We start from the raw sequence: 56,782 nt of genomic DNA, 5'->3' as shown, positions 1-56,782 counted from the left end.
CAGGGCCGGAATGTCTTCGGCGTACTCGCCGGTCTTGGTCCAGTCCACGCGCTGGGTGTGCCAGCCGTACGCTTCGTAGCGCTTGAGCACATCCTCGGTGAAGGCGATGTCGGTGTCGTCTTCGATGGAGATCTTGTTGTCGTCGTAGATCACCACCAGGTTGCCCAGTTCCTGGTGGCCGGCCAGCGAGGAGGCCTCCGAAGTGACGCCTTCCTGCAGGTCGCCGTCGGAGGCGATGACCCACACGGTGTGGTCGAAGGGGCTCTCGCCGGCGGCGGCATCGGCGTCGTACATGCCGCGGGTGCGGCGCTGCGCGTAGGCGAAGCCGACGGCGGAAGCGAGGCCCTGGCCCAGCGGGCCAGTGGTGATTTCAACGCCCGGAGTGTGCTTGTACTCGGGGTGGCCGGGGGTGAGTGAGCCCCAGGTCCGCAGCGCCTGCAGATCCTCCAGCTCCAGGCCGTAGCCGGAAAGGAACAGCTGGATGTAGAGCGTCAGCGAGGTGTGGCCGGGGGAGAGGACAAAACGGTCGCGGCCCACCCACTGCGGATCGGACGGGTCGTGCCGCATGAACTGCTGGAAGATCAAGTAGGCGGCCGGCGCCAGGCTCATGGCGGTGCCCGGGTGGCCGTTGCCGACCTTCTCCACCGCGTCGGCGGCGAGAACACGCACTGTGTCCACCGCCCGCTGGTCCAGCGATGTCCACGACAATTCCTGATCTTGCATATGTGGCACCGGTGGGGCCCTTTCTGATCGAGATAGCAGCACCGACGGCCCGGAAAGGCGCCCGCAACTGCGGACCCGGCGGACCATTCGCCGTTGAACCTGCTTGAGCATTGTTGCGCCACATCCCCGCGGACTGGCGCTCGATCCCCACTCTATCCGTTGCGCCTGCAATGCGCAGGAAGCTTTACGGTGCGAGCAGTCACAGGTGCGCGTAGTCACACCGGCAGTCATGGTTTAGCGCTGGCTGACGGCGGCCGCCGTGCGCGTCGGTTTCCTACCCGGGGCGACGTGCGCGTCGGTTTCACCGGGGCCGACGCGGCGACCGCTCGCGTCGGTTTCGCTCGGACCGACCCGGCTGTCCCGCGCGTCGGTTTCTACGACAGATAGAAGGAGTATGATGTAGGAGCACCTTGACCCGCCCTAAGCGGCCGGGCGTTTTCGTGTGTCAGACGGACTCCAGCAGAACTGAGTGGTTTTTCCTTGAATATGCAGACCGTGCCGGACCAGGCGTTGGCAGTTCCGGCCAAGCCCGGCTTTTCGCGCAAGGCCAAAGCGTACATCGCGCTCACAAAGCCCCGTGTCATGGAACTCTTGCTGGTCACCACCCTGCCCACCATGATCTTTGCCCACGGCGGCTTTCCGGATCTCTGGCTGATGGCTGCCACGATGATCGGTGGCGCGCTGGCCGCCGGGTCGGCCGGCTCCTTCAACTGCTACATCGACCGGGACATGGACAAGCTCATGCACCGGACGGAGAACCGGCCGCTGGTGACCGGCGAACTTACTCCCCGCGAGGCTCTGGTGTTCTCCTGGGTCCTGGGCGTGGTGGCCGTCGCGCTGCTCTGGTTCGGCGCGAATCCGCTGGCCGGCATGCTGGGCGTTGGGGCGATCTTCTTCTACGTGGTCATCTACACGCTGATCCTCAAGCGCCGCACCTCGCAGAACATTGTTTGGGGCGGCGCCGCGGGATGCTTCCCGGTGCTCATTGCCTGGGCCGCTGTCACCAACACGGTGGCCTGGCCCGCTGTGATCCTGTTCATGGTCATCTTCCTGTGGACGCCGCCGCACTACTGGCCGCTGTCCATGAAGTACAGCGACGATTACAACGCCGCCAACGTCCCGATGCTGGGCGCCATCGCCAGCGCGCGCCAGGTATCCGTCCAGGTGGTCCTGTACGCGTGGGCCACGTTGGCGTGCTCGCTGCTGCTTGCTCCCGTCGGCGGCGCCGGCTGGGTTTACACGGTTGTGGCGCTGGTGAGCGGCGGCTACTTTGTGTATGAATCGCACCGGCTGTACGCGCTGGCCAAGCGTGGAACCGAGACTCCTGCGGCCACGAACAAGAGCGCCATGCGGGTCTTCCACGGCTCCATCAGCTACCTGACCGTGCTGTTCCTGGCTCTGGCGGTAGACCCCTTCATCGGCGGCCCCGTCTTCGGCTAACCGCCGTCCGGATCGGGGACGGCTTGGGCGTGCGCAAGTGCTAGGCCCCACATAAGTCGCGCCAGCGGCGTCCATTAGCGGTGCCCTGTCCATCCCATGGCGGCCCACGCGCTGGCCTAAGATAACGGAATGAATCCATTCCGCGGTCTCATTGCCTACCCGGTGACTCCTTTCCATCACGACGGCAGCGTCAACTTTCCAGAGTTGCACCGTCACGTTTCCGCAGTGGCCGGGTCACCGGTGGATGCAATAACGGTGCTCGGCAGCTCCGGCAACTTTGCCTATCTGGACCGTGCGGAACGGCGAGAAGTCATCACAGCGGCCGTGGAAGCTGCCAAGGCAGTGCGACCGGATGTGCCGGTGTGTGCCGGCGTGAGCGCGGTGGGCACCCGGGAACTTCTGCAAAACATCGACGACGCCGCGGCGGCGGGTGTCGATGGGCTGCTGGTTTCCACCGTCTCGTACTACCCGTTGACGGACGAAGAGGTTGCAGCCCAATGCGTTGCGGCTGCCCGGCAGTCGCCGCTCCCGATGTGTCTGTACAGTAATCCGCGCACCACACAGTTCAGCTTCAGCTTGGAGTTGGTGGCGGAGCTGGCGGCTGAACCGACCATCGTCGCTGTGAAGGAATCAGCTGCTGATGCGGAAGTATTCCGTAAACGTTATGAACATCTTCGCCGCCTGTTGCCCGCAGGGTCGAAGGACTTTAGCCACGGGATGAGCGGCGATCCCTTGATCGCTGACGCAGGATTCGCGGCCGATGCTTGGCACGGCGGTCCGATTGCCGTACTTCCTGCCCACTACCGCGTGCTGCGCGATGCTCTGGAAGTCGGTGACGTGGAAGCAACAGACGCTGCGCGCGCGGCGCTTGCCCCGTTGATGGGCTACTTCGGGACGCTAAGGCCGCTCAGTAACCTATACGGCTTGGCCAGGGCGGCGGGCATCGACGCAGGCGACCCCCGCCTTCCGCTGCAGCCACTGCCGGGAAGCAGTCTGCGCGAACTGGCCCGGCTGCTCGAAGGCATCGAAGCCTTCCTGCCGGCCGAACGGGCGACGGCGGGGGAGTAGCGCCGCCGGTCGGAGCTTCGGACGAGCGCGCCACGAGCCTGGGGAAAGTCAGATAGCGCCCCAAGGCCGGGCGCAGTGGCGGACAGCGCCAGGCGCGGCTGGGGAAAGCCAGATAGCGCCTCAAGGCCGGGCGCGCGGATGCGGGCACCCCTCCTAGCGGATAGGGCGGTACCGACACTGCGCGTGTCAGGTGTCTCTACACCGTGACCCTGCTCTTCCCTACTTGTTAGTAATTCGGCCGCAGGTCTGGCGCCTGCTTCTGCCACCAATGTTTGCTTCCATGTGTGTGGCGCACCCTGGCGCACTCGTTTTTCACCATCGGGGTGAAGGTCCGTGCAGGCCTGGTGCACCGTCTCAACGATCGGTATTGCGCAGCAGGATCGTCACTGGCGGCACTCACTGAGCGGGTGGTTTTGGTTTGGGCTATCCCACCCTTTTTGGTTTCAGCGCTTGGGGGTGGATCCGAAACTGTCGTACCCGGGTGGTTGAGTTGGGTTATGGACGGTACGGAGCATCGGGGTCCGGTTTCCGGGGAGGGCCGGCGGTTGCCTACGCAGCAGGAGCGTGAGGCGGCGATCGCGCGGATTCTGGCCGGGATGAAGCCGGCCCGGAAGGAACCGGTGCCGGCACCGCCGCGGTGGGTGGAGCCGGAGTTTGAGCCCGGCCCCGACCCGTACGCGGGCCTGGACGTCCCGCCGGCCCCGGACGAGGAGCTGGATCATGGAAACCGGGCGTACCGGGAGGATTTCGAGCCTCGGGACCTGGATGACTTACAGGACCGGCCGCCGGGGGTGGGGCCAGTGCCCGCGGAGTTCGCGGAGCTGGCCAACCTGCCCGAGGGGTGCTGGCTGCCGGAGGGGTTGTTTGAGTCGAAAGCGCACGCGGACTATTACGCCGAGCGCCTCGAGACGCTGGTAGCCTCGGCGGACCCGGCGGTGCTGCTGGCCATGCTGACCGGTTCCGGCACCGGCGGGCTGGGCTATCAGGAGACGGTGGAACACCTGGCCGCGGTGCATCGGGTGCGGTGCTGGCTGGATGCCCGCGAGGTGGGGCTGGAGGCACGGCTAGGCCAGACCGCGCTGGCGCAGCTGCCGCCGCCGGGCCCGGGCTGTAAGACGTTGCGGCAGCGGCAGTCGCTGGCCGCGACGTCGGCGGCCGAGGAACTGGGCTGCCTGCTGGGGCTGGAAGAGCAGCAGGCGAGGGCCCGGCTGGACCAGGCCACCGACCTGCACCGGTTGTTCCCGGCCACGCTGGCGGCGATGGAGGCCGGGGACCTGGACCGGGAACAGGCAGCGGTCATCGTGGCCCAGGGCCGGTCCCTGCCGGAGGACGCGATTGCCGGGTTCGAACAGGCGTTGCTGGGCCGGGTGAAGGGCAGGTCGCTGCGGTCGTTGCGGGGCATGGCCAGGCGGCTGCGCGAGCGCAGGCACCCGGAAACCATCAGGAAGCGTCGCCGGCGCGCGGAGGAACGGCGGAACGTGGGCGTGGACCCGGCGCCGGACGGGATGGCGTGGCTGAACGCGTACCTGCCGGCCGAGCAGGCCGCCGCGATCGATGACCGGCTCACCCGCGCCGCCGGGCACCTGCGTGGCCAGGAGGGCGAGACCCGGTCGACGGGGCAGTTGCGGGCCGATGTGTTCGCGGACCTGCTCATCCACGCGGGCATGGACACCGGCCCGGCGGCCGGGATCCACGCCGAACCGGCAGTCACCGTCCCAGTGCTGTCGCTGCTGGGGCTGGGCGAGGAACCGGCCACGCTGGACGGCTACGGTCCGATCCCGGCGGACGCGGCCCGGCAGCTGTGCGCGGACGCGAAGTCGTTCTACCGGATCCTGACGCATCCGGAGACCGGGGCCCGGCTCTCCTACGGCCGGACCCGGTACCGGCCGCCGGCGGATCTGGCCCGGGCGGTGCGCAAACGCGACGAGGTGTGTCCGTTTGCCGGCTGCCGCAAAAACGGCAAGGCCTGCCAGATCGACCATACCCAGGCGTTCCGCGCCGACGGCGGGACCGGTGCAACCGATGCCGAGAACCTCGGTCCGCCGTGCGAGACCCACCACCGGCTGAAGACCAACGCCGGCTGGAAAATGACACAGCCCACGCCCGGGGTGTTCAACGTGACCACCCCGGCCGGCCGGACCTACACCGACCGGCCCGGCGAAGACAACGACCCGCCCGGCCAACCGGCCTACCCGCCCTCCGTTACCGCCGCGCTTCCGAAAGACCACAGGCAACGAATCGAACCGCTGGTCGTTCAGCCCTCGACGGGATCCGGGCCAGCCGGCAGTTCCAGCGATGACGGGTGGATGCCGCCCTGGCATCCCGTAAATAAGAAGCGTGCAACGGGCGAACAGCAGAACGAACCACCGGCAACCGATCGGCTGCACGACGGGCCGTCACCGAACCAACAGCAGGACCCGCCACCCTTCTGAAATCAAACGACCTGAGAGGTCAGACCGGTTGCCAGATCTACTGTTGTGACGGTAAGCATGCCAGCACGCCGCCTGTGCGTCCGACATTGAAGTTCGCGACCCGTTGGGAGGAGTTGCCGTGGTCCTGCGGGCTCGTCCAGGGGGTGTTTCCGCCGAGCGAACTCAGCGCAGTAACCAGTTCTTCCTGGTCACCTTGTTCAAGAATGAGAGTTCCATCTGCAGCCGCCCCGTACAGGGTCGCGCCCGCCAAGCAGTCTGCCTGCAGCTCATAGGCCTGAGACCGGAGGTTGGGGGCGAGCCGGTTCGCGATTGCATGGCTCCATTCGTGAGCGATGACCAAGTAAGGCCAAGCGTCTCCGAATTGGAATCCGCGCTCCATGAGCGAAGCGTCCCAGGCGACGTAATCCTCTGGAATGCAATAGAAGGCGTTGTCCGGCAGGAGTGGCTTGCCCGCGCAAGTGGGTGCGTTGCTTGGGTTTCTGCCATCGTATAGTCCAACGACCGTCGGCGGCGTGTATGTCCCGGTGAACAGTTCACTCCAATGAGTGCGCCAGAACTGGTCCGTGATCGCTTGGGCTGTCTGAATATCGGCCAACTCTTCTGAGGTGATGGCGTACGTGGAGATTCCGGCCGGGCCTGCATCAGCAGCATCATCTCCCGCTACTTCCGCAGGCAGCGTATGCACGTGGTGCGAATAATGGCCGAGTGCCTGCACACCGGGCCCCTCGATAGGGGTACCGCCCCCGTCCACTCCGAATCCTATTTCTGTGGAGTCCGACCTGCCTTGGTTGCCTGTCGAAGAGCCGGAAACGCCGGAACTTCCGCATCCGGATAATGCCAGGGTCATTGCCAGCACAAGACCAGCAATCACGCCCCATCTGTTTTTGGTTTCACCAGTCATGACCTCACTCGACTTTCCAACAGTATGATCCTCATCGAGATGGAGTTCCGACCGGGATATCACCTTTAGGTAAAGGGGTACAAGGGGCAGAGGAGAAACAACCGGTTCAGAGATTTAGATGAAACACTTCACCGGTCCGGAGAGCTCAGCCGGGACTGGCGCAGAGGCCCTTAGCCGAGGCCCTAGGGATGTCAGGTCGTGTCCCGCCGCGGGGTTTCAAAGCCGTTCCGGGAGGTACCTGCGCGGGGGCTCAGCCGGCTTCAGGACAGCGAACAATTGCAGTGCCATGGTCGCCCTTGCGAACCCGGGAGTTCGCCGCCGGCGATTTAAGCGATTACGGGGCTTCCTGGGCCGGCTCAGCCTGCCAGCCAGTACTGTGCTGATCCATAGTTACCGATCCATCGCTACTGATCCATCGTGATCAGGGCGATGATAGAGGGTCACGCTTGTCGACCCGACCGGTATTCCGCATCTGGCTGACTCGGTCGCCTACTAACGCCGACTTAGTCGTCTACTGGCCGAATCGTTCGCCGACTAAGGGCGACTCGGTCACCTACTAAGGGTTAGAGCGGGAATTTGCCCGTCGAACGGTCCCACACGTTCGTCGCAGCCACAGTCAGCAGCGCTGAGCCGAGCATGTGCAGCAGGACCAAGCCGATGGGCAGGCCGGTGAAGTGCTGCAGGTAGCCAATGCCGCCCTGGAGCAGGATCACCGCGGCCAGCCACCACAGGCCGGTGCGCAGTGGCTGCGCGGTTGCGTGGCGGTACGCGAGCACCAACGCCAAAACGGTGGCAGCGACCAGCAGGTAGACCGGCACCACGTGGATCCGTGTGACGAGGTCTGCGTTGAAGTCATGGCGGGGGGCGCTGGCGTCGCCAGCGTGGGGGCCGGTGCCGGTAACGATGGTGCCGAGCACGATGGAGGCGGCGGAGGCAGCGGCGATGGTCCAGCCCAGCGTGCGCTGGATGCTGGGGACGGGAGCGACGGCCACGGCGGTGCCACCACGCAAATACATTCCCGTTCGGTTGACCAGCAGGGTGGCCACCGCCACGAGGGAGGCAGAGGCCAGGAAGTGCAGGCTGACCACCCACGGATTCAAGCCGGTCCAAACGGTAATTCCGCCAATCAGGGCTTGCACCGGGATCACGCAGAGCAGTCCCACGGCCAAGCCGAACAGCGTGCGGTGCTGCCGGCGCATGCGCCACAGCGAGACCAGCATGGCGACCGCGATGACGGCCAGGATGAAGGTCAGTGTGCGGTTGCCGAATTCAATCAGACCGTGAATACCCATTTCCGGCGTCGGTGTCATGGAGCCGGGCACGCAGTTTGGCCACTGGGAACAGCCAAGGCCTGACTTGGTCAACCGCACGGCGCCGCCGGTGATGATGATGCCGATCTGCGATACCAGCGACGCAATGGCCAAGCCATGGACGGTTCGGTTGACGGAGGTCGGCAGCCGGTCCAGGAGATCGCGGGACTTGGGGGTGGCGGTGGTCATTCACTTAGCTCCATTTGAACCAGCGGATGGCGGCAAGGCTGGCCACTACGGTCCAGACCAGCAGCACGATTGATGCGGTGAGATTGAACTGCGCGTCGATCAGGGCGCTGCGCAGTGCGTCGCCCAGGGCGGTCGATGGCAAGAGGTGGGCGGCGGGCTCGAAAACATCGGGCCAACTGGCCACCGGGAAGAGGATACCGCCAGCGGCTGCCAGCAGCACCCAAAGCAGGTTGGTAATGGCCAGTGTGGCCTCCGGCCGGACCGTGCCGGCAATCAGCAGGCCCAGCGAGGTGAAGGCCGCGGCGCCCAACACCAGTTGCGCGGCCGCCGGCAGCAAGCCGCCTAGTGCAGGCTGCCAGCCGAGGAACAACAGGGCTGTCCCGCCCACCACCACAACCTGGATGACCATGATGGCCAACACTGCGATGATCTTTCCGAGAATCAAACCGCTCTGCCCCAGCGGGGTGGTGGACAGGAATCGCAGCACGCCGTAACGGCGATCAAAGCCGGTGGCGATCCCCTGCCCGGTCAGCGCAGTGGACACTGTGCACAACGCCAGGACTCCCGGGGCGGCCATGGCGATGCGATCGTCAGTGTACGTGTCGAGCAGCGGTGTCACGGTAAGGCCGATCAGCGCCAGCAGCGGCAGGATGATGGCAATCAGCAACTGTTCGCCATTGCGCAGCATGCCCATCGTCTCGTAGCGGCCCTGAAGGGCGATCCGGCGGATCAAAGCGGCGGGTGCGCTCATCGCAGATCCTTCCCGGAGATATCGAGGAAGACATCCTCAAGCGAGCGGGGCGCCATATGGATGGACGCCGGCATAACATTGTGGGCCGCCCATTCCGCGGCCAACACGGCCAGCAGCGCGGGGGACAACTGCCCGGACACTGTATACCGGCCAGGAACCGATTCGACGGCGGCGAACGGCTCGGGCAGGGCGAAGACCAGCCCCGGGGGCGCGTCAAAGGTGAGCAAACGCTCGACGCCGGTGCTCTCGTCTGTGGCAGCGGTCAGCTCCGCGACGGTGCCATGCACGACGGTCCGGCCCGCGTCGATGATGAAGACGTAATCTGCCAATCGCTGGGCATCGTCCATCAGGTGCGTGGTGAGGATGATGCCAAGGCCCTCGGCACGCAGCTCCTGAATCAGATCGAAGACAACGGCACGGGACTGCGGATCCAGCCCGGCGCTGGGCTCGTCCAGGAAGAGGACTTCCGGATCACCAACCAAGGCGGCCGCCAGGGCCACCCGCTGCTTTTCTCCACCGGAAAGCCGGCGGATGGGGGTGTTGGCGAAGCCCTGAATGCCAAGCCGTTCCGCCAGTTCGTTCACGCTGCGCGGGTTCTGGTACATCCCTGCTACGTGCTGCAGCAGCGCCAGTGGTCGGATGGCTTGCGGGAGCCCGCCTTCTTGGAGCATGACGCCCACCCGGCTGCGGAGGGCTGCTCCCGCCTGGTAGGGGTTTTGGCCGAGGAGTCGGACGGTCCCGCCGTTAGGGGGCATCAGGCCTTGCGCGCAGGCTAGGGTAGTGGTCTTGCCGGCGCCATTAGGTCCGAGAAGTGCGGTAACCTGCCCGGGGTAGGCGCGAAGATGGACCCCGTCGATGACGCGGACCATCTTGTTATCCAGGGCCTCGACTGGCCCCAGATCTTTCACGAGTCCCTGGATGTCGAGGCAGGGTTCGGAGTTAGGCACCCGAACATTCTACGGGACGTAGAGCGGTCAGGCTAAGGAGAGCCGGCCGGGCCAAGGACGGACTTCCGGGCAAGGGACGTCCAGCCCAGTCGGGGACGGCTGAACGGGCCAGAGGTGCCTAGCCGCGACTAGGGTCGGCCGGGCCCACCACGACCCAAGAGGGTTGCCAGGGCCAGGGGTCCGGCCGCCGACCAGCGTTGACCGGGCCAGGGGTCCGGCCGCCGACCATCGTTGACCGAGCCTTGAGGTCCGGCCGACCAGATCCAGTCGGGTCAGCGAGGGTCGGTCGGGCTAAGGACTGCCTTACTGGTGAGGGGGAACAGAATACGTCATGATTGTGTTGTGTATTCCATGACCAGTAGTGCTTCTTTGCGTCCCCAGGCGCCCGAGTCCGAAGAGCGGACGCGGGACCGGGTCCTGAACGCCGTTTTGGAACACGGACCCGTCAGTGCGGCGGACCTCGGCAGGATCCTCGGCTTCACGCCGGCGGCCGTCCGGCGCCACCTTGATGCCCTGTCCCGCAAGGGCTTGATTGAGGTCAAGCTCACCGCCAATTCCGCAACCGGCGCCGGCCGTCCGGCCCGAAAGTACGTGCTCAGCAGGCAGGGTCAGACCCGGCTGGGTGACGATTACTTGGACATCGCCCGCACGGCGTTGACTGCCCTGAGTGAGGCGGCCGGCAGCGAAGCGGTTGCTGAGTTTGCCCGAAACCGGTACCGGGACATGGAGGAGCGCTACCGCCCGATCGTCGAGGCCGCCGGGCCGGATATCGAAGAGCGGGCCAAGGCCTTGGCTGAGGCGCTGAGCGCCGACGGCTTCGTTGGATCCACCACTGTGGTTGGATCCAAGGCGCCGCACAGCACCATGCTGGCAGTCCAGCTTTGCCAAGGGCACTGCCCGGTGCAACAGTTGGCAGCGGACTTCCCGGATTTCTGCGACAGCGAAACTGAAGTTTTTTCCCGGCTGCTCGGAGTGGATGTCAGGCGACTGTCCACGCTGGCCGGCGGGGGACATGTTTGTACGACCCACATCCCGGTGGGCCGAACAAGGTCTGCGGTTCGACCCGTCGAACCGGCGACAGGAACCAGACGAGTATCCATCAATCTGCAAGAGAGGCCGTGATGACGGACCAAGTGGATCAGAGTATGAGGAACGCGGTCGGGACGACCGATGTAGCCGACACCACCATTTCCGAAATCCTGGAAAAAAACCCCGAGCTTCATGGCATCGGTAACTACGAGTACGGCTGGTCCGATGCGGACACCGCCGGCGCCAATGCACGCCGCGGCCTGAATGAAGAAGTCGTCCGCGATATTTCAGCCAAGAAGGGCGAGCCCCAGTGGATGCTGGATCTGCGCCTGAAGGGCCTGAAGTACTTCGACCGCAAGCCGATGCCCACCTGGGGTGCCGACCTGTCCGGTATCGACTTCGACAACATCAAGTACTTTGTACGCTCCACGGAGAAGCAGGCCGGCAGCTGGGAAGAGCTTCCCGAAGACATCCGCAATACCTATGAGAAGCTCGGCATCCCCGAGGCGGAGCGCAACCGGCTGGTGGCCGGCGTCGCCGCCCAGTATGAGTCCGAGGTTGTCTACCACCAGATCCGCGAGGACCTGGAGGCCCAGGGCGTGATCTTCCTGGACACCGACACCGGCTTGAAGGAACACCCGGAGATCTTCCAGGAATACTTCGGTTCGGTCATCCCGGTGGGCGACAACAAGTTCGCGTCGCTGAACACCGCGGTGTGGTCCGGCGGCTCCTTCGTCTACGTGCCCAAGGGCGTCCACGTCGAGATTCCGCTGCAGGCCTACTTCCGGATCAACACGGAGAACATGGGCCAGTTCGAGCGGACCCTGATCATCGCCGACGAAGACTCCTACGTGCATTACATCGAAGGCTGCACGGCACCGATCTACACCTCGGACTCGCTGCACTCCGCCGTCGTCGAAATCATTGTGAAGAAGGGCGCCCGCGTCCGCTACACGACGATCCAGAACTGGTCGAACAACGTGTACAACCTGGTGACCAAGCGCGCCATTGCGCACGAAGGCGCCACCATGGAGTGGATCGACGGCAACATCGGTTCCAAGGTGACCATGAAGTACCCGGCTGTCTACCTGACCGGCGAACATGCCAAGGGCGAGACGCTGTCCATCGCATTCGCGGGCGAGGGCCAGCACCAGGACACCGGCTCCAAGATGGTACACATTGCCCCGAACACTTCGAGTGCCATCGTGGCCAAGTCGGTGGCCCGCGGTGGCGGCCGCTCGGCCTACCGAGGATTGGTCCAGGTCCGCGAGGGCGCGAAGAACACCAAGAACTCCGTGGTCTGCGATGCGCTGCTGGTGGACACGATCTCGCGTTCCGACACCTACCCGTACATCGACGTCCGTGAAGACGACGTCACCATGGGCCACGAGGCAACCGTATCCCGCGTCAGCGAAGAGCAGCTGTTCTACCTGATGTCCCGTGGTCTGCCCGAGGACGAGGCCATGGCCATGATCGTGCGCGGCTTCATCGAGCCGATTGCCCGGGAACTGCCGATGGAATACGCACTTGAGCTGAACCGCTTGATCGAACTGCAGATGGAAGGGTCCGTAGGTTAATGACTGAGATCACTGAGAAGGCACGTATCGGTGCTCCGGCCATCGACGGATTCACCGAAGAGGGCGAAAACCTCTCCCCGCTCAACGCTGCGGCAGGTCCGCTGGCCGGCGCCAGCGCCAAGAGCCACAGCCACGGCGGCGGCGTCGGTGTCCCGGACAGCTCGCGTGCCGGCCGTCTGACCTCGTACAAGGCGGACGACTTCGGCCAGCTGACCGGGCGCGAGGAAGACTGGCGGTTCACCCCGCTCAAGCGGCTGCGCGGACTGCAAAGCGACGCACTGGTCGGCACCGCACCGACCGTCACCGTCAGCGGCCCCGAGGGCGCAGAGCTGCCCGCCGGCGTTGTCGTTGAAACCGTTGGTCGGGATGATGCACGCATCGGCGTCGCCGGCATTCCGGAGGACCGTGTTTCGGCGGCTGCGTGGGAGGCCTTCAAGGAAGCCACCGTGGTGACCATTCCGGCCGAGGCACAGTTGGAGACCGGCGTCGCCGTCGTGATTGAGGGCACCAGCACCGAACTGTCCGCCCAGCACGTGGTCATTGTGGCCGAAAAGTTCTCCAAGGCCGTCGTGGTGCTGGACCACAAGGGCAGCGCAACCGTCTCCCAGAACGTGGAGATCGACGTGCAGGACGGCGCTGACCTCACCGTTGTCTCGGTGCAGGAATGGGCCGATGACGCCGTTCACGCCTCTTCGCAGCAGACCCGTGTGGGCCGCGACGCGAAGTTCAAGCACGTGACCGTCACCCTCGGCGGCGATCTGGTCCGCGTGACCCCGTCCACCCGCTTCACCGGCACCGGCGGCGACGCCGAAATGTTCGGCCTCTACTTCGCCGACGCCGGGCAGCACCTTGAGCACCGGCTGTTCGTGGACCACGCAGTCGCCAACTGCAAGTCCCGCGTGCTGTACAAGGGAGCCCTGCAGGGCAAGAACGCGCACACCGTCTGGGTGGGCGACGTGCTGATCCGCAAGGAAGCCGAGGGCACCGACAGCTACGAGGCCAACCGCAACCTGGTGCTGACCGATGGCGCGCGCGCCGATTCGGTGCCGAACCTCGAAATCGAAACCGGACTGATCGAAGGTGCCGGACACGCCAGCACCACCGGCCGCTTCGACGACGAGCACCTGTTCTACCTGATGGCTCGCGGCATCCCCGAGGACGTCGCCCGCCGACTGGTGGTGCGCGGCTTCCTCCACGAGATCATCCAGCAGATCCGGGTTCCCGCCCTGGAAGAGCGTCTCAACGCATCGCTGGAACGCGAACTCGAGGCGGGCAACCTCTAATGAGCGAAACTCCGCGCGGCGAACTGGTGTGCAATGCCTCGGACGTACAGGTCAAACAGGCGGTGCGCATCCTGGTCGATGACTATCCGGTAGCCATCGTCCGGGACTCCGAGGGCGAACTGCATGCCATCGGGGACACCTGTTCGCACGCGGACGTCTCACTCTCCGAAGGCGACGTCGAAGGCTGCACGATCGAGTGCTGGGGCCATGGTTCCCAGTTCGATCTGCGCACCGGCGAGCCGCTGAGCCTGCCGGCGTTCGAACCCGTCCCGGTGTTCGCGCTGACGCTCGACGGCGACAGCGTCTATGTGGACGTCACAAACGTCCTCAACGGGGCGCCTGCTCCGGACCTCAACTAAAAACTTCAACACGCGAACTTACGCCCGCCCTCACCGGGCGCAAAGGAGAAAGCAGACAGATGTCTACTCTTGAAATCAAGGACCTGCACGTCAGCATTGACACCGAGCAGGGCAGCAAGGAGATCCTCAAGGGCGTCTCCCTGACGATCAACACCGGCGAAATCCACGCCATCATGGGCCCGAACGGTTCCGGCAAGTCCACCCTGGCTTCCACCATCGCCGGCCACCCGCGCTACACCGTTGACTCCGGCAGCATCACGCTGGACGGCGAAGACGTGCTGGCCATGAGCGTGGACGAGCGCGCCCGCGCCGGCCTGTTCCTGGCCATGCAGTACCCGGTCGAGGTGCCCGGCGTGACCATGACCAACTTCCTGCGCACCGCCAAGACCGCGCTCGACGGCGAGGCACCGAGCCTGCGCCACTGGACCAAGGACGTCAAGGAAGCGATGAGCCAGCTGCGCATCGACGCCGACTTCGCCCAGCGCAACGTCAACGAAGGCTTCTCCGGCGGCGAAAAGAAGCGCGTGGAGATCCTGCAGCTTGAACTGTTCAAGCCCAAGTTCGCCATCATGGACGAGACCGACTCGGGTCTGGACGTGGATGCGCTCAAGGTGGTCTCCGAAGGCCACAACCGGGTGCACGCCGACGGCGCCATGGGCACCCTGCTGATCACCCACTACACGCGCATCCTGCGTTACATCAAGCCCAACTTCGTGCACGTCTTCGTTGACGGCAAGATCGCCGAAGAGGGAGGCCCCGAACTGGCCGACCGGCTGGAAGAAGAGGGCTACGACCGCTACCTGACCGCAGCAAAGGCCTAATTATGACTGAAGTCAATGCCCCGCAGACGTCCCTGGAGGACGTCGAGGAAGCGCTCAAGGACGTCATCGACCCTGAGTTGGGCGTCAACATCGTTGACCTCGGCCTGCTCTACGGGCTGAAGTACGCCGACGACGGTGCCTTGCTGATTGACATGACGCTGACCACCGCTGCCTGTCCGCTCACCGACGTCCTCGAGGAGCAGACCGGCAAGGCGCTGGACGGCGTCGTCGACGAGTGGCGCCTCAACTGGGTCTGGATGCCGCCGTGGGGTCCGGAACGGATCACCGACGACGGCCGCGACCAGATGCGGGCGCTCGGCTTCAATATCTGATCTTGCGCAGGACTAACGACGGCGGACCAGTCACCTTCGGGTGGCCGGTCCGCCGTCGTCTGTCCCTGCGTGTGGTGCTCCGCCTGGCACCCGGCAGCAGCGGCTCTGTCTGGTCCCCGGCGGCGGCGTTAGGATCGGCTCTGTCTGGTCCCCGGCGGCGGCGTTAGGATCGGCGTATGGGTGTATCGACCGTCGGGAAGGCACAGGGGCGCGGACGCTATGACGAGGTCCATGTCGCTGCGGCCTTCCACGGCCTGACGGCACTGCTGGCCGTGGTGGGCATCGCCCTCGGAATTACCGCCGTGCCTGCGTCGCCCGGATATGCTGCCGCGCCTGCGCATTCGTGGTGGAACTACGCCAGCGCCGCGGGTGTCCAAGCCGCCCTGGTGGTATTCGTGGTGAGCCTGACCTTGCTGATGGACTCCGCCATGGCCGGGGGACGCTTGTGGCGGGCGGCACGGACAGCCACGTTGGCAGCCATGCTGCTGGTCTTCCTGGCCCAGTTCACCCCTTTCCGCGGATTGCCCGACACGGCTGAGATGACGGTGGCCGGGGTGATGGCGGATCGGCTGCTGCTCTACGCGCTGCCGGTGGTCGTGGTGACCGGTTGGCTGATCTTCGGTCCCCGTCCCCGAATCAGCACCGGAGCAGTGGCCCTCGCGCTGATCTTCCCGGGTTTCTGGCTGCTCTGGACGGGCCTCAGGGGTGCGATCACCGGCTGGCTGCCCTATGCCGCTGGCCCGGCTCCGGCACCGGGGCAGCTGCTGATGATGGGCATCGGCCTGATCCTGCTGTGGCTGGGAGCCACCATGGTTTTCCTGCTGCTGGACTCAACGATGGGGCGGGAGCCCGACGGGTATCTGCCGGGCTTCGGGCCGCCCGACTCCGCCGCCGGCAAGAATGCGGACGGCCCGCCGTTCGCCGAGGGCGTCCGCGAGCCCGATCCGGTCGATCCGCGGGACCTGTAGCCCAAGCCGGACCATGCACTGGAGGGCCCTACAGCGATGTCCTTGGGCCGCCCAGATCCTGAGGGCTGCCGTCGCGCGTGATCGACTGAGGCGGCTGCCGGGCGGGGTTCCGGCAGGCCGCTTTTGGGCGTGGTCTGACTCAGGCGGGCCTATCGAGGTTCGCCGCGGAGAAGGTGTCACAGCGGCCCGCATCGCCGGTCTGGTAGCCCTGCAGGAACCAGCGCTGGCGCTGCTCACTGGAGCCGTGCGTCCAGGTATGGGGATTGACTTGGCCGGTGGCAGACTGCTGGATGCGGTCGTCGCCCACCGCGGCGGCGGCGGAAAGAGCGTCCCGCAGGTCCTGCTCCGTCAGCGGCTGCATAAAGGGCTCGCCGGTCCGCTCGTCGATCTGTTCGGTCGCGTTCGCTGCCCAGACGCCGGCGTAGCAATCGGCTTGGAGTTCCACCCGGACCGCGCCGGATTCCGGACCCTGCGCATCCTGCTGGGAGTAGTCGATGGCCCCGGTCAGATTCTGGATGTGGTGTCCGAACTCGTGTGCCACCACATACTCCTCCGCCAACGGTCCTCCGCTGGCGCCAAACCGGCTGGTCAGCTCGGCGAAGAACGCGGTGTCGAAATAGGCGGTCTGGTCGCGCGGGCAGTAAAACGGGCCCACGGCGCTGCTGGCACTGCCGCAGCCGGTGCTCACCCCGCCGTCGAAAAGGACGGTCCGCGGGGCCGGATACTGCATGTTGTAGCGGGGCAGGTAGCCGGCCCAGAAATCGTTCAGGCTGTTGACCGTTCCGACGATCCGGCAGTCGGTGCGTTCGTTGGCGTCGGCACCGGTGAGGCATTCCTGCTGCAGGGCCGGTCCGCCTGCCTGCTGCTGTTCCTGCCCGCTGCCGCCCAGCCCGAGTCCTTCCAGTACGTCTGCCGGCACACCCAGCAAGCTGGCAATAAGCACCAGGAGACCGCCGCCGCCAATGGCGATCTTGCCGCCCAGACCGCCTCGGCGGTCCTGCACTTGTGACGTGTCCAACCGGGAGCCGCGGGAGAAACTCATGAGCCAACAATAACGGTGCTGCCCGCGGTCGGTCCGGTGGGGGAGGTGTGCCGATGCCGGTAGACTGGAAAGGTTGATTTCCGCCCCGTCCCGTCCTGGACGGCGCCCGGGCATCTCGTCCCGCACTCTCTTGAAAGGCCGCCACTGTGATTACAGTCAATGATCTTGAGCTGCGTGCAGGAGCCCGTCTGCTCATGGAGGCGGTGTCCTTCCGGGTGGACAAGGGCGACAAAGTAGGGCTGGTGGGCCGGAACGGCGCCGGCAAGACCACGCTGACCCGGGTGCTGGCCGGCGAGGGCCTGCCCGCCGCCGGTACCGTGGTGCGCAACGGAGAGATCGGCTACCTGCCGCAGGATCCCCGGACCCCGGATATGGAACAGCTCGCCCGCGACCGCATCCTCTCGGTCCGAGGTCTGGACGTGGTGACCCGCAAACTCCGTCAAGCACAGGCGGACATGGCCAGCAGCGACGCCGAAGTGCAAGGCAAGGCGATGCGCCGCTATGACCGGCTCGAGGCCGAATTCATCTCCGGCGGCGGCTACGCGGCGGAAGCCGAAGCAGCCGCCATTTCCTCCAACCTGGCGCTGCCGGAGCGGATCCTGAACCAGCCCCTGAGCACCTTGTCAGGTGGCCAGCGCCGCCGCGTGGAGCTGGCCCGGATCCTCTACTCCGGTGCCGAAACCATGCTCCTGGACGAGCCGACCAACCACCTTGACGCAGACTCGATCAGCTGGCTGCGCGAGTTCCTGAAGAACCATCAGGGCGGGCTGATCGTGATCAGCCACGACACCGGCCTGCTGGAGGCGACCGTCAACAAGGTCTTCCACCTGGACGCCAACCGCGCCACCATCGACATCTACAACATGAACTGGAAGCGCTACCTGCTGCAGCGTGAGACGGACGAGCGCGCCCGCAAGCGCGAGCGGGCCAACGCGGAAAAGAAGGCCCAGGTCCTGATGGACCAGGCGAACAAGATGCGCGCCAAGGCCACCAAGGCAGTGGCGGCGCAGAACATGGCCAAGCGCGCCGAGCGGCTGCTCAGCGGCCTGGACGAGGTCCGGGCACAAGACAAGGTGGCGGCGCTGCGCTTCCCGGACCCGGCACCGTGCGGCAAGACTCCGCTCACCGCGGAAGGCCTGAGTAAGTCCTATGGATCGCTGGAGATCTTCACCGACGTCGATCTGGCCATCGACCGGGGCTCCCGGGTGGTGATTCTGGGTCTGAATGGCGCGGGCAAAACCACGCTGCTGCGCATGCTGGCCGGCGTGGACACCCCCGACACTGGCGATGTGCTGCCGGGCCACGGCCTGAAGATCGGCTACTACGCCCAGGAGCACGACACCTTGGACGTGGGACGGACCGTGCTGGAGAACATGCGCACCGCTGCCCCGGATTTGCAGGATGCCGAGGTGCGCAACATCCTCGGTTCGTTCCTCTTCTCGGGCGACGACGTCAACAAGCCGGCCGGAGTGCTCTCCGGCGGCGAAAAGACCCGGCTGGCGCTAGCCACGATTGTGGCCTCGTCGGCGAACGTGTTGCTGTTGGATGAGCCCACCAACAACCTGGACCCGGCCAGCCGCGCGGAGATCCTGGGCGCACTGCGCAACTACAGCGGCGCCGTCGTGATGGTCAGCCACGACGAAGGCGCGGTCGAGGCCCTGAATCCGGAGCGTGTTGTGCTGCTGCCGGACGGCGTCGAGGACCTCTGGAACGAGGACTACCTGGACCTGGTCACCCTGGCCTGAGCACGGGCTTTCCGCCGTCGCAATCGGAAATGCAAAGGCGCGCATCGCCGACCGAGGAACGATGGCAAGGGAGCAGCGAGGGACCCTGCCTGAGTTTGCGAAGGCTGGGAAGCTGCGACCGCTAAGCGCCGTGGAATTCCGATTAAAGACGGCGCTGGAGTTCAGTCGTCGCGGCTGAGCAGGGAGCCGTCGGTGCGGAAGCCTTGGGCATCCAGCAGGGCGTCTTCCTCTTCCTCCGACGTGGGCCGGTTGCGGCGACGCTTCGGGGCGGCAGCGGCACGCGGGGCCGGATTGGCCTGGTGGTAGCCGCTCAAGGCCTCTTCTTCCTCGGTCAACCGGCCGTGGTGCGCGTGCTGCCGTGCGGCGTAGCCGTAACCGACGAACAGGAGAACGCCGAAGGCATACCACTGCATGGAGTAGGAAAGGTGTGGGCCTTCATCAATGGCGGGTTTCGGGATCTGCACCGGTTGATCGGCGGCAGCGGGGGACTCCGCTGCCATCAAGCCGTAGCTGCCGGTGTAGATCGGGTAGCCCAGTTCGGCCGCATAGGCATCCAGGTGGATGGATGCGAGCTGTCCTTCGGGGGCACCGCGGCTGACCGCCCCTTCGCCCGGCTTAACGCGCGCGACGACGGTGACCTCGCCCGTGGGAGCGGCCGGAATCGTGTCCGGGTAGCCGGCCTGGTTGTTGCCGATAGGCAGCCAGCCACGGTCAATGATGACTGCCGGCCCGTCCTTGAGCCGGAGCGGGACCAGTACTTCGTACCCGGGCCGGCCGTTCAGCGGCCGGTTCCGCACAATCCGCTGATTCGCGGCGTCGTACTCGCCATTGAGGACCACTGGAGTCCACTCCACCGAATCATCGGCAGTGCTGAAAATCTTCGGGACATCGCTGAACGGCACCGGGTCGGCGTCGTAATGGGTCTCGACGGCGGCGATGGTGGCGCGCGCCTGGTCGCGGCGGTCCATCTGCCAGTTGCCCAACATCACGCAGACCGCGGCGAGCAGGGCAACAATCAGCAACCAGCCCAGCCACTTGCCGCTGAGCAGGAATCGATAGGACATTCAGGCACCGCTTTCCGGTATAGCGGGTTCTTCCAAGGGAAGCGTTTCCTTCCACAGACTTCGCTGGACCAGGTAGTCCTGCAGCCACTCGCGATGCCCGTCGCAGGCGAGCCAGACCTTGCGGCGCTCAGGGGTATGGATTTTCGGATTGTTCCACAGCAGCTGCCATTGGGCGTTCTCGCGGCAGCCCTTCCGCGAACAAATGAGTGTCTCGGCGGTTGCTGCACCGCCGAGCTGGCCTAAGAGGTTCATGCGGCGGTCTTCCGTCGACGCCGCTTGACCACGGGGCTTAGGCTTCCCATGAAGGCCGCCGATTCGTCATAGTGCTCTTGTTCTGTGGGACCGGGTGGCGGTTGGCTGGGCGTTGGACCGGATGCGTCCGTTGATGCCTGCGGTTCGTCTGTGACCGGATCTGTCGACGCCTGTCGTCCCGGCGCGGTGGATGCGGAACCCTGTGCCGGGGCCGGATGCTGCCCGGTGTCGTCGACAACCACCCCGGTCAGGAAGTCGCCGTCGTCGCTCTTTCCGCCGTCTGTACTGATTGTAGGGGCTTCCAGTTCAGGGAGTGGAGCTTGATCCAGCAGTGCGGTGCTGTGTGTCGGGTGCGATTTGTCGCTGCCGCCATTGGCAATGATCACGGCGATCCATGGCAGGAAGACGGCGCCGGCCACGAAGAACCAGCGGAACCAGGGGTCGATGAAGAAGAAGAGCAGCAAACAGGCCAGCCGGATGCCCATGGCGAGCGTGTACTTGACCATGCGCCGGTGCATCTCGTCGGTGTGGCTTTCGGGGACGTCCGTAATGCTCAGGACTTCCGGTTTTTCGTCAGGCTGCTTGCTCATCACACTCCATCAGGGCTGTATCAATTCTCCCACGATGGCCTGAATGTCTAAAGCCGACGCAACGAGTCCCCTGCCTCAGGACCTCCCGGGCTAGGATTCCATAGGAAAACAGCAGCTTCTTGGAGGTAAGTGTGAGCAACGAACAGCAGACCGGCCGCAGCGTGCTGGTCACCGGTGGTAACCGGGGCATCGGCTTGGCCATCGCCCGGGCCTTCGCAGCGAACGGCGACAAGGTAGCGATCACCTACCGCAGCGGCGAGGTGCCCGAAGGACTTCTGGGTGTGAAGGCCGACGTCACGGACGCCGGGTCTGTGGATGCTGCTTTCACCGAGGTCGAGGCAGCGCACGGACCGGTGGAGGTGCTGGTGGCCAACGCCGGCGTCACGCGCGACACGCTGCTGCTGCGGATGAGCGAAGAAGACTTCACCAGCGTGGTGGACACCAACCTGTCCGGAGCGTTCCGGGTGATCAAGCGTGCCTCCAAGGGGATGATCCGGCTGCGCAAGGGTCGAGTGGTGCTGATCTCCTCAGTAGTGGGGCTCTACGGATCGCCCGGCCAGATCAACTACGCCGCCTCCAAGGCCGGCTTGGTGGGCATCGCACGGTCGCTGACCCGCGAACTCGGCTCCCGCAACATCACTGCCAACGTGGTGGCGCCGGGATTCGTCAACACGGAAATGACCGCCGTTCTGCCGGAAGACACGCAGAAGAGCTACCTGGCCTCAATCCCTGCAGGCCGCTTTGCGGAACCCGAGGAAGTGGCCAAGGTGGTCCGGTGGATTGCCAGCGACGAAGCTGCCTACATCTCCGGCGCGGTGATCCCGGTGGACGGCGGACTGGGTATGGGCCACTAAGCCGCCCAGCCGGGCGGCCCGCGTTTTGAAAGTGGGCGGCCTGCGGTGCAGGTGGGCCGCCCGCGGTGCAGGTGGGCCGCCCGCACTCCAAGTGGGGCGCGCAGTGCAGGTGGGCCGCCCGCGTTTTGTGGGCTTTCTACAACGGATAAGGCTTCGTGGACTGGCAAGATGGAACCCGAAGCCTTCTCCGGTTAAGCGTTTCCTACAACGGGCCACCGGAACACCACAAAGAACTTAGCGAGAATTTCAAGGAGCAGCCATGGGCGCACTGGATGGAAAAGCAGCAATCGTCACCGGATCTTCCCGCGGCATCGGGGCCGAGGTGGCCAAACTGCTCGCCGCCGAGGGCGCAGCGGTAGTGGTCAATTACCGTCAGAAGGCTCCGCGGGCCAACAAGGTCGTGTCGCAGATCGAGGAAGCGGGCGGCCGCGCCGTCGCCGTCGCTGCCGACCTCACTGCTGAAGAGGGCTCGCAGGCACTCGTCGACGCCGCCCAGCAGAACTTTGGCGGCCTGGACGTACTGGTGCTCAACGCCTCCGGCGGCATGGAGACGAACATGGGCGAGGACTACGCATTGCGTCTGAACCGGGATGCCCAAGTGAACATGCTCAAAGCGGCGGTCGAGGCGATGCCGGCAGGCTCCCGGGTGGTCTTTGTCACCAGCCACCAGGCGCACTTCATCCGCACCGTGCCGACGATGCCGGAATACGAACCGGTGGCCTTGAGCAAGCGGGCCGGCGAGGACGCGCTGCGCGAACTATTACCGGAACTGGAAGCCAAGGGCATCTCGCTGGTGGTGGTCTCCGGCGACATGATCGAAGGCACCGTGACTGCGACCCTGCTGGACCGCGCACGCCCGGGCGCCCTTGAGGCCCGCCGTGCCGATGCCGGGAAGCTCTACTCCGTGGAAGAGTTCGGCGCAGAGGTGGCGAAGATGGTCACCGCCGATGTGCCCTCCGGCCATACCGAGTACGTGGGCGGGGCCGGGTCCTTCCAGCAGTCCCAGGGCTAGGGGTAAGGCAGGTCCGACGTCGTTGCCGGCGGCTGATGGATCGGTGGCCACCCACTGCGGTTCCGACCGCTGTGGGTGGACGCCGTGACGCGGCAATGCCGGGCATGCCGGGGCAAGATCCTCAAAGCTGTCCGTGGCAGGTGTTACGTTGGCCGCAACCTTGGATATTCAGGAGGTAGCGAAGATGGCTAAGGCACATTCCCGCGGGGTCGGGTTTGATTTCATGGAACCGAATGCGTGCGGGCACTGTGACGCCTGCGACGATATGCCGGCGCCGGCAATCTGTGAGGACTGTTCCTACGACGAGAACGGGAACTTTGTCCGGCTCGTGGAATGGCCCTGCCCGGCCGCCGAGGCCTCCCTGGCGGCCTAAGAGGCGGCGCTTGGCACGCTTCCGCGGCTGACGGACTAGCCGCTGACCAGGCTGCGTGCAGCCTCCGCGATGTGCCGGGCAGAGATGCCTGCCGCGTCCAACAGTTCCGCCGGTTCACCGGAGGCCGGCAGTCCTTGCACGGCCAGGCGGACCAGTTTGAGTTCCGGGACCTGAGCCTCGGTCAGCGCGTCGGCGACCGCTGACCCGAGGCCGCCCTCGGGATAGTGGTCCTCAACGGTGATGATCCGCCCGCCGGTGGCCCGGCACGCGGCCAGCAACGTTTCCTGGTCGATCGGCTTGATCGAGTACAGGTCGATCACCCGGGCGGCAATGCCTTCACCGGCCAGTTGGGCGGCTGCGCCAAGGCATTCATGCACGGTGACTCCCGCGCCAACGAGCGTGACCGCGTCGTCATCGGTGGCTCCGTGAACTTTGGCGCCGCCCAGCGGGAACTCCTCGTCCGCCTCGTAGAGCACCGGGTAGTCGCCGCGGGTGGCCCGTAGATAGCAAATGCCGGGGGTGTCCGCCATGGTCTGGACGAGCCGTGCCGTGGAGGGCGCGTCGGCCGGATAGAGGACGGTCGAGGTATGGATCGCGCGCATGGCCGCGAGATCCTCCAGGGCCATCTGGGAAGGTCCGTCCTGGCCGATCTCGACGCCCGCATGGGTGCCGACCAGCCGGATGTTCAACTCAGAGACGCCGGCCATCCGGATGAAGTCGTAGCCGCGGGACACCAGGAAGGCTGCAAAGCTGGCGGCGAACGCCACATATCCGCGCACGGACAGCCCCGCCGCCGCAGCCACCATTTGTTGTTCGGAAATGAACATCTCGAAGAAGCGGTCCGGCGCGGCCTTGCTGAACTCACCGGCCTTGGTGGAATTCCCCACTTCGCCGTCCAACATCACCACCTCGGGCCGTGCGGCCAGGGCGGAGACCGCGTCGCCGAAGGCGGTGCGGGTGGCGACGGCGTCGCCCACGGTGTAGCTGGGAAGTTTGACCGTGGCCGCCGGGTTGGGTTTGATGGCCGGCACGCCGGAGGCCGGCGCCTGGGTGGTGATCCGGATCTGGGTGGGTCCGCCCAGCGCCTTAATGGCAGGTTCGGCGATGTCCTCCGGCAGCGCCTTCCCGTGCCAGCCGTTCTTATCTTCCACCTCGGGAACGCCCTTGCCCTTGATGGTCCGGGCCAAGATGACGCTGGGCCGGTCGGTGGTGGCCCGGGCGGTGGCGAGGGCGTCATTGATCGCGCCGAGGTCATGGCCGTCAATGGGCAGCGGTTGCGCGCCGAATGCCCTGACCCGGTCGGCGTAGCGGTCCAGGTTCCAGCCCAGCTCCGTCGGTCCGTTCTGGCCCAGCCGGTTGACATCCACGATGGCGGTGAGATTTCCCAGCCGGTAGTAGGCGGCCTTGTCCAGGGCCTCCCACATGGACCCTTCGGCCAGCTCGCTGTCGCCGCACAGCACCCAGGCCTGATAGGGCAGCCGGTCCAGGAACTTGCCGGCCAGGGCAATGCCGACGGCGTCGGGCAGTCCCTGGCCCAGGGACCCAGTCGCCACGTCCACCCACGGCAGGGCAGGAGTGGGATGGCCCTGCAGCCTGCCGCCGAGCTGACGGTAGGTATCCAGCAGCTCGGCTTCGTCGACGGCGCCGGCGGCGCGGAAGACGGCATAGAGCAGCGGCGAGGCGTGGCCCTTGGAGAAGACCAGATGGTCGTTCGCGGCCAGGTCGGGACGCTGCCAGTCATAACGGAGATGGTTGACCAACAGCACGGCCATCAGGTCGGCCGCGGACAGCGAGGAGGTGGCGTGGCCGGATCCGGCACGGCTGGTGACGCGGATTGAATCCACCCGCAACTGCGCAGCCAGGGCGCGGCAGCGCTCCGCCAGGCTCGGATCCCAGGTGGTGGTGGATGCGGACTCGGTGCTCATCGCTGACTCTCCTTCACGGAAGGTTCAGGGAATCCCGGCCCCCGTTGCACTCATCGGCAGCACTGTCCGGGGATGACCAAACCGACCCTACTCCCGTACGTGGCCCGGCGACAGAGCGGAGGCTCCCGCCCCGGTCAGCAAACCAGTGAAGGCCGACCGGGCCTCAGACTCCGGCGAAGTAGCGCGCCACATCCAGATAGGGCAGGTTGATGGCCGCATCAGCCGCATCACGGACGGCAGGCTTGGCATTGAAGGCCACCCCCAGCCCCGCAGCGGCCAGCATATCCAGATCGTTCGCGCCGTCGCCGATGGCGATGGTCTGGGCCAGGTCGATGTTCTCCGCCGCGGCCCATTCGCGCAGCGCGGCTTCCTTCGCGGCGCGGTCCACCACATCGCCGTGCACCGTGCCGGTCAGCACGTCCGCGTCGGTGCCGAGCAGGTTGGCGCGGTAGTACGTGAGGTTCAGTTCCTCGGCGAGCGGGTCCAGGATCTGGCTGAAGCCACCGGAGACAACCGCCACCGCATGGCCGGCGGCCAGGAAGGCCTCCACCAGTTCCTTGGCACCGTGCGTCAACAGCAGGGATTCGCGCACCCGCTCGATCACGTCCAGCGGGAGGTCCTTCAGCGTTGCCACGCGGGCATGCAGGCTCTCGGCGAAGTCCAGTTCGCCGCGCATCGCCGCTTCGGTCACGGCGGCAACCTCGTCCCGTTTGCCGGCGTGATCCGCCAGCAGCTCGATCACTTCCTGCTGGATGAGCGTGGAGTCCACGTCCATGAGCAGCAGCTTCCGCTCCGTCCCGGCCAGCGACGCGTCCATCACCGCGGTGCCCAGCTCACCGACGAGCACGGGGGCCAGCGCCGCCCGCAAAGCAGCGAGACCGTCGGAGGCGCCGCCGTCGTACTCCACGGTCAACACGGTGACCTGGAAGCGGTCGTTGGCCGCGTTCTCCAGTTCAACGATCTTTCCGCCGGCCCCGGTGACTGCGGCCTGCACGGCGGCAAGGTAGGCATCGGGCAGTTCCCGGCCGTAGGAGACTACGCGGAGGAGCGAGGGCATGATGATTCCGTTCTGCGCAAAGCTGGAGGGGATGGCCGGATCCATCATGGCAGGCTCCGGCGTCGCGTTTGGCGATTACTACGCGTTTTAGCCTACTGTCTACTGATATGAGCGATGTACTTGAGTTTGCCGGGGTCACAGTTGTCCGCGGGCGGAAAACCCTGCTGGACGGCGTCGACTGGCAGGTCAAGGAGGGGGAGCGCTGGGTAGTGCTGGGCCCCAACGGGGCAGGCAAGACCACCCTGCTGCAGATCGCCGGTGCGCGCTTACATCCCACCCGCGGCATTGCCGGCATCCTGGACGAGACCATGGGCAAAGTGGACGTCTTCGAGCTCCGGCCCCGAATCGGCCTGGCCTCCGCCGCGTTGGCGAACCAGATCCCGGAGCATGAGCAGGTGCTCAACGTGGTGGTCACGGCCTCCTACGGTGTGACCGGCCGCTGGCGCGAACAGTACGACAAGATGGACGAGCGCCGGGCCTTCCGCCTGCTGGACGCGTGGGGGATGTCCACCTTCATGAACCGCACCTTCGCCACGCTCAGCGAAGGCGAACGCAAGCGGGTGCAGATCGCCCGCGCGCTGATGTCCGATCCCGAACTGCTGTTGCTGGACGAGCCCGGCGCCGGGCTTGACCTGGCCGGCCGCGAAGACCTGGTGGAGCGGCTGAGCGAACTGGCCAAGGATGAGGACGCGCCGGCGCTGGTGTTGGTCACCCACCACCTGGAAGAGGTCCCGCCGGGCTTCACGCATGCCATGCTGCTGCGCGAGGGCGGCGTGGTGGCCCAGGGCCCCATCGACGAGGTGCTTACCGAGGACAACCTGAGCACCGCTTTTGACATGCCGCTCAGCCTGAAGAACGACGGCGGCCGCTACACTGCCGTAGCCAAGCGCGCCTAGGCGGTCCCTGCCCTCAATGGATGTGCTTAACGCTGCCCTGATCGGGCTGGCCGGGCTGTGGGCCGGCACCATCAACAGCATCGTCGGGTCCGGCACGCTGGTCACCTTCCCGGTCTTGGTGGCGCTGGGCTATGCGCCCGTGACGGCGACCATCTCCAATGCGATTGGTTTGATCGCGGGCAACGTGGGCGGGGTCTACGGTTACCGGCGGGAACTCGCCGGGCTTCGCCGCACCGTTGCCATCCTGTTGCCGGCGTCACTGCTGGGCGGGATCACCGGCGCGTGGCTGCTGCTGCACCTGCCGGAGGAAGTCTTCGGCATTGTCGCGCCGTTCCTGGTTGTGGTGGCGCTGGTCTTCGTGGTGTTTCAACCGAAACTTCAGGTCTGGGTCCGGGACCGGCAGGCAGCTCAAGCCCGTACCCGCCAACGCCCTTGGGCGTTGCTGAGCCTGGTCTACTTCGCCGGGGTCTACGGCGGATACTTCGTGGCCGCCCAGGGCATACTGCTGGTCGGCATCCTCGGTGTCTTCCTGCACGGCACCATGCAGCAGGCCAACGCCATGAAGAACGTGCTGGTGCTCGGCGTGAACATCATTGCGGCGACCTCCTACATGCTGTTTGCTTTCGATCGGATCGAATGGCCGGTGGTGCTGGTGATCGCCATCAGCTCCCTGATCGGCGCGCTGATTGGATCGGCCGTGGGGCGCCGGCTGAAGCCGGTGGTGCTGCGCGGCGTGATCGTGACACTGGGCCTGGTGGCGCTGGTGGTGCTGGTCAGGAACCTCTTCGTATGAACCTCATCCGGCTGGACTCCGCCGACGATCCGCGGGTGGCTGACTACACGCAGTTGACCGACACCGCCCTGCGCCGCCGCCGCGAACCCGCGGAGGGAATGTACATCGCCGAGAGTTCCAAGGTGCTGCGCCGGGCGATTGCGGCCGGGCATACCCCGCGGTCCTTCTTCCTGACCGACAAGTGGCTGGACGACCTCCGCGATGTGATCGACCGGTTCCCGGACGTACCCGTGTTCATCGGAACGCCGGACGTGCTGGAGGCGATCACCGGGTTCCATCTGCACCGCGGAGCCATGGCCGCCATGCACAGGCCTGCGCCGAGGTCCGCGGAGGAGGTGCTGGCCGGCGCCCGGCGGGTGGCAGTGCTGGAGGACATCGTGGACCACACCAACGTGGGCGCGATCTTCCGGTCCGCCGCCGCCATGGGCATGGACGCTGTGCTGCTGAGCCCACAGTGCGCCGACCCCTTGTACCGGCGCAGCATCCGGGTCTCGATGGGCACGGTCTTCCAGATACCGTGGGCCAGGCTCCCGGAATGGCCTGCTGGACTGGCCGTGTTGGGCAGCCAGGGATTCACGACGGCGGCGCTGGAACTGACCGACGACGCCATCACCCTGGACGAACTCGAGCGGCGCACTTTCGACAGATTGGCCCTGGTGCTGGGCACCGAGGGCGCCGGCGTGCAGCCTCAGACGCTTGAGCGGGTGGACTTGACCGTGATGATCCCGATGCGGGCCGGCGTTGATTCGCTCAATGTTGCCGCGGCCAGTGCCGTGGCCTTTTGGGCCTGCCGCCCGGACTAGTCTTCGGTTCGTCGGCGCGAACCTGACGTGTCGCTTCGACGCCCACCCTGCGGATGCGGTAGAGTTGTGTGCTGGCCCTGATGGGGCTGCCATCTTTCCATCCTTATAGTCGCTGGCAAAATCCAGGGGCGTGTAGAAAAGGTACAACTATGAAGTCTGATATCCACCCGGCATACGCCCCGGTTGTTTTCCGCGACCTGGCCTCCGGCGTTTCCTTCCTGACCAAGTCCACCGCTACGTCCAGCAAGACGGTGGAGTGGGAAGACGGCAACAGCTACCCGCTGATCGAGGTTGAAATCTCCTCGGAGTCCCACCCGTTCTACACCGGCAAGCAGCGCATCATGGACAGCGCCGGCCGTGTCGAGCGCTTCAACGCACGCTTCAAGGGCTTCGGCGGCAAGAAGTAACTCGTCGCCCCAAGCCGTTCAGCAGGACCCGCACCGTCTGGTGCGGGTCCTGCTGCTTAACGGGCCGGGAAGGTGGCCGGCTGGGAGGCTCGGCTGCCTGGATTGCCGGCTGAGAGGAGCTGCTCATGGACGGGCGACCTAAGGGCTTGCCGGGACTACCGGCTGGGAGGCGCGACGGCGGGAATGCCGGCGGAAGCCGGTTCTGACGCTACGCTGCTGCCATGACAGCAGCTGACGGAAGCAACACGGTCCCCGCGCGCCGGCTTCCGGGAACCGCCTGGGGACGGCGGGCTCTTGCCGCGCTGTATCTGCTGCCCGTGTTCGCGCTGCTGGTAGCCGGCTGTGCCGCCGGCCCACAACAGCTTCCGGCTGAGATAGCCTGCACCACGCAGTACCGTCCGGACGCCGGCAGCAGTGCTGGAGAAGAGGCCGCGCAGTTGGTCCTGCCGCGGCTCGACGGGATGGCCGCAGCCAGGCAGGAACTGTCGACGGGCACCTTCAGGTTGTCGGGCAGCTACATCGGGGAAGCTCCGGACGGCCGCGCCGTCTCCCTGGCCATCAGTAACGCCGAGGGGAAGATGCTGGCCAGCATGCTGTACCAGCTGGAGGACGGCTCGTCCTTGGCATCCCGGTTCGTCGGTGGGCACGGGTTTACCGGGCTGCATTATGTCTGGGACGGCGAAGCCGAACTGCAGCTGTACTGCACTGCGGGGGAGTAGGCGTCACGGACTCTGGCTGGTCCTGTCGCCCAAAGCCGTTTTCCGGACCTGGTCATTGCGCCGTTGCACGGCGGACGCCCAGACCCAGGTAACCCTCCGGTTCCCGCCATCCTGCCATGCGACTTCAACGGCGCGGGAGGTCCAGCCAAACGCCTCACCCTGGACCAGTTCGGCACTCCCTGGGAAGCGGATCCACGCCCACACCGGCACCCCCGGCACCACGCGGGTCACATGGCGGTGCTCAAGATCCAGCTCTTCCGGCGTCAGAGACAGCGGCTCGGCCCGCCGTGCGTAACGGGCGGCGATCTTCGCCAGTGCGTCCCGCTCCATCTCCTAAATATAGAACATCTGTTCGAATGAAGGGTAGTCCGGCGCCACGGCTGCGCTTGGCCCTGTGCGCGCCCCGGATGCCATCAGGGCCAGGGGCAGCCATTCGAATCCGTGGCCCTGCAGTGCGTCATAAAAATCAACGCCGCAGAAAAGTCGGGCTCCAGTTTGGCTGCTTAGGCTTGGCTAACCTAAGCTCGATGAGGGCCCAAAGGTCCCCTCACTGTTTGCAGAAAGAAGCTCCCTCATGAAGCTCCGCAAGAACGCTCTGGTCGGCATCGCCGTAGCTGCCACCGCTGTCTTCGGCCTCGCAGCCTGTGGTTCGAACCCGGACTCTGGCTCCGCAGGGTCAGGATCCGCCGCGGCCGGCGACGGCATCACTGTCTACAATGCCCAGCACGAGAGCCTGGCCCAGGAATGGATCGACGCCTTTACCGCCGAGACCGGTATCAAGGTTACCGTCCGTCAGGGCTCGGACACCGAAATGTCCAACCAAATCATCCAGGAAGGTGACGCTTCGCCGGCCGACGTTTTCCTGACCGAGAACTCTCCTGCCATGACGCAGGTCGAGAACGCCGGGCTCTTCGCCGACGTGGACCAGGCCACCATCGACCAGGTTCCCGCCGAGTTCCGTCCTTCTACCGGGAAGTGGACCGGCATCGCGGCCCGTTCCACCGTTCTGGTGTATGACAAGAACAAGATCAGCGAAGACAAACTGCCCAAGTCCATGCTGGATCTGGCCAACCCTGAGTGGAAGGGCAAGTGGGCCGCGTCGCCGACCGGCGCCGACTTCCAAGCCATTGTTTCCGCCCTGCTTGAGCTCAAGGGCGAGGCCGCCACGGAGGAGTGGCTTGCCGGCATGAAGGAAAACTACAAGGCCTACAAGGGCAACAGCACCGCCATGAAGGCGGTCAACGCCGGTGAAGTCGACGCCGCGCTCATCTACCACTATTACTACTACGGTGACCAGGCCGAGACCGGGGAGAACTCCAACAACGTCACACCGTACTACTTCAAGAACGAGGACCCGGGCGCCTTCATCTCGGTGTCCGGCGGCGGCGTGCTGAAGTCCTCCAAGAAGGCCGAGGACGCGCAGGCATTCCTGAAGTTCATTACCGGCAAGCAGGGCCAGGAAATCCTGAAAGACGGCACATCGTTCGAATATGCCGTCGGCTCGGGGGTGGACTCCAACGAGGCTTTGGTTCCGATCAAGGACCTTGAGGCCCCCACCGTGGACCCGGCCAAGCTGAACTCCACCCAGGTCACGGATCTGATGACCCAGGCGGGACTACTGTAGTTCTGTGACGACTGATCTATCGGCTCCCGGTACGACTGATACTGGGAGCACGACGGCGGGCGGGGGCAAGCGCCTTCGCCCGCCTTTCGGGGTTTCGGCGGTGTCCCTGCTGGCCGTCTTGATCGCCCTGTTTTCGCTCGTCCCCCTCGGTTATGTCGCCTACATGACGGTAGCCACCGGCTGGGACACTGCCGTCGAGCTCATTTTCCGCCCGCGTGTTGGCGAGTTGCTGCTGAACACCGTCATGCTGACCGTCATCACCGTTCCGCTGTGCCTCGTCCTGGGCGCCGGTGGGGCGTGGCTGGTGGAGCGGACCACGCTGCGCGGTCACCGCTGGTGGGCGGTAGCGTTGGCCGCGCCGCTGGCCATTCCAGCCTTCGTCAACAGCTACTCGTGGGTTTCCGCGGTTCCGTCCTTGGAGGGAATCTGGTCCGGCGTGCTGATCGCCACCTTGTCCTACTTCCCGCTGGTCTACATACCGGCGGCTGCGGCCCTGGGGCGCCTGGACCCGGCCATCGAGCAATCCGCCGCGTCACTCGGGCTGGGGTCGTGGGCTGTCTTTTTCCGTGTGGTGCTCCCGCAGCTCCGCATCGCCCTCACTGGAGGGGCGCTGTTGGTCTCCCTGCACCTCCTGGCGGAGTACGGTGCCTTTGCCATGATCCGCTTCGACACGTTCACGACGGCGATCATGGTCCAGTTCCAGTCGACCTTCAACGGCACCGCCGGCAACATGCTGGCCAGCGTCCTGGTGTTCCTCTGCCTCATTCTGCTGCTGGCTGAGGTGAAAAGCCGCGGCACCGCACGCTATGCCCGGATTGGCTCGGGCGCGCCGGCCAAGGCGACGCGGCTGCCGCTTCGGCACTACCAGTTGCCGGCCCAGCTCTCGTTGGCGGCTGTCACGGTGCTGGCCTTCGGCGTGCCCGTCTGGTTCGTGCTGCGGTGGCTAATCGCCGGCGGGTCCGAGGTCTGGGCGGCCGACGAATTCCTGCCCGCGCTGCTTCAGACGCTGATGTACGGGGCCGTTGGCGCTGCCGTCACCATAGTGGTGGCCTTCCCCATGGCCTACTTGGCAGTTCGGCGGCCCAGCGGGTTCAGCAAGCTACTGGAACTCTCCAACTACGTGACCAGCTCGCTGCCCGGCATCGTGGTGGGCCTGGCCTTCGTCACGGTCACCATCCGGGCGGTCCCCGGGATCTACCAAACGGCGGGCGTGCTGGTGGCCGCCTACGTGCTGCTGTTCCTTCCCCGGGCACTGGTCAACCTCCGCTCCGGGCTGGCACAGGCGCCGAAGGAACTCGACGAAGCGGCGCAGTCGCTGGGCAAAGCGCCGTTGACTTCGTTTGTGCGGGTGACGCTGCGCCTCACCGCACCGGCTGCTGCCGGCGGCGCCGCACTGGTCTTCCTCGCCATCGTCAATGAACTGACGGCCACGCTGCTCCTCTCGCCGAACGGAACCCGGACGCTTGCCACCGAGTTCTGGAGCAAGAGCAGCGAGATCGATTACAGCGGCGCCGCCCCCTACGCCTTGCTGATGATCCTGCTCTCGGCACCGATGACGTACCTGCTCTTCCAACAGTCCAAGAAAGTGGCCGGACAGTGACCGAACATTCCCCCTCCGCGCTCCCGGCGTTTCGCGTCGCGCCCTCCGTGGCGCCGACCACCAACACGCATTTGGAGATCGCCGGGGTCACCAAGAACTTCGGCTCCCAGTCTGTGCTTAAGGGCGTGGACCTTTCCGTGGCCAAAGGCGGAACCACGGCGATCGTGGGCCCCTCGGGGTCAGGAAAAACCACGCTGCTGCGACTGATCGCCGGTTTCGAACATCCGGACACCGGGTCGATCAGCCTCAGCGGCTTCCCCGTTGCCGGAAACGGCGTCTGGATTCCTGCCCACAAGCGCCACGTCGGTTACGTCGCGCAGGACGGAGCGCTCTTTCCGCATCTGACGGTGGGGCAAAACATTGCTTTTGGCCTCAATGCCGGGAAAATCGACGGCGGTCGGCGGGCCGTGAATGCACGGGTCAGCGACCTGCTTGAGATGGTGTCCCTGGACGCGGCGATGGCGAAGCGGCGGCCGCACCAATTGTCCGGCGGCCAGCAGCAGCGGGTTGCCTTGGCCAGGGCGCTGGCCCGGGAACCCGAACTCATGCTCCTCGATGAGCCGTTCTCGGCACTCGACGCCGGGCTCCGGGTTGCCACCCGCCGCGCCGTCGCCAAGGTGCTCAGCGAAGCCGGCGTGACCACCATTTTGGTAACCCACGACCAAGCCGAAGCACTCTCCTTCGCGGACCAGGTAGCGATCATGCGCGCCGGAAAACTGGCACAGATTGGCAACCCCTTCGTGGTCTATACGCGGCCGGCCGACCGGGCCACGGCCGAGTTCCTGGGCGACGCGGTGATCCTGGACGCGTGGATGGAGGGGTCGCTGGCGACCTGCTCGTTGGGCGGAGTCCCGGTGCGCCGGCCACCGGCGCAGGGGAGGGTCCAGCTCATGCTCCGCCCCGAGCAGATCCGCATTGCGCCGGATGGGCCGATCCGAGGAGTGGTGGTTGACACCGATTACTTCGGCCCGGAAACCACCGTCCGGATTAAACTTGCCGAGAGCAATGCGCCACACCGCGCCGCCTCCGGCAACGGTCATCGGTACCCCGGCGGCGGCGAAGTCATCACCATCCGGCACTGGAACGCGTCCATCACCAAGCCCGGGACCGAGCTCTGCCTACGGGTGGTCGGCGAAGGCGTGGCCTTCCCGCAGGAGAGGGAACATGGCCAAGAATGAGCAGCGGAGGCGGCTGCTCGCCGACGCCGGCCTGGCAGTTCTCGCCCGCGAAGGCTCGCGCGGACTCACGCATCGCGCGATCGACGAGGAAGCGGATGTCCCGGTTGGCACCGCTTCGAATTACTTTCGCAGCCGCGATGCGTTGATCGCTGGCCTCGTCGACCGTATAGGCGAGCGTCTCGCCCCGGACCCGGAAGTCCTCGAGCGGCTCGCTGCCGAGCCATCTGGCAGCGGGTTTTTCGCCGATTATCTGCGCGATATTGTGCGTCGGCTGACCGCCGAACGCGAGGTCACGCTGGCTATGTACGAACTCCGCCTGGAGAGCACACGGCGCCCAAGTGTGGCTTCCGTACTGCGGGAGTGGCAGCGGACCGCCTTTGAGGCCGACATCGCTTTCAGCACCGCGGCCGGACTTCCCGGTGGTCGTCGGCAAGTCGCGCTCTTCCACTATGCGGTGGACGGTTTGCTGTTCGACCGGCTCACCAACCCGTTGGACCCGGGCACATCAACCGATGATGTCATCGACGCGCTCGTCGCAGGCCTGCTGGGCGAGCAATGATGGATCCCGGCGAACAGCTGCCAGAGCCCGGGCGGCCTGCACTATAGCGGGGCACACTGATCCTCTACCCGGCTCGTACGCCGCCCTGCCCGGCGGCGCGGTGGTGAGCTCGGCCACCAAAGCTGCGCATCGGCGTCGTGCTTTGCTATTTTGAGATCAAGACCTCTTTCCTAGGTCTCCGGACGACGGATCAGTACCCGGTGCGCGACAAGACTGGCCAGAGGAATCAATCGTGGAATGGGTCATTCTTATCCTGTCCGGCGTCTTGGAAGCCGTGTGGGCCACGGCGCTGGGCGCATCCAAAAACTTCCGCCGGCTGTGGCCGTCCATCATTTTTGTGGTGGCCATGGCGTTGAGCATGGCCGGCTTGGCCTACGCCATGACCGCCCTTCCCGTGGGAACCGCCTATGCGGTCTGGGTAGGCATCGGTGCCGTGCTGACGGCAGCCGTCGCCATGGTTACCGGGGCCGAAAAAGCATCGCTGAGCCGAGTGGCCCTGCTGCTGGGCATCATCGGCTGCGTGGTCGGCCTCAAGGCGATCGGTTAAGGGGAGCTGACCATGCACTGGATTATTCTGCTGATCAGCGCCGTCCTGGAAGCCGTGTGGGCCACGGCGCTGAGCCTGTCGGATGGCTTGAGCCAACCGGTGCCCACCATCGTGTTTTTCGTGACGGTGACGCTGAGTATGTTGGGCTTGGGCTATGCCATGCGCGGCATCGCGCTGGGCACCGCCTACGCGGTCTGGACCGGCACGGGGGCGGCGCTGACCGTTGGTTACTCCATGCTTTTCGGCGGAGAACCGGCGAGCGTGTTGAAGCTGCTCTTTGTCGCGGGCATCATCGGCTGCGTCATCGGGCTTAAGCTCGTTGACGGCAAGGGCGACGAGGTAGCCAAGCGGGCATGAAAAAGCGCCGGCAGGTGATGGAGAAGTTGGGGGAGTCACTCCATCCCCGCCGGCGCTTGGACCGGGCACGTCCGGTCCCTCTTTCACTCGCACCGTGATGAGGTGTCTATGACACTACGGGACGGTTCTGGGTGAAGCCCCGGCAGCGGCTGGGAGAACGCTGGGTGCCGTGCGCGGAGCCAGCGGCCGCCCGGAGTGGGCCCGGTACGGGAAGCCCGGCGCCGTGATATGACTGTGGTGGCCTCTAGCCACCGCCGGCCGAACCGTCGGCGGCAACCTGGCCGCCTTGAGCAAGGAGAACGTGTATGTCCGACCATCGCCACGGAGAGTACAAGGTCCAGGGCGGCAAGCTGGTGGTTGTCGATTTTGACGTCGTGGACCAGAAGATCGTCCGCCCGTCGGTCAGCGGGGATTTCTTTCTGGAACCGGACGAAGCGCTGGCGGACATCAATACGGCGCTGGACGGCATGAGCACCGAAAGCAGCCACGCCACCTATGCCGCGGCCATCACCGCTGCGCTGCGGTCCGACGCCCAGCTGTTCGGCTTTTCCGCCGACGCCGTTGCCGTGGCCGTGCGCCGGGCCCTGAACAAGGCCACCGGCTGGCTGGACCACCAGTGGCAGGTCATTGGCCCTACGCCGCTGCCCACGCACATGCATGTGGCGATGGATGAGGTGCTGACCCGTCAGGTAGGCGCCGGGAAGCGGCCGCCCACCCTGCGGTTCTGGGAGTGGGAGACCCCCTCGGTGGTGATCGGCAGCTTCCAGTCAGTCCGCAACGAGGTGGACCCGGATGGGGCCGAACGGCACGGCATCACCGTGGTGCGCCGGATCAGCGGCGGCGGGGCCATGTTCATGGAGCGGGGCAATGCCATCACCTACTCGCTCTACCTGCCGCAGACACTGGTCGACGGGCAGAGCTTTGAAGCTTCTTACGCGTATCTTGATGCGTGGGTCATGGCGTCCCTGGAGAAGGTTGGCATCCAGGCGTTTTACCAGCCGCTCAACGACATTGCGACGCCGGAAGGCAAGATCGGCGGCGCCGCACAGAAGCGGTTGGCCAACGGCGGGATGCTCCACCATGTGACCATGTCCTACGACATCGACGCGGACAAGATGACCGACGTGCTGCGGATCGGCAAGGAGAAAATCTCCGACAAGGGCATTACCAGCGCCAAGAAGCGCGTTGATCCGCTGCGGCGGCAGACCGGCCTGAGCCGGGAAGAGATCATTGACGTCATGATCCGGACGTTCAAGGACCGCTATGCCGCTGCGGACAGCGGATTCTCCGACGACGAGCTGGCCATGGCGCGTGAACTCGTGGACACCAAGTTCAGCACCGACGAGTGGCTGCACCGCGTGCCGTAAGGCTGCCGCCATCACTTCGGGGGCCGGTTTAGCCGCCGCTCGCCGAAGCGGTGCCCGCCTGCTGGGCGCGCAGTGCCCGGAGCAGATGGTCCCGCTGCTCGATGACGATGCGGCGCAGCGCCGCGGGAGAATCGCTGTTGGCCTCCAGCCAGGCATCGGTGCGGACGACGACGGGGTGCCCGGCAGGCGTCTGTCCCGCGGCCAGATCCTGCGCGCCCGGGTAGAGCCCGCGGACCAGTCGGGCCGCGATCTCGATGCTCTTGGACGACCAGATCCGGTTGAGTTCCGCGAAGTAAGGGTCCACGTACCCGTCGAGCAGGGCAGGTGGCCCCTGGCAGAACCCGTCGATCGTGGCGTCCAGGAGCTGGTTGGATAGCGAGTCGGTGTGCACTGCCGTGCGCCACGCTTCCGCCTTGACCGCCGGATCCGGCCGGGCGGTCAAGGCCGCCAGATGGCCGGCCCGGGCAGTGACAGTGCGGTCGCCCTCCAGCGCCGCGTCGAGTTCAGCCACGTCAGCATGGCCGGTGGCGGCCAGCGCCTGCCAGAACCGCCAGCGCAGATCGGTGTCAACGGTCAGCCCGTCCACCACCACGCGGCCCTCCACCAGGTCGCGCAGGAACGGGGCCTGGCTGTCCTCAGCACGCGCCACCGCGGCCAGCGACCTCGCCCAGGTCAGTTGCTGGTCGCTACCCGCCTCGGCGGCTTCGACCTGCCGCCGGGCAGCAGCGACAAATGCATGCCGAAGCGCCGGCCGGTGGGCTGCCGGTGCGTAGCGGTCCACGGCCGTCTTGGCACAGTCCAAGACCACCTGCAGCACGCTGTTCTCCGTCTCGGCGGGGGCAAACCGTTGCACGGCTGCCACGTACTCCGCGGCCGGGATCAGCCCGTCGCGCGCCATGTTCCAGAGGCTGGACCAGCATAGGGCGCGGGCCAGCGGATCGTCGATCCGGTCCAGCGATGACAGCACGGTGTGCAGTGAGCGCTGGTCGAAGACCACCTTGGCGTAGGTCAGGTCGTCGTCGTTGAGCAGCAGCAGTGCAGGCAGGTCCCTGCCGGTTAGTTCGGGAAGCTCAGTGCGCGGACCGGCCGCGTCCACCTCCAGTTGGTCCGTGCGGAGCAGCCGGCCGGAGGCATCCGGGTTGTAGAACCCCAGACGCAAGCGGTGTGGGCGGTGTGCCTTTTCGTGCGTGACCGGGTCCACCGCATGCTGGACGACGGCCGCAGTGGCGATCGCTCCGCCGTCGTGCTCAAGGTCCAGGGCAAGGGTGGAGATGCCGGCGGTCTGCAGCCACTGGTGCGCCCACTGTTCCATGTCCCGGCCGGAGGCCGCGCTCAGGGCGGCGAGGAAATCGGCCAGCGAGGTGTTGCCGTAGGCGTGTTCGCGGAAATAGCGGCGCGAGGCACCGATGAACGAGTCGAAGCCGGCGTAGGCCACCAGCTGCTTGAGCACCGAGGCGCCCTTGGCATAGGTGATGCCGTCGAAGTTCTGTTTGGCCGCTTCCAGGTCGCGGATGTCGGCCACGATGGGGTGGGTGGTGGGCAATTGGTCCTGCACATATGCCCAGCCCTTGCGCCGGTTGGCGAAGGTGATCCAGGCGTTGCTCCACTGGGTGGCTTCGGCCGAGGCGAGGGCACCCATGTAGTCGGCGAAGGACTCCTTCAGCCAGAGGTCGTCCCACCACTTCATGGTGACCAGGTCACCGAACCACATGTGCGCCATCTCGTGCAGGATGGTGTTGGCCCGGGCCTGGTACTGCGCGTCGGTGGCGCGGGAGGAGAATACATAGGCCTCGGTGAAGGTGACCAGGCCCGGGTTTTCCATCGCGCCGAGGTTGTACTCGGGGACGAAGGCCTGCTCGTACTTGCCGAACGGGTACGGGTAGTCGAAGAGGTCGTGGAAGAAGTCGAGGCCGGCCTTGGTGACCGCGAAGATCTGGTCCGGGTCGAAGGAATCGGCCAGCGAGGCACGGCAGTAGGCACCGAGCGGCACCCGCAGTTCGCCGCCGTCGGGCAGCGGCCGGTGCCACCGGTCCGTGGCGGCATGGTAGGGCCCGGCCAGGACGGTGGTGATGTAGGTGGAGATACGCTGCGTCGGCTCGAAGCGGCGGACTGAATGGCCGGGTGTGGAAGCCAGGGGCTCGGTGGAGGCGACGGCGGCGTTTGAGGCGACGGTCCAGCTGTCCGGCGCGGCAACGTGGAAGGTGAAGGAGGCCTTCAGATCGGGTTGTTCGAAGTTGGCGAACACCCGGCGGGCGTCGGCCGGTTCGTACTGGGTGTAGAGGTAGGTTTTCCCGTCGGCAGGGTCGACAAACCGGTGCATGCCTTCGCCACTGGTGCTGTACAGGGCAGTGCCGGTGATGATGGCCTGGTTCTGCGCCTCCAGCCCGGGCAACAGGATGCGCGAACCGTCCACCACCTCGGCGGGCTCCAGCGGGCGCCCGTTGAGCAGCACGGAGTGGACGCCGCCGTGGATGAAGTCTACGAACACCGTTGAGCCCGGATCGCTGCAGCTGAAGGTGATGACGGTCTTGGAGAGGAAGCCGGGCTCGCCCTGGTCCTCGGCGTTGCGCAGGTCCAGCGAGACCTCATAGCTGTCCACCTGCAGGGCGGCTGACCGGGCGGCGGCTTCGGCGCGGCTGAGGTTCTGGTTCGTCATCCGGCCCATTTAACCATGCGGCGGCCCGTCAGCCCGGCTGGCCACGGCGGGTGTCAGCCGGCCGCCGTGCGTTATCTGGCCGTCGCCGCGCGGCGGTCTGCCGGTCGTACCGCTGTGCGTCAGCCGGCGGCCATGGCCAGCCAGGCCGCGCCGAGGCCCAGCCCGGCGATCAGCAGCCAGGACAGCAGTGCGGTGGAGATGGCCGGCAGCGATGAGCGGAGCAGTTCCCGGACACGGACGGCAGACCCCAGCCCGAACAGGGCAGCGGCCAGCAGGATTTCTTGCACCAGGGCGGTGCCATCCAGCACGGGCTGCGGCAGCCATCCCGTGCTGCGCAGCAGCACCAAGGCGAGGAAACCCAGGACGAACAGCGGCACCACGGGAGGTTGCTTCCGCGGCGCATCGGCGCCCTCGGAACCCACGCCCTCGTCAGGGCGTGCCTTGGCCGTGCGGCGCCGGTGGACCGCGACGCCGGCCGCCAGTGGCGCAAGCATCACCACGCGCGCGAGTTTAACGACGACGGCGATGGTCAGCGCCGCTGCGCCTGCGCTTTGCGCGGTGGCCACCACCTGCCCCACATCGTGCACTGACGCACCGGCCCAAAAGCCGAACACTTCCGCGGGCATGCCTGTGACGGCCATGACGGCCGGCAGCACCCCGATGGCCAGCGTCCCGCACAGGGTGACCAGGGCGACGGGCATCAGGCTGTCCTGCGCGCGGCTGCCGCGGGCAGCGGCGATGGCGCCAATGGCCGAAGCCCCGCAAATAGCGAAGCCGGCAGCCAACAGCACCGGCTGGTCGCCGGGCAGGCGGTGCCAGCGCGCCAGCAGGTAGGTTCCGGCGAACGCGAGCAGCAGCACCAGCACCACCAGCACCAGCGCGAACCAGCCCAGCTCCACCAGATCGGACAGTGCCAGCCGGGCGCCGAGCAGCACGATCCCGGCGCGCATCAGCGTGCGGGCGCAGAAGTCCAGCCCTGGTCGGGCCGGGCCGCCGATCACGGCCGCTGTGGGGGGTACGTTGGCGGCCAGAATCCCCAGCACGACGGCGAAGCTCATCACCGGCACCACGGGCAGCAGCCAGTGCAGTCCAAATGAAAGGACCACGGCCGCTGCCGCCAGGGCAAGTCCTGGCCACGCCCGGCGCAGCCAGCGTCCGCTGCGGGACCAGAAGTGAGCCGAAGGCGTTGGGGTTGCGGTGCGGGCGCGCGTGTTTGCCGGCTGCTGGGGGAGTTTCACAATGCTGGGGTTTTGTTCTGGTGGCTACAAGCCTGCGGCTTTGTTGGCGGATTCGGTCTGTGTCCGAGCGGTGAGCAGGACGCGTTCGTCTTTACTCAACACCGTCAGGCCGGAATCGGTCACAGTGAAGCCGCGGGCGCGGTCCAATTCCGGGTCCACCCCGATAGTGGCGCCGGCCGGGATCTGCACGTTCTTGTCCACAATCGCTTTGCGGACCACGGCACCTTCGCCCACGGTCACGTTGTCCATCAGCACGCTGCCGTGGACCTGGGCTCCCTCGGCCACAAAGACGTCGGTCGCCAGCACCGACTCAGTAACTTCGGCCCCGGAAACCACCACGCCCTGGGAGAGGATGGAGTCGTGGGCCGTACCGGCGGCGCCGCTGACCCCGCGGACCAGCTTGGCCGGGGGAGAGACGGACTGGCGGGTGTAGATCGGCCACTGCAGGTTGTACAGATTGAAGGCCGGCAGGGGACTGATCAGGTCCATGTGCGCCTCGTAGTAGGAATCGAGCGTCCCGACGTCGCGCCAATACTGCCGGTCCGCCCCGGTGGAGCCGGGGATATCGTTGGCCGTGAAGTCATAGACCGCCGCCTCGCCGCGCTCAACGAAGTAGGGGATGATGTCGCCGCCCATGTCGTGGTCGGTGTCCAGCCGCTCGGCATCGGCTTCCAACGCCCGCAGCAGGGCGTCGGTGTTGAAAACGTAGTTCCCCATCGAGGCCAGGAAACTATGCGGATCATCGGCCAGCCCGGCAGTGGTGGCCGGCTTCTCGACGAACGCCCGGATCTTGGTGGGCGCATCCGGTTCCGATTCGATGACGCCAAACTGGTTGGCCAGCGCCAGCGGCTGGCGTACCGCGGCCACGCTGGCGGCGGCACCGGAAGCGATGTGTTCCTCCACCATCTGGGAGAAGTCCATCCGGTAGACGTGGTCCGCGCCGACCACGACGACGATGTCCGGCTTGGCATCGTGGATCAGGTTCAGCGACTGGTAGATCGCATTGGCGCTGCCCAGGAACCAGCTCTTGCCGCGCCGTTGCTGCGCCGGGACCGAGGCCACGTAGTTGCCCAGCTGGGCTGCCATCCGCCAGGTTTCGGAGATGTGCCGGTCGAGGCTGTGCGATTTGTACTGCGTCAGCACCACGATCTGGCGGTAGCCGGAATTCACCAGGTTGGACAGCGCAAAGTCGATCAGCCGGTAGCTGCCGGCAAACGGCACCGCCGGCTTGGCCCGGTCTGCCGTGAGCGGCATCAGCCGCTTTCCTTCGCCGCCGGCGAGTACAACGGCCAGGACCTTCTTCTGTGCCACGATTTTCCCCCTTCACAGTCGTTGCGGCCCTTTAGGGCCGAAACGTGACATCCCCCTCCACCTCACAGTAGAGGAAGCCTCCGGCGTGCACTACGTTAGGTTTCGTGCGCGTAGATATTGTGACAAAAGAATTCCCGCCGGAGATCTACGGCGGGGCCGGTGTGCATGTGGCCGAACTCAGCCGCGTGTTGGCCGGAAGGCTGGACCTGCACGTGCATGCGTTCGGGGCTGAGCGGCCGACCGACTTCCACGGCGCCACGGTGCGCAGTTATCCGGTTCCGGCCGGGCTGAAGGAGGCGAACCCGGCGGTGCAGACCCTCGGCGTCGACCTGCAGATGCTGGACGGCTTTGCCGGCGCTGACCTAATCCATTCACACACCTGGTACGCCAACATGGCCGGGCATTTGGGCTCGCTGCTGCACCATGTCCCGCATGTGCTGAGCGCCCATTCGCTGGAGCCGTTGCGGCCCTGGAAAGCAGAGCAGCTGGGCGGTGGCTACCGGCTCTCCTCTTGGGCAGAGCGCACCGCCTATGAGGCGGCGGCCGCCGTCATTGCGGTGTCGGCCGGGATGCGTCAGGACATCCTCCGCTGCTACCCGGACGTGGACCCGGACCGCGTCCAGGTGGTCCACAACGGCGTGGACGTACAGCAGTGGAAACCGGACCATAACGACGACGCCGTGCGCGCCTTGGGCATCGACCCGGACCGGCCCAGCGTGGCCTTCGTGGGCAGGATTACCCGGCAGAAGGGCGTGCCGTACCTGCTGCGTGCTGCCGCACTGCTGCCGCCGGAAGTGCAGTTGGTGCTCTGCGCCGGCGCCGCCGACACCCCCGAACTGGCCGCCGAGGTCAACGCCCTGATCGCGGGACTGCGCGAAACCCGGAACGGCGTTGTGGTGATCGAGCGGATGCTCCCGCGCGCCGAACTGATCCAGGTGCTCAGCCATGCCACCGTCTTCGCCTGCCCGTCCATTTACGAGCCGCTGGGCATCGTCAACCTTGAGGCGATGGCCTGCGGCGCACCGGTGGTGGCCAGCGCCACCGGCGGCATCCCGGAGGTGGTCGACGACGGTGTCACCGGGGCATTGGTTCCGCTGGCACAGGTCTCCGATGGAACGGGAACCCCGCTGGATGAGGAACAGTTCGTGCGCGATTTCGCCGCTGCGTTGAACCGCACACTGGCCGACCCGGCAGCAGCCCGCCGGCAGGGCGAGGCAGGCCGCCGGCGCGCCGAGGAGCACTTCTCCTGGGACTCCATCGCCGGCAAGACCCTGGAGGTCTACCGCAGCGTACTGGGCTGAGGGAAGCTCCGCACGAACCGCCGCTGCCACGGGGTCTCGACGGCGCCGGGACGGTAGCGTTCCCTGACGTACTCGACGGCTTCGGCCCGCGGCACGCCGTCCAGGATGGCAATGCACGCCAAAGCCGTGCCGGTCCGGCCGCGTCCAGCGAGACAGGCCACCTCCACCCGCTCATGCTGTGCCCGCAGCCAGGCCTCGCGGAAGGCGGCTGCGGCGTCGTGGAAGTCATCGGGCAGCCGAAGGTCACGCCAACGCACCCACCGCTGTTCCCATTCGGTGGGCAGCGGCCGCCCGTGCTTCAGGTAGAGCGCAAACTCGGGTGCCGGGCCTGCCGGCACCGGCTTGTACAGAGCCCGTCCGCGCACCAGCCGTCCCGAAGGCAACCGCAACACGCCTGGAAGCGTGGGATCCCACGGCGTTCCCATGGCAGAACTTTAGTCCTCCATCAGCGCATCCGGGAGCCGCTGGAAACCCAAGGCCGCCGGCATCAAGAAGGCGTTAAGACTGCGTGCAGCCGGCCGGAACACGTTTACCGTGACAACGGTCCTCAAAAGGGCCGTGTTGAAAGGGTTTCGTCCAATGACCACCTTGAGTTTGCCTCCTTTTGATCCGTCAGCGCCCAGGGCTCGCCCGGCAGTGCGGCTGCGGGCCTGGATGCTGCACGACCTGCCGACCGCCAGCGGGGTGAAGCTTGGCCCGCACGGGACGGTGGATTCGCTTGAACACGGTCACCCGTGGTGGAAGGTGATGTGTTTGACCGGCGTGGACTACTTTTCAACGCTGGGTTATCAGCCGGCTATTGCCGCATTGGCTGCCGGCGCCGTCTCGCCGCTGGCCACCATGCTGGTGGTCCTCGTGACCTTGTGCGGCGCGTTGCCCGTTTACCGCCGTGTGGCGGAGGAAAGTCCACACGGTTCCGGATCGATTGCCATGCTGGAACGGCTGTTGCCGCGCTGGCGGGGGAAACTGCTCGTGCTGGCGCTGCTGGGGTTCGTGGCGACGGACTTCATGATCACCATGACCTTGTCGGCCGCGGACGCCACCGCCCACCTGATCGAGAATCCGTTGCTGCCGCACTGGCTGGAAGGCCAGAACGTGGCGATCACGCTGGTTCTGCTCGGCGCCTTGACCGCGGTGTTTCTGCGCGGATTCCGTGAAGCGATCGGGGTCGCCGTCGTCGTGGTCGGCGCCTATCTGGCACTGAACGCGGTGCTGGTGGCGGTGTGCCTGGCTGACGTGCTGACGCACCCGCTGGTGGTGCGCGACTGGTGGCAGGTGCTGACGGCGTCGTACGGCAACCCGCTGTTGATCGTCGCCGTCGTCCTGTTGGTCTTCCCCAAGCTCGCCCTGGGCCTGTCCGGTTTCGAGACCGGGGTGGCCGTCATGCCCCAGATCCGGGCCAGCAGCCAGGTCGACGGGGACCACTTGGCGGGCAGGATCCACGGGACCAGGCGACTGCTGACCACCGCGGCGCTCATCATGAGCGGGTTCCTGATCTCCAGCAGCTTCGTTTCCATCCTGCTGATCCCGGCGCAGGAATTCCAGCCCGGGGGAGCAGCCAACGGGCGGGCCTTGGCCTATCTGGCGCATGAGTTGATGGGACCGGTGTTCGGGTCGCTGTATGACGCCAGCACCATTATCATCCTCTGGTTCGCCGGTGCGTCGGCGATGGCCGGCCTGCTCAATGTGGTGCCCCGGTACCTGCCCCGCTACGGCATGGCACCCGGGTGGACGAAGGCCTCGCGCCCGCTGGTTCTAGTGTTTTGCGCCATCGCTTTCCTCGTCACGGTGGTTTTTGACGCCGACGTCGATGCGCAGGGTGGGGCCTATGCCACCGGGGTGCTGGTCCTGATCACGTCCGCAGCCGCGGCCGTCACGCTTTCGGCACGGTCTCGAGGCCAGCGACGGCTCGTCTGGGGTTTCGGGGCGGTCACCGCGGCTTTCGTCTACACCACGGCAGCGAACATCGTGGAACGGCCCGAGGGTATCCGCATCGCGTCACTGTTCATCCTGGGCATTGTGGTCATTTCCTTCATCTCGCGGACCAGGCGCTCGTTCGAGTTGCATGCTACCCACGTCCATTTCGACGAACGTGCGGTGGAGCTGATCGCCCGGTCCGACACGGGGCCGCTCTTGTTCATTGCGCATGAGCCAAAACGGCTGGACGCGGAGGCCTACCGCAAGAAGCTGGCAGCGGCCCGCGCGGTCAATAACCTGCCGGCCGACGAGGTGCCGGTGTTCCTGGAAGTCATCGTCGACGACTCCTCGGACTTCGAAACCGAACTGGAGGTGCACGGCGTGTGCCGCCACGGGTACGACATCCTTGAGGTCCACGGTCCGGTGGTGCCCAACACCATCGCCTCTGTGTTGCTGCACATCCGCGACATCACCGGGCTGATGCCGCACGTCTACTTCCGCTGGACGGAGGGCAACCCGATCAGCAACCTGCTGCGTTTCCTGGTCTTCGGCGAAGGGGAAATCGCTCCGGTCACCCGGGAAATCCTGCGTGAAGCCGAACCGGATGTGACCAACCGGCCCTGGGTGCATGTTGGCTAGCCGCTGCCCGCGAACGGTGCCCGCAGGCCGGCCGGTCCGGCTCAGGGATCGAATCGGTAGCCGAGCCCCGGCTCGGTGATGAGATGCTGCGGCCGGGCCGGGTCGGCTTCCAGCTTCCGGCGCAACTGAGCGATATACACCCGCAAGTACTGGGTTTCCTTGACGTAGGCAGGCCCCCACACGTGCTCCAGCACCTGCCGATGCGGCACCAGCCTGCCGGGCTGCCGGGTCAGCACCTCGAGGATCTTCCATTCCGTCGGTGTGAGTTTCACGGCGGCTCCCTGCTTCTCCGCCCGCCCCGCAGCAAAATTGAGTGTGAAGCCAGCAGCCTCCACCACGTCGTCCTGGGTACCGGCCTGGCCGCGGCGCAGCAGTGCCCGCAAGCGGGCGAGCAGTTCGTCCAGTCCGAACGGTTTTGTCACATAGTCGTCGGCGCCGGCATCCAGAGCGCTGACCTTCTGGGCGGAGGCGTGGCGCGCGGACAACACCAGGATCGGAGTCTGCGCGCCGGACCGGACACGGCGGATGATCTCGACCCCGTCCATGTCCGGCAATCCCAGATCCAGCACCAGGGCGTCGACCGGACCCTCGGCCAGCGACGCCAGCGCGCTGCTGCCTGTGGGTGCGGCGACAACCGCATAGCCATTGGCCCGCAGCGCGAGCTGCAGCGCCCGCAGCAAGCGGCGCTCGTCTTCCACCACCAGGATGGTTGTCACCGGTCTTCCTGCCATCTGCCCCGCGCGTTGGATGCTGCGCGGGAACCGGCCAGCGGAAGGCGCAGCACCATCGTCAGCCCTCCGCCGGCGGTGCGTTCGGCGTGCAAGGTACCGCCCATCGCTTCTGTCAACCCCCGCGCGACCGCCAGGCCCAGCCCGACGCCGGCATCTTCGCCCGAGTCGGTCATCCGCTGGAAGGGCTTGAACATTTCTTCCAGATCCTCAGGCAGCGGACCGGTTCCGGCGTCGATGATCCGCAACTCGCCGTGCGGCCGGTCGCCTGCTGCAGGAAGTTCTCCCGCCTGCAGCGTGATGGTCGACGGGTGGGCGTGTCGGTCCGCGTTTTCGACCAAATTGGCAATCACCCGCTCCAACAACCCGGCGTCTGCCTCGACCGGTGCGCAATCCTCCGGAATGTGGAAGCTCACCGACTCCGGCGGGACTCCACGCAGCGCCCCCGGCAGCACGTCTTCCCATTGGACCGGCCCCGGCATTGGCCCCACCGATCCGCTGCTGATGCGGGACATGTCCAACAGGTTCTCCACCAGCAGCCCCAACTGGTCGGCGTAGGCATCGGTGGTCTGCAGGAGCTCACGCTGCTCTTCGGTGCTGAACGAACCGCCCTCGTGCAGCAGGCTGCTGACCGAGAACTTGATGCCGGCCAACGGCGTGCGCAAATCATGGCTGACGGCCTGGAGGATCGAACCACGCATCAGGTTGTCCTGGGCCAAACGTTCGTTTTCGAGCCGGCTGACCATCAGCTGCTGGCGCGCACGCAATGCTGTGGCCTGGGCGGCGAAGGCCTTCAACAACTGGCCCTCATCGGCAGTCAGGCGGGGTCCGAGCAGGGCCATGACGGTGTTGTCATCCACTCGCTCGACGGTATCGGCGGCGTCCGGAGAGCCGAGCTGTGGTCCGGCTCCGGCGAGCAGGAGCCAGCAGGAATCTTCGCCGGTGCCCGTGTCGCCGCCGGTGGGCCGCACGAACAGGGCGGCCGCATCGGCACGGAACACTTGGCGGGCCTGTTCCAACAGGCTTCGCAGCGGGTCCTCGGTGGCGATCGCCACCCGGGTGAGCTCATTCAATGCTGAAGCCTCGGCACCGGCGCGGCGGGCCCGCGCGGCCCGGCGGGCGGACTCGTCCACAACCCAGGCCACGGCCCCGGCGACGGCGACAAAACAGACCAAGGCCACGGCCATGGCAGTGTCGTGGATCATCAGCTGGCCGGTGGGCTCAGTCATGAAAAAGTTCAGCAGCAGGCTGCTCCACAGGGCGGCCAAAAGCGCGGGCCAGATGCCGCCCACCAGCGCCACGCCAACAGTTCCGGTGAGCTGGACCAGCGACGCGGTGGTCAGATTGGCGTGCCACATCTGCAGCAGCAGGAACTGCAAGCCAGCCGGAAGCACAACGGCCAGCACGAGGCCGGCCACCACCCTCCGGAGGCTCAGCGACCGGGGAGACGGCCAGCCGGGCAGTTCCGCATGCACCTTCGACATGCCCTAGTCATACCACCGCACCGGCCGGCAACGCCGGTTTCCGGGCAGAACGCATGGTCGCTGCGCCGTCGTCGTTCTGACGCGTAGCCCCCAGCCGGAGGGATCAGCGCAGGACGATGTCCACCGGGCGGGCGAGTGAACGGCCGCGTTCCAGGATGCCGGAGCGGTTGGCGGATTCGTCGCGCAGGACTTCCGTGACGGAGCCGAGGAAGCGGGCCAGGTCCACCTTGTCCTCCGGAGCCGCCAAGAGCAGCTGGAAACCGAACTCGTGCAGCGCGTTGATGCTGGCCTCGGCGAACGCCAGCGACGATTTCACAAACGCCTCGTCCATCATGACCGTGCCGAAGGTGCTGAAGCCCTGGCCGGCGATGCCAAGCTGGTAGGCCAGCGCGGAGGCCATGATGAACGCGGTGAAGCGCTGGCCCTCGCCGCCGGACATCAGGCTGGCCTGCAGGTTGGTGTACGCGCGGCCGTCCGCCAGCACGTTGGTGCAGGTGATGTCCACGTGCGACCGCACATCCAAGACCTCGGCACGCCAGCGGCGTTCGTCCTCCGATGCCAGCCGCTCCACGATGCGGTCCAAGGCGAGGTAGCGGGCGTCCATGTCATCGCCGGTCTGCCGCCGGCCCATCACCGGCAGCGCGTTCTTCAGGTCAGTCCGGAATTTGTGCGAGGCGTCCGGAACTGCGTTCGCAATCTCGATCTGCAAGTGGCTGTCCGCGTGATAGTTGACCCGCCGCAGGATCTGGTTCAGCGGCTGCAGCCGGGAGGCGATGCTCCGGCGTTCCTCGTCCAGCAACTGCAGCAGGTCGCTGAAGCGTTCGTACGTGCGGTTGTTGAAGTACTCGCGGAACTCTGCCTCGCGCTGCGGCAGGCCTTCGCCGACAATGTCGTGGTAACGGGCCTCGTAGTCGGCGGCGGCCTCCAGCGAGGTGCCGTAGTCCGACCCCCACTGCCGGTTGTAGGACTCGAAGATCTTCACCAACTGGTTGCCGGCCTCCAGTTTGGTCCGTTCCAGTGTGCCGCGGGACGTCAGCAGTTCACGCTCCACCCTGGTGCAGACATCGCCGAGGAACTCCAGATCGGTCACTTCGCCATGGGGGGCGAACAATGCGCCAAGTTCGGACGCGAGTTCCTCGGTCAACGCTCCGGCAGGTTCGCCGTTGCCGGCCAAGCCGTCGCGGCGCTGGCGCGCGGCAGACAACCCGGTGGACAAGCGGGCGGCTTCGCCCTTGAGGACCCCGATCTTCTCCGTAGCGGCCGTGAGGTCCAGCTCCGCCGTTTCCAGTTCGAACCGCAGCTGTTCGAGGTCCGTGTTGGCGTCCCTCGCCTGCTCCAAGCGTTCCGCCGCCGCAGCCACTGCTGCGGCATGTGCAGCGGCGGAGATCTCCTCCCAGCTCCGGGTGTCGGCAGCGACTGCCTTGGCCGCGGCCAGCCTCCGGCCAAGGTCCTGCTGTTCGCGGGCGCGTTCGGCCGACTCTGAATCCGCGGTGCCGTAGGTGTCCCGCAGTTCCAGCAGCCGGGTGGCGAGTGCGGCGATTTTGTCCCGGTTGTCGAAGCCCAGCAAATGGTCGGAAGCCCCGGTGTGCCGGTCGTCCTTCTCAGTGGTGCTGCTGCTGCGCTTGACCGCACCGCCCAAGGTCACGCCGCGGGAAACACCGGCCAGCTGCTCCGGCTCCTCGACGCAGACGTAGTCATAGTGCGCGGTGATCTTGCGCCGGACCCATTGGCCCATCGCGGTGTCCTTGGTGACCAGTTTGGTGACCAGGTCGTCCGGCTCGGCCTCGGTCTTGCCGTCCAGCGGAGCACTGACATCGATGATCCGCAGGAAGCCGCGGATATTGTGCTCGTTCAAATACCGGGTGACGGCGTTCATCCGGTCGCCGGGCACCAGCAGCGCCGAAGCCAGGGAGCGGAGCGTGCGCTCGGCTGCCGGCCGCCAGCGGGTCTCGGCGGGGTCAAGATCGATCAGCTCGCCGGCGAAGGGCAGCTCCTCCTCGGTGATGCCGGTCGCGGCGCAGATCTGGCGCCGGCGTTCCAGGCTCTCCGGCCGGATGTTGCTGGTGCGGCGGCGGAAGGACTCAATTTCCTGCTCCAGTGCCCGGATCTGTCCCTTGAGGCTCCAGGCTTCGCCCTGGGCGTCGTTGCTGCGTTCACGGACGGACTCGGCTTCTGCCAGCAGCTCCTTGACCAGCACCGCGGCGCGGCTGCGCGCTGCCGCCAGCCCGCCGGGGCTGAAGTCGGCGTCAAGGCCCGCGGCCTCAGCTTCGGCCCGGAAGGAATCTTCGATCGACTGGCGGGCGCGCAGCTCGGACTGCGCTGCGGCCAGCTCGCGCTCCAGGGTGGCGACGGCGGCGCCGCCTTCGCTGCCGTACCGCGCGGAAAGCCGGGCCGTTTTCTCCTTGAGCGCGGTTCGTGCCGCTTCGGTCTCCGCCAGCTCCGCTGTTGCGGTGGCCGCCTCCGCGCTCAACACCCCGATCTGCCGGTCCTGGCACTCCAGTGCCAGGCGGCGCCGGTAGAGCGGCAGGGCGACGTCGGCCAAGAGGATGTTGCGCTCCAGCTGCGACTGTGTCTCCTGCAGCTGCTGGTGCAGCCGGGGCACCGGAGCGAGCAGGTCGCGTTGCTGCCGGACCCGTTCCAGCTGCCGCCTGATGCTGCGCAGGTGGCTGAAGTCCTGCACTGCTTCTTCGGCCGCCGCCAGCGTCCGCGGCGTATCCAACACGTGGTTGCGGAAGAAGTCGTTGACGGTGCCGCCCAGGCCCTTGCCGGTCTGCAGCGTGCGCAGCAGGCCGAACGCCTTTTCCTGGTCGATGCCCAGCGCCTGTCGGAAACGTTCCGCGAAGGCCTTGTGCGAATCGAAGACCTGGCTGCCCGGCAGCAGCGCCTCCAGCGATGTTTTGCTGAACCTGCCCGCCATGCCGGACTCCAGGCGGGGGATGTCCAGCGGCTTGTTGTGCAGGACGTAGAAACGGCCCACATTGTGTTCGGTGCCATTGGCCGGCAGGTCCAGCATCACCGAGAGGCTGGTGGTCTGGCCCAGCGCATTGTCGAAGGTCAGGCAGACCGCCGACCAGATGGCGCCGGGGCGCTGGTAGAACGTGGCGGTCTGTGAAGCATCGCCGTCGGCCGGCGTGGCACCCAGCCGCCCGCGCATGTAGCTGAACGCGGTACGCCGTTCCTCGGATGCGTGGCCGGAGCTGGTCTGCGCGGCCTCATTCATTTTGGGCCGGGCGTCCAGCACCTGCAGCATGCCGTCAAAGATGGTGGATTTGCCCACCCCGGAACCCCCGGTCAACAACGTGCCGGCGCGGTCCACGCGGATGGTGTGGGCGCCGTCGAACGTGCCCCAGTTGACCAACTGCACGGACGTTAGCCGGTGCTGGCCCGGGTTGAGCAGCCCGTCCATCGGCAGGATTGTCTCAATGCTCATGCTCAGGCCTCCCCGCCGTCGAAAGCCAACTGATCCGTTTCCGGCCCGCTGCCTGCCGGTTGATCATCGCCGGCCAGCGAGTTGATGACCGCCGGGATGTCGCCGATGTTCTCGAACGGCAAGGCCAGCGGAAGTGCCGGCGAAATGACCCACACATCCGGAAGTTCGGTTGCCTGCAGGAGCCGGCGCTCGTTGACCAGCTTGCGCAACGAGGCGTCAGCCAGGTCCTCTACGTGCTTGGCATCGCGTTGCTCCGGATCCACGTAGTCCTGCAGCACGTCGATGACGTCGGCACGGCTGAGCAGTGGCTCAGTTCCGGTGCCGGCGTGACGGTCCTGCACCAGGCGCATCCGCAGCAGCAGCAGCGTTTCTTCCCGGGTCATATCCCGCTGCCGCTGCAGGGCGGTGGTGTGCGGTTCGGCCATCGGGACCGGGCGCAGCATGGCAACCTTCCGGTCTTCGTCAATGACCAGTTGCAGGAACAGTTCGCTGAGCCGGGACGCCAGGATCCGCCGGTGTTCCACCACGGTGTCGTAGACGCGGTCCGTGGACGAGGCGTCCAGGTAGGGGCCGCGCAGCAGCCTGATCAGGGCCTGGCGCAGCTTCAGCGGCAGGGTGCCGGTATCGCCGTCGAACAACTCGGGCCCGTCCCGGACCTCGTCCCGGGCAGTTGCATCCGGTTCAGCCTGGTCGTCCAGCCCGTCCTGGTCGTCCAACCCAGCCTGGGCGTCCAGCCCGTCCTGGTCGTCCAGCCCGGCTGCGTCGTCGGGCTCGGCCCGGTCCTCCAGCCCAGTGTCGAGCCAGTCCTGGTCGTCCAACCCGGCGTCCAGCCCTGCAGACTCCTGAAGCTCCGCGGATTCATCCTGCGGGTTGCCGTCGGACGGGCCTCCGGCGGGTGCAACGCGGGCCTCGGTCATCTCGTTCATGAATCTGCAGCTTTCGTGAAGGTGACGGCGGGCAGCAGTGCGGTGCGTTCGCTGCCGTCGATCTGGATCAGGGTCACGGTGTCGGTGGCCTGCGGGTCCAGCGTGCCACCGGAATTCAGCGCATGCTGGAGCAGCCACCGCAGACTGTTGAGGTGCCGGTGCTGCGTTTCCAAGTCGGCATAGACCTCGGACAGCGGCACCGGCCCGCGGGCCTCGACGGCGGTGCGCACGGCGCGGGCGAGGGCCGCCGCGTCCGCCTGCGGCGTGCGAAGCGCGCGGTGGATGTCCGCTTCGGTGAAGGCAGGCGGTTCCGGCAGCTTTGCCGGGGCCTGGTGGTCCTGAGGATCGTAGAGCCGGACCATGCTGACCGATTCAAAGCCGGAGCCGAAGAGTTCGGGCGCGGGAATCACGGCACGGCGGCCCGGCAGGCTGCGCCGGGACTTGAGGATGGCGGTCTCGGCCGCCCGGATGGTCTGCCGCAGCTGGATCGATTCGCGGACGTCGTCCGACTGCACGAAGGTGTGCATGCTCTCCGAGAGCCGCCCGTAGATCCGGTGGATCTCCGCCGATTGCGCCCGCAATTGGGGCATCAGCCGCTGCAGCGCCCGCCGGTCCTCGGCCTCCAGGGCGTCGGCGAAGTCCCGCTCGAGCACCTCGGCGATGGCCTGCCGGAAGCGCTGCTGCTGCTCCTCGTCGTTCAGGAAGGCCGTGAAGCTCTCGTATGTCCGGCCCTCGCTGGTGCCGCGCAGCCGCTTGTCCGCCTCGAGCACCTCGCCCATGGTGATGCCCTTGGTGGCGTTGGACTCCACAATCTCGGCGCGCAGGGTGTGCAGCATGAGCTCCAGGCCGTCACGCATCCGCTTGAAATCGGCCGGCAGGCCGGCGGCCAGCGCCAAGACGTCGCGGGCTGCCTCCACCGCGGTGGCGTCGGGCAGCGACGCAGGTGCTTCGCCGGCTTCCAGCGCGCGGATCTTGTCCTGGCGCTGGGCGATTTCGGCCTGCAGCACGGCGATCCGGGCCTCGGGGTCGGGGTCCGTTTCATGCGCCAGCGCTTCGACGCGGGTAAGCAGCGTGGCCAGCCGGGAGCTGTTCAACGACGAGGAAGTCCCGGTCAGGCCGTCCAGGTACTCCAGGAACCGCACCGTGGTCTCGGTGGGTTCGTAGACGAACCGGCCGTCCTCGCGCAGCCGGGACAGGTAGCGCCGGGCCACCCAGTCGTCGGCGTACTGGCGGGCGGACCAGTCCACGCGCAGCTCCACCCCGGCGCGGCGCAGTTCGGCCAGGAACGAGTCGGTACTGCGGTGAAACTCTTCCAACGGCAGCTGCGGGCGGGAGCGGGTGAAAGCGGTCCTGAACAGCGCCGGCACCCACGGACTCGCGGAGGCGAGCTTAAGCCCGGGCGTGGCGGCCAGCGCCTGCAACTCCTGCCAGCGGGCAAGGGCATTCTGGGTGAAGGACATGGAAGTGCTTTCCGCCCGCGGAAGGGAAGATCGGGCCCAGAAAATCTTAGCTGGTCCAGCTCCGCTCACGACGGCGGGGCCCCGCCAAGGCGAGCCGTGTCGCCCAAGGGGAGCCCCGCCGTCGTTGTCCTAGTTCTTGGCTTCCAGCTTCTGCCGGTTCTTGCTGAGCTTCTCCTCGGCCTTGCGCCGGGCCATCAGCACCTTTTCGTCCACCGGGGCTTCGCCGCTGGCGCGCCGTGAGCGGGCGTACGCCATGGCTTCGTCCTGGCGTTCTTGCTCCGCGCCGCTGGCAATCTTCGCGCGCAGGTGCTCCGGGCCGTAGCCGAAGGCATCCACCAGGTCATGGGCGTGCGGGCGGAGCCGGGACAGCAGCCGGTTGATGTAGGTGCCGAGGATCCGGGCGCGCTGCGCCGACAGCCGGCCGTACATCAGGTACCAGCCCAGGTTCTTTTCCACCAGCGACAACCCGAAGAGGTCCCGCAGCCAGGTCAGCACCTGCCGGGTGCCGTGGTCTTCGATCTCGGCGATCGCGGCGCTAAAGGCTTCCCATTGCAGCAGTTCGGCGTGGGCGCGGGCCGCCTCGATCAGTTCATGCTGGTGCTCATTGAACAGTGCCGCGGCTTCCTTTTGCGGAAGTCGGGTGGCGTTGCGCAAGGCGCCGCCGATACCAGCCACCATGGTGGAGACCCGGTCGGTGAGCAGTTGGCGCTGGGTTTCCGGATCCTTGAGGTAGTTGGCGCTCTTGCGCTCCGATCCGCTGTCCGCGAAGGTCTGGGCTACCTGGCGCAGCCCGGTGCGGTGCAGCGTGACGTCGGCCGCCTGGTGCGCCACCCAGCGGGCCATGACGCCGAAGTCGGCATGACGGAATTCATTGGCGTAGTCCGCCAGCAGGCGCTTGGCAACCAACTGCAGCAGCACCGTGTTGTCGCCCTCGAACGTGGCGTAGATGTCCAGGTCGGCGCGCAGGGCGGCGAACCGGTTCTCAGCCAGGAAGCCGGCGCCGCCGGTCGCCTCGCGGCACTCCTGCAGCGTGTCCAAGGCGTGCCAGGTGCTGAGCGACTTCAACGCCGCCGCCAGGGTCTCCAGATCCTGCCGGTCCTCGTCGGTGTCATGCGCACCGGAGAACACGTCGTCGAACTTCTGCAGCAGTTGTTCATGGGCGAACGAGGCCGCGTAAGTAGTGGCCAGCCGGGGCAGCAGCCGGCGCTGGTGTCGCTGGTAATCCAGCAGCACCTCTTCGGCCGTGTCCGAGGAGGCGTTGAACTGCCGCCGCTCGGTGGCGTAACGGACGGCGATGGCCAGTGCCACCTTGCTGGCAGCCACCGCGGCGCCGTCCAACGAGACCCTGCCCTGCACCAAGGTGCCCAGCATGGTGAAAAAGCGGCGGCCGGGGCTGGCAATGGGGGAGGAGTAGGTGCCGTCTTCGGCCACGTCGCCGTACCGGTTCAGCAGGTTGGTGCGCGGAATCCGGACCTGGTCGAAGTGCAGCCGGCCGTTGTCGATGCCGTTCAGGCCGCCCTTGTAGCCGTCGTCCTCGCCGCCGATACCGGGCAGGAAGCTGCGCTGCTCGTCGCGGATGGGGACGTAGAACGCATGGACGCCGTGGTCCACCCCGCGGGTGACCAGGTGCGCGAACACCACCGCGGCCAGACCGTCGTTGGCGGCGTTGCCGAGGTAGTCCTTCCACGCGGCGCGGAACGGGGTGTGGACGACGAACTCCTGCGTCGCCGGGTCGTACGTGGCGGTGGTGGCGATGCTGGCAACGTCCGATCCGTGGCCGGTCTCGGTCATGGCGAAGGCGCCGGGCGTCTTCAGGCTCATGATGTCCGGCAGCCAGCGGTCGTGGTGCTCCCGGGTGCCCAGATGCAGCACGGCGGCGCCGAACAGGCCCCACTGCACGCCGGCCTTGATCTGCAGCGAGGGATCGGCGGTGACCAGTTCCTCGAAACCGGCGATGTTACCGCCGTGGTTGTCCTCGCCGCCCAGCCGCCGCGGGAACGCGCGGTGCACGGCCCCGGCGTCGACCAGGTACTTCAACTGGCCCACCACCCGTTCGCGGTGCTCATCCATCGGCAGTCCGTCGATCCGGTAGAGCTCCGGATGGCCGGCGAGGTCACGGGCCGCCTTACGGACCTCGGCCCAGCGGCCCAGCAGAGCCTCGCCGAGCCCGGCCACGTCAACGGTAGCGCCGCTGTCTACAACCGGCTCCGGCGTTTCGGCAGTGGGGGTGTACGTCATCGGGTGTTCCTTCGGTCGTCACGGATAGGTCGGATGGTCAAAGTGGCTGCGGCGGTGCCGGCGGCAGCACTGCGGCTCAGTGTGCGGACTGGCGGGCTGCCGGCGGGGGACCGGACGCCGCTGTCGGCTCCGTCCGGCCGGGAGCCACTCCGCGGAGCAACCATTGGGTGAGCATGCTGGTCATCAGCTCCCGGCTTGGTTTGCTGCCGTCATCGGGTGCGGCCAGCCAGCGTTCGCCGGCGGCGCGCACCATGCCGATGGCGGCCCGCGGCCAGTAGGAGGCCGCGGCCAGTTCCGCCGCGCTGTCCGCGGAGGCGCTCAGGTGACCGCGCAGCGGGGCTTCGATCATCGCCGTCACGTTGGCGAAAAAATCATGCAACACTGCGGAACTGCCGGTCTCCGTGGCAGCAGCGGGCGGCGTCGGTTGGCCGCGCAGCGGCTGCGGAACCGATGGGTCCAAGGGTGCATCCCGGGTGACGAACGCGTACACGTGCGGCGAGGATTCCGCCATCTGCAGATAGACCGAGACCATGGCGGTCAGGCCTTCCTGCGGTGTGGTC

General features: G+C 66.5%; 50 protein-coding genes and 1 riboswitch (2 of these 51 cut by a window edge). Of the genes, 27 read left to right on the top strand and 23 right to left on the bottom strand.

Going from position 1 to position 56,782, the window contains the following annotated elements:
* Positions 1-723, bottom strand: partial view of a transketolase gene (tkt, locus tag E4J89_RS14240; protein ID WP_136786827.1) — the start only. The gene continues 1,383 nt to the left of window position 1, outside the view; the window shows 723 of its 2,106 coding nt (coding positions 1-723); the start codon lies at positions 721-723; its stop codon lies off the left edge, out of view.
* Positions 724-1,209: 486 nt separating this feature from the next.
* On the opposite strand from tkt, the gene E4J89_RS14235 reads away from it, so the two are divergent.
* The 3 genes from E4J89_RS14235 (at position 1,210) to E4J89_RS14225 (ending at position 5,663) form a co-directional block, all read left to right on the top strand.
* Positions 1,210-2,163 carry a heme o synthase gene (locus E4J89_RS14235; RefSeq protein WP_136786826.1) on the top strand — a complete coding sequence of 318 codons (954 nt, stop codon included), beginning with the start codon at positions 1,210-1,212 and terminating at the stop codon, positions 2,161-2,163.
* A 129-nt stretch (positions 2,164-2,292) separates the two neighbouring features.
* On the top strand, positions 2,293-3,231 hold the full coding sequence (locus tag E4J89_RS14230; protein WP_136786806.1) for a dihydrodipicolinate synthase family protein: 939 nt from the start codon (positions 2,293-2,295) through the stop codon (positions 3,229-3,231).
* Positions 3,232-3,776: 545 nt separating this feature from the next.
* Positions 3,777-5,663 (top strand): HNH endonuclease signature motif containing protein, encoded by a 1,887-nt coding sequence (locus tag E4J89_RS14225; protein ID WP_136786805.1) that lies wholly within the window; start codon positions 3,777-3,779, stop codon positions 5,661-5,663.
* A 37-nt stretch (positions 5,664-5,700) separates the two neighbouring features.
* Here E4J89_RS14225 and E4J89_RS14220 read toward each other — a convergent pair whose 3' ends face one another.
* From E4J89_RS14220 to E4J89_RS14205, 4 genes are all read right to left on the bottom strand, one after another.
* A complete protein-coding gene (locus tag E4J89_RS14220; RefSeq protein ID WP_136786804.1) occupies positions 5,701-6,564 on the bottom strand; it encodes a neutral zinc metallopeptidase in 864 nt (287 codons plus the stop codon).
* Positions 6,565-7,127: 563 nt separating this feature from the next.
* Positions 7,128-8,063 (bottom strand): COX15/CtaA family protein, encoded by a 936-nt coding sequence (locus E4J89_RS14215; RefSeq protein WP_136786803.1) that lies wholly within the window; start codon positions 8,061-8,063, stop codon positions 7,128-7,130.
* Positions 8,064-8,067: 4 nt separating this feature from the next.
* Positions 8,068-8,814 (bottom strand): ABC transporter permease, encoded by a 747-nt coding sequence (locus tag E4J89_RS14210; protein ID WP_136786802.1) that lies wholly within the window; start codon positions 8,812-8,814, stop codon positions 8,068-8,070.
* Positions 8,811-9,761, bottom strand: coding sequence for an ABC transporter ATP-binding protein (locus E4J89_RS14205; protein ID WP_136786801.1), 951 nt, complete (start codon positions 9,759-9,761; stop codon positions 8,811-8,813). The genes E4J89_RS14210 and E4J89_RS14205 overlap by 4 nt, the downstream gene beginning before the upstream one ends.
* A gap of 306 nt (positions 9,762-10,067) precedes the next feature.
* Here E4J89_RS14205 and E4J89_RS14200 point away from each other — a divergent pair, with 306 nt between their 5' ends.
* From E4J89_RS14200 to E4J89_RS14170, 7 genes are all read left to right on the top strand, one after another.
* Entirely contained in the window at positions 10,068-10,883 is an 816-nt protein-coding gene (locus E4J89_RS14200; RefSeq protein ID WP_346763390.1) for a crosslink repair DNA glycosylase YcaQ family protein, read from the top strand.
* On the top strand, positions 10,883-12,367 hold the full coding sequence (sufB, locus tag E4J89_RS14195) for a Fe-S cluster assembly protein SufB (protein WP_205754503.1): 1,485 nt from the start codon (positions 10,883-10,885) through the stop codon (positions 12,365-12,367). Before E4J89_RS14200 ends, sufB begins: the two co-directional genes overlap by 1 nt.
* Entirely contained in the window at positions 12,367-13,650 is a 1,284-nt protein-coding gene (gene sufD, locus E4J89_RS14190; protein WP_136786798.1) for a Fe-S cluster assembly protein SufD, read from the top strand. The genes sufB and sufD overlap by 1 nt, the downstream gene beginning before the upstream one ends.
* Positions 13,650-14,009, top strand: coding sequence for a non-heme iron oxygenase ferredoxin subunit (locus E4J89_RS14185; RefSeq protein WP_136786797.1), 360 nt, complete (start codon positions 13,650-13,652; stop codon positions 14,007-14,009). Before sufD ends, E4J89_RS14185 begins: the two co-directional genes overlap by 1 nt.
* Positions 14,010-14,068: 59 nt before the next feature.
* On the top strand, positions 14,069-14,830 hold the full coding sequence (gene sufC, locus E4J89_RS14180; RefSeq protein ID WP_136786796.1) for a Fe-S cluster assembly ATPase SufC: 762 nt from the start codon (positions 14,069-14,071) through the stop codon (positions 14,828-14,830).
* A 2-nt stretch (positions 14,831-14,832) separates the two neighbouring features.
* A complete protein-coding gene (locus E4J89_RS14175; protein WP_127512512.1) occupies positions 14,833-15,162 on the top strand; it encodes a metal-sulfur cluster assembly factor in 330 nt (109 codons plus the stop codon).
* Between the two features lie 176 nt (positions 15,163-15,338).
* Positions 15,339-16,130, top strand: coding sequence for a Pr6Pr family membrane protein (locus E4J89_RS14170; protein ID WP_136786795.1), 792 nt, complete (start codon positions 15,339-15,341; stop codon positions 16,128-16,130).
* Positions 16,131-16,269: 139 nt separating this feature from the next.
* Here E4J89_RS14170 and E4J89_RS14165 read toward each other — a convergent pair whose 3' ends face one another.
* Complete coding sequence (locus E4J89_RS14165; RefSeq protein ID WP_136786794.1) at positions 16,270-17,172, bottom strand: neutral zinc metallopeptidase; 903 nt, start codon at positions 17,170-17,172, stop codon at positions 16,270-16,272.
* Positions 17,173-17,318: 146 nt separating this feature from the next.
* Here E4J89_RS14165 and E4J89_RS14160 point away from each other — a divergent pair, with 146 nt between their 5' ends.
* Complete coding sequence (locus tag E4J89_RS14160; RefSeq protein ID WP_136786793.1) at positions 17,319-18,917, top strand: ABC-F family ATP-binding cassette domain-containing protein; 1,599 nt, start codon at positions 17,319-17,321, stop codon at positions 18,915-18,917.
* Positions 18,918-19,078: 161 nt separating this feature from the next.
* Here E4J89_RS14160 and E4J89_RS14155 read toward each other — a convergent pair whose 3' ends face one another.
* The 3 genes from E4J89_RS14155 to E4J89_RS14145 are packed head-to-tail and all read right to left on the bottom strand — an operon-like array spanning position 19,079 to position 20,823.
* On the bottom strand, positions 19,079-19,981 hold the full coding sequence (locus E4J89_RS14155) for an SURF1 family protein (protein ID WP_136786792.1): 903 nt from the start codon (positions 19,979-19,981) through the stop codon (positions 19,079-19,081).
* Positions 19,982-20,233, bottom strand: a complete 252-nt coding sequence (locus E4J89_RS14150; protein ID WP_136786791.1) for a hypothetical protein — start codon at positions 20,231-20,233, stop codon at positions 19,982-19,984.
* The gene (locus E4J89_RS14145; protein WP_136786790.1) at positions 20,230-20,823 is read right to left on the bottom strand and encodes a DUF3099 domain-containing protein; all 594 of its coding nucleotides are present in this window, start codon (positions 20,821-20,823) and stop codon (positions 20,230-20,232) included. The genes E4J89_RS14150 and E4J89_RS14145 overlap by 4 nt, the downstream gene beginning before the upstream one ends.
* Positions 20,824-20,954: 131 nt before the next feature.
* Here E4J89_RS14145 and E4J89_RS14140 point away from each other — a divergent pair, with 131 nt between their 5' ends.
* Both E4J89_RS14140 and E4J89_RS14135 read left to right on the top strand, forming a co-directional pair.
* Positions 20,955-21,677, top strand: a complete 723-nt coding sequence (locus E4J89_RS14140) for a beta-ketoacyl-ACP reductase (RefSeq protein ID WP_136786789.1) — start codon at positions 20,955-20,957, stop codon at positions 21,675-21,677.
* Positions 21,678-21,936: 259 nt separating this feature from the next.
* A complete protein-coding gene (locus E4J89_RS14135; protein ID WP_136786788.1) occupies positions 21,937-22,689 on the top strand; it encodes an SDR family oxidoreductase in 753 nt (250 codons plus the stop codon).
* Between the two features lie 408 nt (positions 22,690-23,097).
* Here E4J89_RS14135 and E4J89_RS14130 read toward each other — a convergent pair whose 3' ends face one another.
* Both E4J89_RS14130 and serB read right to left on the bottom strand, forming a co-directional pair.
* A complete protein-coding gene (locus E4J89_RS14130; RefSeq protein ID WP_136786787.1) occupies positions 23,098-24,987 on the bottom strand; it encodes a transketolase in 1,890 nt (629 codons plus the stop codon).
* A gap of 163 nt (positions 24,988-25,150) precedes the next feature.
* Positions 25,151-26,044: a phosphoserine phosphatase SerB gene (gene serB, locus E4J89_RS14125; protein WP_136786825.1), complete on the bottom strand. Its 894-nt coding sequence runs from the start codon at positions 26,042-26,044 to the stop codon at positions 25,151-25,153.
* 107 nt (positions 26,045-26,151) lie between these two features.
* On the opposite strand from serB, the gene E4J89_RS14120 reads away from it, so the two are divergent.
* From E4J89_RS14120 to E4J89_RS14100, 5 genes are all read left to right on the top strand, one after another.
* Positions 26,152-26,940 (top strand): ABC transporter ATP-binding protein, encoded by a 789-nt coding sequence (locus E4J89_RS14120; RefSeq protein WP_136786786.1) that lies wholly within the window; start codon positions 26,152-26,154, stop codon positions 26,938-26,940.
* Between the two features lie 16 nt (positions 26,941-26,956).
* Positions 26,957-27,733, top strand: coding sequence for a sulfite exporter TauE/SafE family protein (locus E4J89_RS14115; protein ID WP_136786785.1), 777 nt, complete (start codon positions 26,957-26,959; stop codon positions 27,731-27,733).
* Positions 27,730-28,536, top strand: a complete 807-nt coding sequence (locus E4J89_RS14110; protein WP_136786784.1) for an RNA methyltransferase — start codon at positions 27,730-27,732, stop codon at positions 28,534-28,536. Before E4J89_RS14115 ends, E4J89_RS14110 begins: the two co-directional genes overlap by 4 nt.
* 149 nt (positions 28,537-28,685) lie before the next feature.
* The gene (locus tag E4J89_RS14105; RefSeq protein ID WP_127512525.1) at positions 28,686-28,943 is read left to right on the top strand and encodes a type B 50S ribosomal protein L31; all 258 of its coding nucleotides are present in this window, start codon (positions 28,686-28,688) and stop codon (positions 28,941-28,943) included.
* A 221-nt stretch (positions 28,944-29,164) separates the two neighbouring features.
* A complete protein-coding gene (locus E4J89_RS14100; protein ID WP_136786783.1) occupies positions 29,165-29,662 on the top strand; it encodes a hypothetical protein in 498 nt (165 codons plus the stop codon).
* 3 nt (positions 29,663-29,665) lie between these two features.
* Here E4J89_RS14100 and E4J89_RS14095 read toward each other — a convergent pair whose 3' ends face one another.
* Complete coding sequence (locus E4J89_RS14095; RefSeq protein WP_136786782.1) at positions 29,666-29,992, bottom strand: hypothetical protein; 327 nt, start codon at positions 29,990-29,992, stop codon at positions 29,666-29,668.
* A 244-nt stretch (positions 29,993-30,236) separates the two neighbouring features.
* Here E4J89_RS14095 and E4J89_RS14090 point away from each other — a divergent pair, with 244 nt between their 5' ends.
* From E4J89_RS14090 to E4J89_RS14060, 7 genes are all read left to right on the top strand, one after another.
* Positions 30,237-31,286, top strand: a complete 1,050-nt coding sequence (locus E4J89_RS14090) for an iron ABC transporter substrate-binding protein (protein WP_136786781.1) — start codon at positions 30,237-30,239, stop codon at positions 31,284-31,286.
* 4 nt (positions 31,287-31,290) lie between these two features.
* Positions 31,291-32,886 (top strand): iron ABC transporter permease, encoded by a 1,596-nt coding sequence (locus tag E4J89_RS14085; protein WP_136786780.1) that lies wholly within the window; start codon positions 31,291-31,293, stop codon positions 32,884-32,886.
* Entirely contained in the window at positions 32,883-34,064 is a 1,182-nt protein-coding gene (locus E4J89_RS14080) for an ABC transporter ATP-binding protein (protein ID WP_205754502.1), read from the top strand. The genes E4J89_RS14085 and E4J89_RS14080 overlap by 4 nt, the downstream gene beginning before the upstream one ends.
* Positions 34,051-34,623, top strand: a complete 573-nt coding sequence (locus E4J89_RS14075; protein ID WP_136786779.1) for a TetR/AcrR family transcriptional regulator — start codon at positions 34,051-34,053, stop codon at positions 34,621-34,623. Before E4J89_RS14080 ends, E4J89_RS14075 begins: the two co-directional genes overlap by 14 nt.
* A 156-nt stretch (positions 34,624-34,779) precedes the next feature.
* Positions 34,780-34,845, top strand: a riboswitch (guanidine-III (ykkC-III) riboswitch).
* 10 nt (positions 34,846-34,855) lie between these two features.
* Positions 34,856-35,170 (top strand): multidrug efflux SMR transporter, encoded by a 315-nt coding sequence (locus E4J89_RS14070; protein ID WP_136786778.1) that lies wholly within the window; start codon positions 34,856-34,858, stop codon positions 35,168-35,170.
* A gap of 12 nt (positions 35,171-35,182) precedes the next feature.
* Positions 35,183-35,527, top strand: a complete 345-nt coding sequence (locus E4J89_RS14065) for a multidrug efflux SMR transporter (RefSeq protein ID WP_136786777.1) — start codon at positions 35,183-35,185, stop codon at positions 35,525-35,527.
* 305 nt (positions 35,528-35,832) lie between these two features.
* Positions 35,833-36,894, top strand: a complete 1,062-nt coding sequence (locus E4J89_RS14060; protein ID WP_136786776.1) for a biotin/lipoate A/B protein ligase family protein — start codon at positions 35,833-35,835, stop codon at positions 36,892-36,894.
* A 28-nt stretch (positions 36,895-36,922) separates the two neighbouring features.
* On the opposite strand, the gene pepN is transcribed toward E4J89_RS14060, so the two are convergent.
* The 3 genes from pepN to glgC form a co-directional block, all read right to left on the bottom strand.
* On the bottom strand, positions 36,923-39,550 hold the full coding sequence (gene pepN / locus E4J89_RS14055) for an aminopeptidase N (protein WP_136786775.1): 2,628 nt from the start codon (positions 39,548-39,550) through the stop codon (positions 36,923-36,925).
* Positions 39,551-39,669: 119 nt separating this feature from the next.
* Positions 39,670-40,671: a putative sulfate exporter family transporter gene (locus E4J89_RS14050; protein WP_346763389.1), complete on the bottom strand. Its 1,002-nt coding sequence runs from the start codon at positions 40,669-40,671 to the stop codon at positions 39,670-39,672.
* 141 nt (positions 40,672-40,812) lie between these two features.
* The gene (glgC, locus tag E4J89_RS14045) at positions 40,813-42,102 is read right to left on the bottom strand and encodes a glucose-1-phosphate adenylyltransferase (RefSeq protein WP_136786774.1); all 1,290 of its coding nucleotides are present in this window, start codon (positions 42,100-42,102) and stop codon (positions 40,813-40,815) included.
* Positions 42,103-42,203: 101 nt separating this feature from the next.
* On the opposite strand from glgC, the gene glgA reads away from it, so the two are divergent.
* Complete coding sequence (glgA, locus tag E4J89_RS14040; RefSeq protein WP_136786773.1) at positions 42,204-43,400, top strand: glycogen synthase; 1,197 nt, start codon at positions 42,204-42,206, stop codon at positions 43,398-43,400.
* Here glgA and E4J89_RS14035 read toward each other — a convergent pair.
* Positions 43,379-43,825: a protein-tyrosine phosphatase family protein gene (locus E4J89_RS14035; RefSeq protein ID WP_136786772.1), complete on the bottom strand. Its 447-nt coding sequence runs from the start codon at positions 43,823-43,825 to the stop codon at positions 43,379-43,381. The two genes, glgA and E4J89_RS14035, sit on opposite strands and share 22 nt — an antisense overlap.
* Before the next feature lie 154 nt (positions 43,826-43,979).
* On the opposite strand from E4J89_RS14035, the gene E4J89_RS14030 reads away from it, so the two are divergent.
* Positions 43,980-45,956 carry an amino acid transporter gene (locus E4J89_RS14030; protein WP_136786771.1) on the top strand — a complete coding sequence of 659 codons (1,977 nt, stop codon included), beginning with the start codon at positions 43,980-43,982 and terminating at the stop codon, positions 45,954-45,956.
* Between the two features lie 41 nt (positions 45,957-45,997).
* Here the strand turns inward: E4J89_RS14030 and E4J89_RS14025 are convergent, their stop codons facing one another.
* The 7 genes from E4J89_RS14025 to E4J89_RS13995 form a co-directional block, all read right to left on the bottom strand.
* Positions 45,998-46,672: a response regulator gene (locus tag E4J89_RS14025; protein ID WP_136786770.1), complete on the bottom strand. Its 675-nt coding sequence runs from the start codon at positions 46,670-46,672 to the stop codon at positions 45,998-46,000.
* Complete coding sequence (locus E4J89_RS14020) at positions 46,669-48,168, bottom strand: ATP-binding protein (protein ID WP_136786769.1); 1,500 nt, start codon at positions 48,166-48,168, stop codon at positions 46,669-46,671. The genes E4J89_RS14025 and E4J89_RS14020 overlap by 4 nt, the downstream gene beginning before the upstream one ends.
* Before the next feature lie 103 nt (positions 48,169-48,271).
* Positions 48,272-51,598, bottom strand: coding sequence for an ATP-binding protein (locus tag E4J89_RS14015; protein ID WP_136786768.1), 3,327 nt, complete (start codon positions 51,596-51,598; stop codon positions 48,272-48,274).
* Between the two features lie 2 nt (positions 51,599-51,600).
* On the bottom strand, positions 51,601-52,524 hold the full coding sequence (locus E4J89_RS19900) for a DUF4194 domain-containing protein (protein WP_136786767.1): 924 nt from the start codon (positions 52,522-52,524) through the stop codon (positions 51,601-51,603).
* A complete protein-coding gene (locus E4J89_RS14005; RefSeq protein WP_136786766.1) occupies positions 52,521-53,984 on the bottom strand; it encodes a DUF3375 domain-containing protein in 1,464 nt (487 codons plus the stop codon). The genes E4J89_RS19900 and E4J89_RS14005 overlap by 4 nt, the downstream gene beginning before the upstream one ends.
* A gap of 129 nt (positions 53,985-54,113) precedes the next feature.
* Positions 54,114-56,222: an acyl-CoA dehydrogenase gene (locus E4J89_RS14000; protein ID WP_136786765.1), complete on the bottom strand. Its 2,109-nt coding sequence runs from the start codon at positions 56,220-56,222 to the stop codon at positions 54,114-54,116.
* 76 nt (positions 56,223-56,298) lie between these two features.
* Positions 56,299-56,782, bottom strand: the 3' portion of a protein-coding gene (locus E4J89_RS13995) for a TetR/AcrR family transcriptional regulator (protein WP_240691900.1). It continues 287 nt past the right edge of the window; the window shows 484 of its 771 coding nt (coding positions 288-771); its start codon lies off the right edge, out of view; its stop codon occupies positions 56,299-56,301.

The organism is Arthrobacter sp. CAU 1506 (assembly GCF_005047635.1).
In the GTDB taxonomy this organism is placed as follows: domain Bacteria; phylum Actinomycetota; class Actinomycetes; order Actinomycetales; family Micrococcaceae; genus Crystallibacter.
This window is presented reverse-complemented; position numbering and strand designations above follow the sequence as displayed.

What these genes read in the sequence shown, in the direction of transcription:
- E4J89_RS14210 (WP_136786802.1), bottom strand. Translation starts at nt 8,814, where the DNA reads ATGAGCGCACCCGCCGCTTTGATCCGCCGGATCGCCCTTCAGGGCCGC.
- E4J89_RS14130 (WP_136786787.1), bottom strand. Translation starts at nt 24,987, where the DNA reads ATGAGCACCGAGTCCGCATCCACCACCACCTGGGATCCGAGCCTGGCG.
- E4J89_RS14135 (WP_136786788.1), top strand. Translation starts at nt 21,937, where the DNA reads ATGGGCGCACTGGATGGAAAAGCAGCAATCGTCACCGGATCTTCCCGC.
- E4J89_RS14110 (WP_136786784.1), top strand. Translation starts at nt 27,730, where the DNA reads ATGAACCTCATCCGGCTGGACTCCGCCGACGATCCGCGGGTGGCTGAC.
- E4J89_RS14215 (WP_136786803.1), bottom strand. Translation starts at nt 8,063, where the DNA reads ATGACCACCGCCACCCCCAAGTCCCGCGATCTCCTGGACCGGCTGCCG.
- serB (WP_136786825.1), bottom strand. Translation starts at nt 26,044, where the DNA reads ATGCCCTCGCTCCTCCGCGTAGTCTCCTACGGCCGGGAACTGCCCGAT.
- E4J89_RS14165 (WP_136786794.1), bottom strand. Translation starts at nt 17,172, where the DNA reads ATGAGTTTCTCCCGCGGCTCCCGGTTGGACACGTCACAAGTGCAGGAC.
- E4J89_RS14230 (WP_136786806.1), top strand. Translation starts at nt 2,293, where the DNA reads ATGAATCCATTCCGCGGTCTCATTGCCTACCCGGTGACTCCTTTCCAT.
- E4J89_RS14105 (WP_127512525.1), top strand. Translation starts at nt 28,686, where the DNA reads ATGAAGTCTGATATCCACCCGGCATACGCCCCGGTTGTTTTCCGCGAC.
- sufD (WP_136786798.1), top strand. Translation starts at nt 12,367, where the DNA reads ATGACTGAGATCACTGAGAAGGCACGTATCGGTGCTCCGGCCATCGAC.
- E4J89_RS14220 (WP_136786804.1), bottom strand. Translation starts at nt 6,564, where the DNA reads ATGACTGGTGAAACCAAAAACAGATGGGGCGTGATTGCTGGTCTTGTG.
- E4J89_RS14030 (WP_136786771.1), top strand. Translation starts at nt 43,980, where the DNA reads ATGACCACCTTGAGTTTGCCTCCTTTTGATCCGTCAGCGCCCAGGGCT.
- E4J89_RS14095 (WP_136786782.1), bottom strand. Translation starts at nt 29,992, where the DNA reads ATGGAGCGGGACGCACTGGCGAAGATCGCCGCCCGTTACGCACGGCGG.
- E4J89_RS14075 (WP_136786779.1), top strand. Translation starts at nt 34,051, where the DNA reads ATGGCCAAGAATGAGCAGCGGAGGCGGCTGCTCGCCGACGCCGGCCTG.
- E4J89_RS19900 (WP_136786767.1), bottom strand. Translation starts at nt 52,524, where the DNA reads ATGAACGAGATGACCGAGGCCCGCGTTGCACCCGCCGGAGGCCCGTCC.
- E4J89_RS14115 (WP_136786785.1), top strand. Translation starts at nt 26,957, where the DNA reads ATGGATGTGCTTAACGCTGCCCTGATCGGGCTGGCCGGGCTGTGGGCC.
- E4J89_RS14020 (WP_136786769.1), bottom strand. Translation starts at nt 48,168, where the DNA reads ATGTCGAAGGTGCATGCGGAACTGCCCGGCTGGCCGTCTCCCCGGTCG.
- E4J89_RS14185 (WP_136786797.1), top strand. Translation starts at nt 13,650, where the DNA reads ATGAGCGAAACTCCGCGCGGCGAACTGGTGTGCAATGCCTCGGACGTA.
- E4J89_RS14155 (WP_136786792.1), bottom strand. Translation starts at nt 19,981, where the DNA reads ATGTCCTATCGATTCCTGCTCAGCGGCAAGTGGCTGGGCTGGTTGCTG.
- E4J89_RS14065 (WP_136786777.1), top strand. Translation starts at nt 35,183, where the DNA reads ATGCACTGGATTATTCTGCTGATCAGCGCCGTCCTGGAAGCCGTGTGG.
- E4J89_RS14145 (WP_136786790.1), bottom strand. Translation starts at nt 20,823, where the DNA reads ATGAGCAAGCAGCCTGACGAAAAACCGGAAGTCCTGAGCATTACGGAC.
- E4J89_RS14100 (WP_136786783.1), top strand. Translation starts at nt 29,165, where the DNA reads ATGACAGCAGCTGACGGAAGCAACACGGTCCCCGCGCGCCGGCTTCCG.
- E4J89_RS14235 (WP_136786826.1), top strand. Translation starts at nt 1,210, where the DNA reads ATGCAGACCGTGCCGGACCAGGCGTTGGCAGTTCCGGCCAAGCCCGGC.
- E4J89_RS14170 (WP_136786795.1), top strand. Translation starts at nt 15,339, where the DNA reads ATGGGTGTATCGACCGTCGGGAAGGCACAGGGGCGCGGACGCTATGAC.
- sufB (WP_205754503.1), top strand. Translation starts at nt 10,883, where the DNA reads ATGACGGACCAAGTGGATCAGAGTATGAGGAACGCGGTCGGGACGACC.
- E4J89_RS14000 (WP_136786765.1), bottom strand. Translation starts at nt 56,222, where the DNA reads ATGACGTACACCCCCACTGCCGAAACGCCGGAGCCGGTTGTAGACAGC.
- pepN (WP_136786775.1), bottom strand. Translation starts at nt 39,550, where the DNA reads ATGACGAACCAGAACCTCAGCCGCGCCGAAGCCGCCGCCCGGTCAGCC.
- E4J89_RS14035 (WP_136786772.1), bottom strand. Translation starts at nt 43,825, where the DNA reads ATGGGAACGCCGTGGGATCCCACGCTTCCAGGCGTGTTGCGGTTGCCT.
- E4J89_RS14005 (WP_136786766.1), bottom strand. Translation starts at nt 53,984, where the DNA reads ATGTCCTTCACCCAGAATGCCCTTGCCCGCTGGCAGGAGTTGCAGGCG.
- E4J89_RS14090 (WP_136786781.1), top strand. Translation starts at nt 30,237, where the DNA reads ATGAAGCTCCGCAAGAACGCTCTGGTCGGCATCGCCGTAGCTGCCACC.
- E4J89_RS14015 (WP_136786768.1), bottom strand. Translation starts at nt 51,598, where the DNA reads ATGAGCATTGAGACAATCCTGCCGATGGACGGGCTGCTCAACCCGGGC.
- E4J89_RS14060 (WP_136786776.1), top strand. Translation starts at nt 35,833, where the DNA reads ATGTCCGACCATCGCCACGGAGAGTACAAGGTCCAGGGCGGCAAGCTG.
- E4J89_RS14120 (WP_136786786.1), top strand. Translation starts at nt 26,152, where the DNA reads ATGAGCGATGTACTTGAGTTTGCCGGGGTCACAGTTGTCCGCGGGCGG.
- E4J89_RS14150 (WP_136786791.1), bottom strand. Translation starts at nt 20,233, where the DNA reads ATGAACCTCTTAGGCCAGCTCGGCGGTGCAGCAACCGCCGAGACACTC.
- E4J89_RS14175 (WP_127512512.1), top strand. Translation starts at nt 14,833, where the DNA reads ATGACTGAAGTCAATGCCCCGCAGACGTCCCTGGAGGACGTCGAGGAA.
- sufC (WP_136786796.1), top strand. Translation starts at nt 14,069, where the DNA reads ATGTCTACTCTTGAAATCAAGGACCTGCACGTCAGCATTGACACCGAG.